Genomic DNA, 57,671 nt, shown 5'->3' with positions numbered 1-57,671 from the left:
GAACTGGTCGGGCTGACGTTGGAGCAGGTCAATCTGCGTCAGGGCGTGCTGCGTGTGTTCGGCAAGGGCAGCAAGGAGCGCCTGGTGCCATTGGGTGAGGAGGCCATTGCCTGGATCGAGCGCTACAGCCGCGAGGCGCGCCCGTTGCTGCTCGCGGGCAAGCCCAGTGACGTGCTGTTTCCCAGCCTGCGTGGTGAACAGATGACCCGGCAGACCTTCTGGCATCGGATCAAGCTCCAGGCCCGTGTAGCGGGGATCGCCAAGGCATTGTCGCCGCATACCCTGCGCCACGCTTTCGCCACGCACCTGCTCAACCATGGCGCCGACTTGCGCGTGGTGCAGATGTTGCTGGGCCATAGCGATCTGTCCACCACGCAGATCTATACCCATATCGCTCGTGCGCGCTTGCAGGAATTGCATGCTCGGCACCATCCCCGGGGGTAGTTGGGAACATCGTCGGCGTTGCCGAATCGAACAGAGCGATCCGTCTGCCCGTTCACACCGCTGGCGCAGCGCCGCGCTGCCGTGTGGCGCTTCTGTGGTAGGCTGTGCCCATTCCGCCGCTTGTCCTTCGACAGGAGTATTCATGTCCCCGATTCGTCTTTCCGTCGCCCTGGCTTTGGCACTGGGTAGCAGTATCAGCCTGGCCGCCGATCCGGATCAGGCCATCCGTCAGAGCCTGAAGTCGCTGGACGCAGAGCTGCCGATCGAGGCCATCGCCGAAAGCCCGATGTCGGGTATCTACCAGGTTCAGCTCAAGGGCGGTCGTCAGCTCTATACCAGTGCCGATGGGCAGTTCCTGATCCAGGGCTATCTGTTCCAGGTCAAGGATGGCAAGGCCGTCAACCTTACCGAAGTCGAGGAAAGCCGCGCGGTTGCCAAGCAGATCGACGCCATCCCGACCAGCGAGATGGTGGTGTTCCCGGCGAAGGATGCGAAGACCCATATCACCGTCTTCACCGATACCGAGTGCGGCTACTGCCAGAAGCTGCACAGCGAGATCCCCGAGCTCAATCGTCTGGGCGTCGAGGTTCGTTATCTGGCGTTCCCGCGTCAGGGCATGAACAGCTCGGCAGCGCGTGAGTTGCAGAGCGTCTGGTGCAGCAAGGATCGCCAGGCGGCCATGAACAAAGCCAAGACCCGTCAGGGTGTACCGGAGGCGACCTGCGACAATCCGGTGGCCAAGCAGTACGAACTGGGGCATCTGATCGGCGTCAACGGTACGCCGTCCGTCATCCTGGCCAACGGCAAGATGATTCCGGGCTACCAGCCGGCGCCGCAGCTTGCCAAGATTGCGCTGGAGTCGAATGACTGAGTTGGATTGACTAACAAACAGCCGCTTCGTAAGGTGCGGCTCTTTATCTGCGGCCGGAGCATGCTCCGGCCGTTTCGTGCAGTGCTGATGGGGAATTGAGTGTGAAGCCGGTCAAAGTGGGCATCTGTGGGTTGGGCACCGTCGGTGGCGGTACTTTGAATGTACTCAAGCGCAATGCCGAGGAGATTACTCGGCGCGCCGGTCGCGGCATCGAGATTGCCCAGATCGCCATTCGTTCGCCCAAGCCGCAGTACGACACCACCGGCATTGCCATGACCAGCGATGTGTTCGAGCTGGTCAACAATCCCGAGATCGACATCGTCATCGAGCTGATCGGCGGCTATACCCTGGCCAAGGAGCTGGTGCTCAAGGCCATCGAGAATGGCAAGCACGTGGTCACCGCCAACAAGGCGCTGATCGCCGTGCACGGTAACGAGATCTTCGCCAAGGCGCGCGAGAAGGGCGTGATCGTCGCGTTCGAAGCCGCTGTGGCCGGTGGCATTCCGGTGATCAAGGCGATTCGCGAGGGTCTTGCGGCCAACCGCATCAACTGGCTAGCCGGCATCATCAACGGCACCGGCAACTTCATCCTCACCGAGATGCGCGAGAAGGGCCGTGCATTCGATGACGTGCTCAAGGAAGCGCAGGCGCTGGGTTATGCCGAGGCCGATCCGACCTTCGACGTCGAAGGCATCGACGCGGCACACAAGCTGACCATCCTGGCGTCCATCGCTTTCGGCATCCCGCTGCAGTTCGACAAGGCCTACACCGAAGGCATCACCAAGCTGACCACGGCTGATGTGAACTACGCCGAAGCGCTGGGCTATCGCATCAAGCACCTGGGTGTGGCTCGTCGCACTGATGCCGGCATCGAGCTGCGCGTGCACCCGACGCTGATCCCTGCCGACCGTCTGATCGCCAACGTCAATGGCGTGATGAATGCGGTAATGGTCAACGGTGATGCGGTTGGCAGCACCCTTTATTACGGTGCCGGCGCCGGCATGGAGCCGACTGCTTCGGCCGTAGTGGCCGACCTGGTGGACGTGGTACGTGCGCTGACCACCGATCCGACCAATCGCGTGCCGCACCTGGCTTTCCAGCCGGACTCGCTGTCCGATCACCCGATCCTGCCCATCGAGCAGAGCGAGAGTGCCTACTACCTGCGTATCCAGGCCAAGGATCACCCGGGCGTGCTGGCTCAGGTGGCGAGCATCCTCTCCGAGCGCGGCATCAACATCGAGTCGATCATGCAGAAGGAAGTCGAGGAGCAGGACGGTCTGGTGCCGATGATCCTCGTGACCCATCGCGTGGTCGAGGCGCGTATCATCGAGGCCATCGCCGCCATGGAAGCGCTGGATGGTGTGACCTCGCCGGTCATGCGTCTGCGCGTCGAACAGCTCAACTAATCCCGTGTTCATCCGCAGGCGCAGGCCTGCGGGTGCAGTCGAACGAAGGTTTATCCCATGCGCTATATCAGTACCCGCGGCCAGGCGCCGGCCCTGAATTTCGAAGACGTGCTGCTGGCTGGCCTCGCCAGTGATGGCGGCCTCTACGTGCCGGAGAATCTGCCGCGTTTCACCGTCGAGGAAATCGCTTCCTGGGCCGGTCTGCCATATCACGAGCTGGCCTTCCGCGTGATGCGCCCGTTCGTGGCCGGCTCCATTGCTGACGCCGATTTCAAGAAAATCCTCGAAGAAACCTACGGTGTGTTCGAGCACAACGCCGTTGCGCCGCTGCGTCAGTTGAACGGTAACGAGTGGGTGCTGGAGCTGTTCCACGGCCCGACCCTGGCGTTCAAGGACTTTGCCCTGCAACTGCTCGGCCGCCTGCTCGACCACGTACTGGCCAAACGCGGCGAGCGTGTGGTGATCATGGGCGCTACTTCCGGTGACACCGGCTCGGCGGCCATCGAAGGCTGCAAGGCCTGCGACAACGTCGACATCTTCATCATGCACCCGCACAACCGTGTGTCCGAGGTGCAGCGCCGGCAGATGACCACCATCCTCGGTGAGAACATCCACAACATCGCCATCGAAGGCAACTTCGATGACTGCCAGGAGATGGTCAAGGCCAGCTTCGCCGACCAGGGCTTCCTCAAGGGCACCCGCCTGGTGGCAGTCAACTCGATCAACTGGGCGCGGATCATGGCCCAGATCGTCTACTACTTCCACGCGGCGCTGCAGCTCGGCGGCCCGGCGCGTTCCATCGCCTTCTCGGTGCCGACCGGCAACTTCGGCGATATCTTCGCCGGCTACCTGGCGCGCAACATGGGCCTGCCGGTCAGCCAACTGATCGTCGCCACCAACCGCAACGACATCCTGCATCGCTTCATGAGCGGCAATCAGTATGTGAAAGAAACCCTGCATCCGACCCTGTCGCCGTCCATGGACATCATGGTTTCGTCCAACTTCGAGCGTCTGCTGTTCGACCTGCACGGGCGTAATGGCGCGGCTATCGCTGGCTTGATGGATACCTTCAAGCAAGGTGGCGGCTTCAGCGTCGAGGAAGATCGCTGGGTCGAGGCGCGCAAGCTGTTCGATTCGCTGGCGGTGAATGACGAGCAGACCTGCGAAACCATCACCGAGGTGTACAAGGAGTGCGGCGAGCTGCTCGATCCGCACACTGCCATCGGCGTGCGCGCCGCGCGTGAGTGCCGTCGCAGCCTGGCCACGCCGATGGTGGTGCTGGGTACCGCGCATCCGGTCAAATTCCCCGAGGCGGTGGAAAAGGCCGGCATCGACGCCGTTCCGGCGTTGCCGGCGCACCTGACCGATCTGTTCCAGCGCGAGGAGCGCTGCACGGTGTTGGTCAATGACCTGAAAACCGTGCAGCAGTTCGTTGCGGCTCACGGCAATCGCGGCAAACCGCTCTGAGGTTTTCCGCCTCGATCAAACCGGCGCCCTTGTGGCGCCGGTTTTGTTTTGGGGCGGCTCAAAGTGCGAAGATCACTCCAAGAAGCGCCATCAGGATGATCAATGTCAGCCAGATCAGGGCATTGGTTCGGTTGGCGCGAACGATGGCTGCGCCGCGTGGGCGAATGGGTGGGTTTTCATTCAGGTAGTGATCGATGCGCTGCTCGGCCTCTTTCGCGTCGAGTGCGGCAAGTTCGCCTAGCAGCGCGATGGCGCTGCTACGCTGGTCGGCGTGCAGGAGCTGGCGCACCCTGAGTGGAAGTTCGTGCATCGTGCGACCTGCTTGGTGAGGGGGGGCTCATAACTGCGACTCGGTTGGCGCTTTTTCACGTGCGGCGCGGCGATTGCTGAGGTTTAATTCGACACTCCGCGAATGGAAGCGTTGTGGTTGAGTCATGGATGAATCTCTCTCTGTTCTCCTTCCCTTGTCTTTTCGTCGCTGCGGCCATTGATGGTCGCGCGTATCTGCCTGCGCGGCTTTCTGACGAACGGCATCACAGTTATTACATGTGATCACTTGATGGCTTACATGTAAGGGTCTAGGCTGCGACGCATGGACAGCAAATCATCCGCTCATTACCAACGTCTTTATCGTCAACGCCTGCGTGAGCAGGGGTTGGTGAAGAAGGAAGTCTGGATCTTGCCCGAGCATGCGCCGCTTCTGGTCGCGTTCGAGCGAAAACTGCGCCAGCCACAGTCGCTGCTGGCTCCGATGGAGAAGGAGGAGGGTATGAACATGCCTCAGGTTTGGACCGCTCAGGCGCTGCATGAAGCGCTCGCGGCAACGGAACTGTTCCAAAACGGTCAGGCCGGCATCGAGCTGATTCAGGGCGCCGACGCCAGCCTGCACATCACCATGCGCGAATACGGCGATCTGCCACTGTTCGTCGCCGTATTCGGCGAGCAGATCATCGTCGAGGCACTGCTCTGGCCGGCGACGGACGTGAAAGATGCCGCTGCCTTCAACGAAGAAGTGCTGCGCACCCACAAGCTGTTCCCGCTGTCGTCCATCGGCCTGGAGAAGATGATCGACGGGCGCGACTGCTACACCATGTTCGGTGCGCTGAGCTCCTACTCGAGCCTGTCCGACGTGGTGTTCGAGATCGAGCTGCTGGCGGACAACGTGATCAAGGCCACCGAAGCCTACGAAGGCTTCCTCAAGTCTGGCGCCTGAGAGGAGATAGGACGATGAATGTCTGGAGCAAATTGCTGACGGCGCTGCGTGGCGGTGCCAATGAAATGGGTGAGGCGGTGGTCGATAGCCAGGCCCTGCGCATCCTCGACCAGGAAATCCGCGACGCCGACCTCGAGCTGCGCAAGTCCAAGGAAGCGCTGGCCGAGATCATGGCCAAGCACAAGCTGGCCAGCGACAAGGCGACCAAGAGCGCGGCGAGCATCGCCGAGTACGAGCAGTACGCACTGAAAGCGCTGGAGGCGGGCAACGAAACCCTGGCCAAGGAAGTGGCCGAGAAGATCGCCAACCTGGAAATTGAACAGGCCGGCGAACGCGAGCAGGCCGAAGGCTTTGCCGCCAGCGTGGCGCAACTGCGCAAGGCCGTGACCCAGGCCGAGGGCAATATCAAGCGCCTCAAACAGCAGGTGGATACGGTCAAGGCCACCGAGAGCGTGCAGAAGGCGCAGATGGCTGTGGCGCAGCGCTACGGTGGCTCGCAGGCCAAGCTGCAGACGGCGGTCGAGTCGCTCGAGCGCATCAAGCAGAAGCAGGCCGAGCGTGCGGCGAAGATGGAAGCTTCGGCCGAACTGGCCGCTACCAGCGCGCCGGACGATTCGCTGGAAGCCAAGCTGCGTGCGGCCGGCATCAAGGCCGACAACGCCAGTGCCGACAGCGTGCTGGCGCGTCTGAAGGACAAATCCAAGGCTTGATCCTGGTGTGAAAGACACGGGGCCTTCGCGCCCCGTTTCCCTGATTCGGGAAAGGAAAAAATGGAACTCTTCCTGCAGACGTCGCTGTCATTCCCCACCGCTATCTACAGCTTCCTGCTGTGCGTGGCGGTCATCTATTGGCTGGTAGTCGCCGCCGGCCTGCTCGAGGTCGACCTTCTCGACATCGAGGCCGACTCGGTGATGGAAGGCAGCGGCCAGACCGAAGGCCTCGCCGGCCTGCTCTACAAGCTCAAGCTCGACGGCGTGCCAGTCACCCTGGTGCTGACGCTGCTGTTCTTCTTCGCCTGGTTCATCTGCTACTTCATCGAGCTGTGGCTGCTGCGTCATCTGCCGCTGGGCATTCTGCGCTACCCGCTGGGGTTGGTGGTGATCGCTGGCTCCTTCGTGGTCGCTGCGCCGCTGTGCGCGGCCATTTGCCGGCCGCTGCGGCCTCTTTTCCTGAAGGCTGAGGCAACCAGCAGCAAAACTGTGCTGGGGCAGGTGGCGGTGGTGCGCAGTGGCAAGGTTACGGCCAGCCATGGCGAGGCGGTGCTGGAAGATGGCGGCGCCGGATTGATCCTGCGCGTGCGCGCCGACGAGGCACTGGGTTTCAAGCGTGGCGACCGTGTGGTGCTGCTGGAGTACCTGGCGGCCGAACATGCCTATCGCATCATCACCGAAGAAGAGTTCCGTGGCGTCTAGCCGAAAATCCGTAGGTAACAGAGCGCTGGCAGCCTAGGCATTGGCGAACCTGCCTGCACAATTAGCAAAGGAGTGAAGCTGTAATGGAAAACCTCATCCCCTTCATCGTCGGGGCCGGGCTGGTCGTCCTCTTCGTGATCGCCCTGATCGCCCTGTTCAAGGCCTTCTATATCAAGGTTCCGCAGGGCACCGCGCTGATCGTCAACGACATGAGCTCGACGCCCAAGGTGCACTTCACCGGCTCGCTGGTGTACCCGGTGATCCACCTCAAGGAGTTCATGAAGATCTCCCTGATTACCCTGGAAGTCGACCGCCGCGCCAAGGACGGGCTGATCTGCCGTGACAACCTGCGTGCCGACATCACCGTGGCCTTCTACCTGCGTGTCAACGAGACCCAGGAAGACGTGCTTAAGGTGGCCAAGGCCATCGGCGTGGATCGCGCCTCCGACCGCGCAGCGGTCAACGAGCTGTTCAATGCCAAGTTCTCCGAGGCGCTGAAGACCGTCGGCAAGCAGTTCGATTTCGTCCAGCTGTTCGAGAATCGTCAGGACTTCCGTGATCGCATCGTCGAGGTGATCGGCAACGACCTCAACGGTTACGTGCTGGAAGATGTGGCCATCGACTACCTGGAACAGACCTCCAAGGTGTCGCTGGATCCGAGCAATATCCTCGACGCCGAGGGTATCCGCAAGATCACCGAGCTGACCGCTGCACAGAACGTCATCACCAACGAGCTGGAGCGCAACGAAGAGCTGGCGATCAAGAAGAAGAACGTCGAAACCCGCGAGGCCACCCTGGCCCTGGAGCGCCAGCAGGCTGATGCCGAGGCGCGGCAGAAGCGCGAAATCGAAACCATCCAGGCCCGCGAGCAGGCGGAAACCCTCAAGGTGCGCGAGGAAGAGCGCCTGAAGGCCGAGCAGGCGCGCATCCAGACCCAGCAGGAGCTGGACATCCGCGCCGAGAACCATCAGCGCGAAGTGGAAGTGGCCCAGCAGAATCGCCAGCGTGCCGTGGTCATCGAGGTGGAGAAGGTCACCCGCGCCAAGGATCTGGAAGTGGTCGCCCGCGAGCGCGAGGTTGAGCTGCAGCGCATCGAGAAGGAAAAGGCGCTGGAAGAAGAGCGCAAGAACATCGCCGGGGTGATCCGCGAGCGCGTGGCGGTCGAGAAGACCGTGGCCCAGGAAGAAGAGCGCATCAAGGAAGTGCGCGAAGTCTCCGAAGCCGAGCGCCTCAAGCAGGTCGCCGTGCTCAACGCCCAGGCCGAAGCCGAGCAGGAGCTGGTGCGTCAGGTCAAGCAGGCCGAAGCCGACGAGACTCGCTCCAAGCACAAGGCCGTGGAAATCAACAACCTGGCCCAGGCCGAACTGGAAGCCGCAGCCAAGAGCGCCGAGGCCAAGAAGAAACTGGCCGAAGGCATCGAAGCCGAGCGCGCTGCGCCGGGTCTGGCCGACGCCAAGGTGCGTGAAGTTACCGCCGCCGCCAAGGAGAAGGAAGGCCTCGCCGAGGCTCGCGTGCAGGCCGAGCGCCTGATCGCCGATGCCAAGGGCGAGCAGGAAAAAGGCCTGGCCGAAGCCCGTGTGCTGGAAGCCCAGGCGGCTGCCAAAGAGAAAGACGGCCTGGCCGAAGCCAAGGTGCTGGAAGAAAAACTCACTGCCCAGGCGCGCGGCGAAGAGCAACTGGGTCTGGCCAAGGCCAAGGCGACCAAGGAACAGGGTTCCGCCGAAGCCGCGATCCTGCTGGAGCGCCTGAGCGCCGAAGCCGAAGGTCTGGGCAAGAAATTCGGCGCGCTGGATTCGCTCAGCGACGCCGCGCGTGCCCACGAAGAGTTCCGCATGCAGCTGGAGAAGAGCTTCGAGGAGGCCATGGCCGCCATCGACGCCAACAAGGATATCGCCAAGGATCAGGCCGAGGTGCTGGCTGCGGCCATGTCCAAGGCGAAGATCGAGATCGTCGGCGGCGAGGGCGATTTCTTCAACTCCTTCGCCAAGTCGCTGTCGGTAGGCAAGGCCATCGAAGGGGTGGTCGGCAAGAGCCCGGTGGTGCAGGACGTGATCTCCCGCCTGCTGGCTGGCAAGGCCGCGCCTGTCGCACCGGTGGTCGCACCGAACGCCGGCTCCGAGCAGGCCTGAGTGACCGGCCCGTAGGGTGGGCTTCGGCCCACCCAGTGGACAACGCACTTTTTGCCCACCACTGGCGACACGAGCGGTGGACAAAAAGAGCGTTGTCCACCCTGCCGGCCACAGCATGCCGAGCCTTGTGGGAGGGGCTTTAGCCGCGAACCTCCCACGCATTTTCCAGACCCCTTGCCCTGCTGAGCGGGCGAGGGTGCTCGATGCCGAATATCCAGGAAGAACACGATGTCGGACGCACAAACACAGGACGTATTGGACAAGGCCGTCGCCGAAGGCGGCGCCTACGAGGTGCTGCACAAGCGCCTGCAGGAGCAGGGCCAGCGCCTGCGCGCGCTGACCGAAGCGCTCAACGGCCAGCGCCTGGCCGAGTTCGGCAGCAGCGCTATGGAAGCCATCGGCCGGGTGCGCATCCGCACCGAGAACAACTGCATCGCCCGCGATATCGTCCAGGTCGGTGACTGCCTGCTGTTCGGCTACAACGTGTTCCTCGGCCTGAAGAAGGAGACCAGCGTCGCCGACGTGTTCTCCCTCTACCGCCTGGTCGAGGGCGCCGAAGGCTACGACGCCGAGCCGGTGCCCCTGGAGGGGTCATTCCTGGCGCAGGCCAGTTTCGTCGCCGATTTCAACGAGCTGTACACCTACTACAAGAACACCCGCCTGCTGCAACTGGCCATCCGTGACGGCAAGTTGCTGGCGAGCTTCCAGATCGGCGAGCGGGTCAGCGATATCCGCGTGTTCCGCTGGTCGATCTCCGTCGATGGGCGCGAAGTGCGCTATATCGACAACCGTGGCGAGCGCGATATCGCGCTGCCGGCGCCATTCGACTTCGAATGGCAGAAGACGTCCCGCGAGATGGTGGTCATGGGCCGCCATCCGCACCTGAACATCCTCGATACCGTGTTCGTCGAGACCATCGGTGGCGACCTCACCATCAAGGTCGAGAACAACACCCAGGATGGCCTGGGCATCTACCGCGAGCCGGTGGTGGACAAGACCCAGTCGCTCGACGACGCGCAGATCGAATACGCCCGCCTGGGCAGCCTGATCCTGCTGAAGATTCTGCCGTACCGCGAAGAACAGTGGCGTTATCTGGTGTTCAACAGCCTGACCAGCAAGGTCGAGCGCATCGATGCGATCGGCCTGGCCTGCGTGCAGCTACCGGAAGACCACGGCATCATCTTCCCCGGCGGCTACTACCTGCAGAGTGGCGAGTACAAGACCTTCGAACAGCCCATGGGCGGTATGCGCTTCAAGCGCTCGGTACGCTCGCCCAACGGCGAGGACGTGCAGTACATCTTCTACCACCCGGAAGAAGGCCGCTCGGCGCTGTTCACCTACAACATGATCAACCGCCAGTTGCACAACCCGATCTTCGGCCACGGTTACGCGCGCCTGGAAGACGGGCGTATGGTGATCTTCTCCGCCGAGGGCAGCGAGCCGACGCGCATCCATCCGATGCAGATCTGGCAGACGCCGTTCGAGAGCGACGATTACGCCGCCCGCCAGCCGGCGCGCAGCGGCTTCTTCGGGCGTATCGGCAATGCCGAGCTGGTACGCGGCGTGTCCGACCTGCTGGGTCTCAGCCGCGAGATCGACAGCCGCGAAGTGTCGGTGGCGCGCTACACCCAGTTGTGCCAGAACACCCGCCGCCTGTTCGACGTCTACCACTGGCTGGGCGACGCCCAGTGCGCCGAGCTGGCGCCCTTGCTGCGCGAGATCGCTGCCACCGGCGAGCTGGTGCTCGATGAATTCGAGAAGGTTGAGAGCATTCGCCAGCAGTCCGCCCGCGCCATGGCCGAGGCCGAGACGCGGCAGAAGAGCCTGCTCTCCGGCCTGCTGGTGGATAGCTGGGACGAGGTGCAGCACTTCGTCGAAGCACTCAACGCGATCAATGCCCAACGCGGCCAGTTGCTGACCATCCGCGACTACCGCTACATCGACGTGGCGCGCATCGACGCCATGGAAGCCGAATTGCTCGAAGCGCAGGAGCGCGTGGCCACGGCCACGTCCGCCTTCCTCGCCAGCGACGCCGCGCTGCAGCCTTACGTGCAGCGCCTCGGTGAACTGGACGGCCTGGCGCAGAAGGCCGAAAGCGTCACCCAGCTGAACGAGCCGCTGGTCGAGATGCAGGCCATGGCCGGCAACCTCGACATGCTCTCCAGCCTGATGGCCTCGCTGAAGATCGACGACGCCACCCAGCGCACCGCCATCGTCGAGTCGATTTCCGAGGTTTACGCCCACCTCAACCAGGCCAAGGCGCGTGCCGAACAACGGCGCAAGGGCCTGGGCTCGGCTGAGACCGTGGCGCAGTTCGGTGCTCAGTTCAAACTGTTCAGCCAGGGCATCACCAACGCTCTGGCGCTGGCGCAGGATCCGGAGAAGTGCGACGAGCAGTTGTCCCGCCTGCTGGTGCAGCTCGAAGAGCTGGAAAGCCAGTTCGGTGATCACGAGGGGTTCTTGAGCGACATCCTCGGCAAGCGCGAAGAACTGCTGGAGACCTTCGAGTCGCACAAGCAGAGCCTGCTCGACGACCGCCAGCGCCGCGCTCAGGGCGTGCTCGACGCCGCCCGGCGCATCCTCGACAGCCTCGGCCGGCGCACCGCGCGCCTGACCCAGATGGAAGAGCTCAACGCCTTCTTCGCCGCCGACCCGCTGATTCTCAAGCTGCGTGAGATGGCCGAGCGCCTGCGCGAGCTGAAAGACAGCGTCAAGGCCGATGATGTCGAGGCGCGCCTCAAGGCCGCCCGCGACCAGGCGGTGCGCGCCCTGCGTGACAAGAGCGAGCTGTTCGAGGAAGGCGGCAACGTCATCAAGCTCGGCCCGCGCCATCGCTTCAGCGTCAATACCCAGGAACTCGACCTGACCCTGATGCCGCGCGGCGATCAGCTCTACCTGCACCTGACCGGCACCGACTTCCTCGAACCGCTGCGCGACGAGACCCTGGATGGCCTGCGCGACTACTGGCAGGTGTCGCTGGAATCCGAGTCGCCCTCGCTGTACCGCGCCGAATACCTCGCTGGTCTGGTGCTCGATGCCGCCGTGGCGGGCCGTGAAGGCCTGAGCCTGGATCTGCTCAAGACCCACCTGGCGCAGCCGGAAATCCTGACCCGGCTGATCCGTGACTTCGCCGCGCCGCGCTACAAGGATGCCTACGAGAAGGGTATCCACGATCACGACGCCGCGTTGATCCTCACTCAATTGCTGCCGCTGCGCGAAAGCGCCGGGCTGCTGCGTTACGCGCCGGCGGCGCGTGGCTTCGCCGCGCTGTTCTGGAATCGCTGGGGGCAGGACATCGAGGCCGAGCTGTGGCCGCAGCGCGCGCGCAGCAGCCTGCACCTGCGCCAGTTGTTCGGCAGCGAGGACGGCGTGCAGCGCCTGCGCGAAGAGATCGATGCAGCCATGCAGCGCTTCCTGGGCCAACATCCGCTGGCTGTGGACGCCGCACAACGCCAGGCGGCTGCTGCCTATCTGGTGGAGGAGCTGGCGGCCAAGCCGGTCGAGTTCAGCTTCAGCAAGTACGCCCGGCAACTGCTCGACACCCTGCAGCAACGCATGCAGGCCAGCCATGTATGGGACGACTACCGCGCCGCGCTGGACAACCTGCGCGGCCGCCCGGTGCAGCGCTGGTCGCTGGCGCAGACCTGGTTCGACGGCCTGTGCGCGCAGGATGCCGCCATGGCCGAGTTGGCCGACTACGTGCCCGAAGCGATTGCGGTCAGCCTGCTGGATGACGACTTCCCGCGGCGTTTCACCGAGGTCGATCTGCGTTTCAGCGTCAGCGGCCTCCTCGGCGATCATCCGCGACTGCAGCATGGCAGCCTGCTGCTGGCCATCGATGATTACTTCGCCCGCCTGCGGCAGCACCTGGATCACTTCGTGCCGCAGTTGCAGCGCTACCAGGCGCTGCGCCAGGAGGTCATCAACCGCGAGCGCGATGCACTGCGCCTGAGCGAATTCAAGCCAAGGCCGCTGTCGTCGTTCGTGCGCAACAAGCTGATCAACGACGTGTACCTGGGTTTCATCGGCGACAACCTGGCCAAGCAGATGGGCACCGCCGGCGAGAACAAGCGCACCGACCTGATGGGCCTGCTGATGCTGATTTCGCCGCCCGGCTACGGCAAGACCACGCTGATGGAGTACGTCGCGCACCGCCTCGGCCTGATCTTCATGAAGGTCAACGGCCCGGCGCTGGGCCACGAAGTGCGCTCCATCGATCCGGCGCAGGCGCCGGACGCCACCTCACGTCAGGAGCTGGAAAAGCTCAACCTGGCGCTGGAAATGGGCAACAACGTGATGCTCTATGTCGACGACATCCAGCACACCCACCCCGAGTTCCTGCAGAAGTTCATCTCGCTGTGCGACGGCACGCGGCGCATCGAAGGTGTGTGGAAGGGCAAGACCAAGACCTACGACATGCGCGGCAAGAAATTCTGCGTGGTGATGAGCGGCAACCCGTACACCGAGTCCGGCGACGTGTTCAAGATCCCCGACATGCTTGCCAACCGTGCCGACATCTACAACCTGGGCGACACCCTGGGCGGCATGCAGGAAGCTTTCGCGCTGAGCTACATCGAGAACAGCCTGACCTCCAACCCGGTGCTGGCGCCGCTGGCCACCCGCGATATGGCCGACGTCTACCGTTTCGTCGCCAAGGCCGAGGGCAAGCCGTTCTCGGCCAACGAGCTGAGCCACACCTACAGCGCCGCCGAGATCAACGAGATCACCTCGACCCTGCAGCGTCTGATGCAGGTGCGCGATGTGGTTGGCCGGGTCAACCAGCAGTACATCGTCAGCGCCGCGCAGGCCGACAGCTACCGCACCGAGCCGCCGTTCAAGCTGCAGGGCAGCTACCGCAACATGAACAAGATGGCGGAGAAGATCAGCGCGGTGATGAACGATGCCGAGCTGCTTCAACTGATCGCCGACCACTATCAGGGCGAGTCGCAGCTGCTCACCACCGGCGCCGAGGAGAACCTGCTCAAGCTCGCCGAATTGCGCGGCAACATGACGCCCGAGCAGGCCGAGCGCTGGGCGCATATCAAGCGCGACTTCATGCGCAACAAGGCCATGGGCGGCAGCGACAGCGATGTCGGTGGGCGTGTGGTGGCGCAGCTCAATGATCTGGTGGAAAGCGTGCGCGGCCTGGGTGCTGGCGGCAAGCCGGCTAGCGCGGCGCCGAGCATTCCCTGGGAACAGTTGCTGGCCGGGCTGGATAATCTCGGCAAGCTGCGCCCGCAGGTGGAGGTGGTTGCGCCGCCGCAGCCGGGCACGCAAAAATTGCTCGAAAGCCTGGCCGATAGCCTGGAAAACAGCTTCCTGCCGCTGATCAAGGCGATGGACAAGAAGATCGACATCGATTTGCGCACCCACAACCGCATGCTGGAAATCTCCACGCAACTGCGTGACCTCGGCACGTTGCTCGGCCAGGAGCAACGCAGCGATGACGAGGCGCCGTGAGGCGAGGCTGGCTGGTCGAGCTGCGCCCGCTGCTGTTGATCAGCGGCGTGATGCTGCTGATACAACTGGCCAACAGCGCCCTGGGCGGCGCCTTGAACGCCTGGGGCTTGCTGCCTCGGCATATCGAGGCGCTGCCGGGCATTCTCTTCGCGCCCTGGCTGCATGGCAGTTGGGCGCATCTGCTCAGCAACCTCAGCGGCTTGCTGGTGCTCGGCAGCCTGGTGCTGTTGCGTTCGCGGCGTGATTTCTTCTTCGCCAGCGCCTTCATCATCCTCGGCAGCGGGGCGCTGGTCTGGCTGTTCGGTCGTACCGGCCTGCACGTCGGTGCCAGCGGTTGGCTGTTCGGCTTCTGGGGGCTGTTGCTGGCGCGGGCCTGGTTCGAGCGCAGCCTGCTTGACCTGTTACTGGCGGTGCTGGTGTTCTTCCTCTACGGCGGCTGGTTCTTCGGCCTGCTGCCGCGTGCTGGCGTTTCCTTCGAATACCACCTGGCGGGGGCTTTCTGCGGTGTGCTTTACGCCGCCTTGAGCCGCCGCCGTCTCAAACGATAAAAGGGATTTTTCATGGACTTCAACCGCCTCGACCAGCAACTGCGTGACAGCCTGGCCGATCTGCGCCTGAGCAACGAGGAGCGCGACGAGCTGCGCCAACTGGGCAGCGAGCTGAGCAGCGATCAGGTGCGTTTCATGCGTAACCGTGCCTTCGCCCTGGCCCGCGAGCTGATGAAGGAGCCGGAGAACGTCGAGCCGGTGCTGAAATGGCTGGAGCAAGTCATCAAGACCCTCGACAGTGTCGGCAGCGCGCCGCGCGTGGAACATGCCACGGCGCACTTCAGCCCTGGCGAGAGTTGCCGGCGCAAGATTCGCGAGCTGTGCCGCCAGGCGCGCAAGAGCGTGGAGATCTGTGTCTACACCATCTCCGACGATCAGCTCAGTGAGGAGGTGCTGGCCTGCCATGAGCGCGGTCTCGCCGTGCGGGTGATCAGCGACAACGAAAAACAGTTCGACGTCGGCAGCGATATTCAGTGGTTGCGCGACAAGGGGGTGCCGCTGCGCATCGACGCCGGCCCCTTCCACATGCACCACAAATTTGCCCTGTTCGATGGGCGCCTGCTGCTCAACGGCAGCTTCAACTGGACACGCAGCGCCAGCACCAGCAACGAGGAAAACCTGTTGGTGATCGATCACCCGCAACTGGTTGCGGCCTACAGCCGTGAATTCGAGTCGCTGTGGGCGCGTTACGCAGGTAACTGATGAGCCAAATTCACGCCCGCCAACTGCTCGGCTTCTATCGCAGCTGCTACCTGGCCGACAGCCGCGACCTGGATCTGGACAACCTGAGCAAGCTGCCCGCCAATCGCTGGGCCTGGCTCGATGGGCGTGAGGAACTGGCCAGCGGCGGTATGCCGCTGTTGCCGTTGTCTGCCGAGCTGGGCCGTAACCTGGCCGAGGCGCAGGCGCTGTATCAACGCGAGCTGCAACTGGTCTACGGCGTGCTGCCGATCTGTGGCCGGCTGCAGCTGGAAAGCGGGGCCTCGCAGGCGATCTGTGGCCCGTTGTTCTATTACGAGGCCAACCTGCAGGCGACGGCCGACGGGCAGAGCCAGATGCTCGCCATCGACGTGCAGCGTACCCATGGCAATTGGCGCTTGTTGCGCCGTCTGTTCGATGAGAGCGGCAACGATAGTCTCGACGAACTGCCGCTGCCGACATGCCCACTCGATGATGCCTCCCTGGGGCAGTTGCTGGCCTGGGTAGAGCGCAATACGCAGGTGGGCGACGTCAGTGAGGCGGCGGGTTTCCCGCAATTGGCAGATGTCGAGACCTTGGCCAAGGCTCAGCGTCGCCGCAGCCTGTCGCTGCAGGCCGGCGCCTTCGTCGCGCTGGTGCCGCGCGGCAGCGGCAGTCGCGGCATTGCCCATGAGCTACAGCTGCTGCAGGAGGCCGAGCAGCTTTCGCCGGCCTTGTTGCAGTTGCTCGGTGAAGCGCCAGCGGTTCCGCCTACGGGGTCGATCAGTACGCCGCAGCGCCTGCCTGCGCAGCTCAGCGCGGCGCAATGCCGGACGCTGGCCAATGCCGCGCGTTATCCGCTAAGCCAGATTTCCGGCCCGCCCGGCACCGGCAAGAGCTACAGCCTGGCCGCGCTGGCGCTGGATCGCTACCTGCAGGGCGAGACGGTACTGCTGGTCAGCCGCAGTGCCCAGGCGGTGCGCGTGATCGCGCACAAGCTGCGCGAGGATTTCGGCCTGCGTGACGGCGTGCTCGAAGGCGATGGCCAGAGCCTGCGCCAGGCCCTGCGCGAGCGGCTGCAGCGGATGCTGCAGGGCGAGATTGCCGAGGTATCCGAGCCGCTCGAGGCACGTCAACGCAGCGAACTGGAGGTGCTGACGCAGGCCGAAGTGCGCCTGTCGGCTGATTTTCGTCGGCGCTGCGAGCAGGCCGTGCGCTGGAGCCGCCTGCTGCTGCGTGCCGAACGTGGCAGCCTGGCCTTCTGGCAGCGCTGGTTGCAGGTGCCTTGGGTGCGTAAGCGTATTGGTAGCAGTGTGCGCCCCTGGGCATTGCTGGATGAGTTGCGCGATTGCCAGCAGCGCCGTCAGTCGCTCAGCCGTGAGCACCTCAACAGCCATCGCAGCCTGGCGCTCAAGCGCCTGCTAATGACCGACCGTGGCTTGTTCGTGCGCTACAACCAGGCCATTCGCGCGCGCAATTCGCAGCGCCAACTGGCGCTGTTCGAGGATATCGACCCGGCGCGCCTGCTGGCGGCCTTCCCGATCTGGGTGGTGACGCTGGACGAGCTGCATCGGCTGCTGCCGCTGCGCCCGCAGCTGTTCGACGTGATGGTGATGGACGAAGCAACTCAGTGCGATATCGCCTCGGCGCTGCCGGCCTTCCAGCGTTGCAAGCGTGCGGTGGTGACCGGCGATGCGCGTCAGTTGCGGCATATCTCCTTTCTCTCCCGCGTGCGTGAGACGCAGCTGTTGCAACGCGCCGGCCTGCAGGCAGAGGTGCGCGAGGCCTGGAGCTACCGTGACAACAGCGTGCTGGATCTGGTCGGCCTGCAACTGGTCAGCCAGGACGGCGTGGTGTTTCTCGACGAACACTTTCGCAGCCGCCCGGCGCTGATTCGCTTCAGCAACGAGTTGTTCTACGACCAGCGCTTGCGGGTGATGAAGGAGCGTCCGGGTGGTGAGGCCTGCGACAGCCTGCAATTGCTGCGCATCGACGGCCAGCGTGGGCGCAATGGGGTCAACGAAGCAGAGGTGGAGCGCGTGCTGGCGCTTATCACCGCGCACCTGGCCGAGTACCAGGGCAGCCCGCTCAAACCCAGCATCGGTGTGCTGTCACCGTTCCGTGATCAGGTCGAACGCATCCGCACGCGCATCGGCGAAACCCAGCCGCTGGAACAACTGCGCGAGTTCCGCCTGCTGGTGGATACGCCCTACGGCTTCCAGGGTGAGGAGCGCGATCTGATGATCCTCAGCTTCGCCATCGATAGAGAATCGAGCCAGGCTGCGGCCTACCTGAATCGCGCCGACCTGTTCAACGTCGCCATCACCCGCGCCCGCGAGCGCCAGGTGCTGTTGTTCAGCGGTGATGAGCGCCAGCTGCCGGCCACGCACCTGCTACGCCGTTATCTGGAATACCTTGAAAAGCCCGGCGCCGTCTGGCAACCCGGCGCCACCGATACGGCGCGGCAGACCCTGTGCGAAGCGCTACAGGCCGAGGGCGTCAGCGTCTGGAACCACTATCCGCTGGCTGGCCAGGTGCTGGACCTGTTCTGCCGCCGTGGCGACAAATGCCTGGCCATCGACCTGATCGGTTTTCCGGGGGAGGGCGAGGGCTTCCTCGAACTGGAGCGTTATCTGGTACTGACGCGCGCCGGCCTGGAAACCCTGCCGCTGAGTTACGGCCTGTGGCGCGAGGCGCCGCAGCAGGTGTTGGAGGCCGTATTGGCAAGGCTTTGACCGTGTTCCCGGGGCCGCTTTCAGCTATCGTACAGGCCATGTCTGGTAAGTCAGGAAGGCTTACTGAAAAGCTTCGGAAATTCTTCGATGTTGATGTTGCAGTTGCACCTGCCCACCCTGTTAGTCGCCAGCACTGCGGTCATCAGCTTGTGCGGGGTGTTGTTGATCTTCAGCTGGTCGCAGGGGCGTCAGCAGCGGGCCCTGTTATGGACGGGCGCGATGATGCTGTTGGCCGCCCTGGGGCTGGTGCTCAATGCCCTGCGCGGGGGCAGCTTCGATTGGGTGCCCATCGTGCTGGGCAATATCGTGCTGCTGCTGTGCATTGCCATGAACTGGTCGGTGATCCGCGTATTCTGCGGTCGTGCGCCGATCTATACCGGGGTCTGCGCAGGTGCCGCATGTTGGGCGCTGCTGTGTCTGTGGCCGACCTTCTACACCAGTCTGGCGGCGCGGGTCGCCGTGCATACCCTGATCGCCAGCCTGTATCTGCTGGCTGCGTTGGTCGAGCTCTGGCGGGCTCGGCTCACGCTCGAGGTGTCGGTAGTGCCCATGGCAGTGCTCGTCAGTCTGCACCTGATGTTTCTGCTGGCGCGTATGTTCCTTGGCCCCGGCGTGACCGGCTATGGCGATATTCAGTCGAATCCGCTGTTCACCCTCGTGTTGATCGAAAGCATGCTGTACGCCGTCGGCATCGCCTTCATGCTGCTGTCGATGGTCAAGGAGCGTGCTGAAAAGCAATACCGCCGGGCCGCTTATTCCGACGAGTTGACCGGAGTCGGCAATCGGCGGGCCTTCTTCGAAGCGGGCGAGCGCCTGCTCAGCCTGTGTCAGCGTCAGCGCCGCCCCGTGGCGCTGCTGTCCTTCGACCTGGATCATTTCAAGGCGATCAATGATGAGCTGGGCCACCAGGAAGGCGACCGGGTGCTCAAGGCCTTTGCCTCCGGTGTTGCCCAGAGCCTGCGGCGTAGCGACGTGTTCGGGCGTATCGGTGGCGAAGAGTTCGCCTGCCTGATCGACGGCAGTGGCACCGATGCCCTGGCGCTGGCCGAGCGTATCCGTGTCGGCTTCTCTGCGCTGGCGCCCAAGGGGCGCGAACAGAGCGTGAGTATCGGCCTGGTGGCGATGGAGTGGGGCACCTATGACCTGCAGTATCTGCTGAACCTGGCTGACAAGGCGTTGTACCAGGCCAAACGCGACGGGCGTAACCGCGTGGAACTGTACCGAGGGGATGCTGGCGGCTCAGCGGGCGGGGCAGAGGTGCGCTAATCGCGGTAGACTTGCCGCCTTACCGACCCGTCAAGAAGCCCGCCATGGCCCTGCCATCGACCACCTACAAAATCGAACTGAACCTCACCGACATGGATCGCAGCGTCTACGAGAACCTGCGTTTCACCGTCGCTCGTCACCCCTCGGAAACCGAAGAACGCCTGGCCGCAAGGCTGATCGCCTATGCGCTGTTCTACCACGAGCAACTGGCGTTCGGCCGCGGCCTGTCGGATGTCGACGAGCCAGCGTTGTGGGAAAAGAGCCTGGATGATCGTGTGCTGCACTGGATCGAAGTCGGCCAGCCGGACAGCGAGCGCATCACCTGGTGCTCGCGGCGTACCGAGAAGTTCAGCCTGGTGGCCTACGGCAACCTGCGCGTGTGGCAGACCAAGTGCCTCGACCCGGTGCGTAGTCTGAAGAACATCAACGTGGTTGGCCTGGGCCAGGAGGCGCTGGCCGACCTGGCGCTGGACATGCCGCGTTCGCTGTCCTGGAGCGTGATGATCAGCGATGGCGAGCTGTTCGTCACCGACGAGCGTGGTCAGCACGAGATTCCGCTGGAGTGGCTGGCCGGCCAGCGTTGAAGCCGTAGGGCGGGTGCAACCCGCCGGATCACCTGTGGCGGGTTGCACCCGCCCTACACGAAAAGACTCAAGATGCGTATCGAAGCCCGTCCCCTACCTGCACAACTGCCCGATCTGGGAAACCTGCCGCCGCTGCTCACCCGTCTCTACGCCGCCCGTGGCGTGCAGTCCGCCGAGGAGCTGGACAAGGGGCTGGCGCGGCTGATTCCGTACCAGCAGCTCAAGGGCATCGATGCGGCGGTCGAACTGCTGGTCGCGGCGCTCGAGCAGCGTCAGCGCATCCTCATCGTCGGTGACTTCGACGCGGACGGCGCCACGGCCAGTACGGTTGGTGTGCTTGGCCTGCGCCTGCTGGGCGCCGCGCATGTCGATTACCTGGTGCCCAACCGTTTCGAGTATGGCTATGGCCTGACCCCGGAAATCGTCGCCGTCGCTCTCGAACGCCAGCCCGATCTGCTGCTGACCGTGGACAACGGCATCTCCAGCGTCGATGGCGTGGCGGCGGCCAAGGCCGCTGGGCTGACGGTACTGGTCACCGACCATCACCTGCCGGGGCCGGAGCTGCCGGCCGCCGATGCCATCGTCAACCCCAATCAGCCGGGCTGCGAGTTCCCCAGCAAGTCCATGGCCGGCGTTGGGGTGATGTTCTATGTGCTGCTGGCGCTGCGTGCGCGCCTGCGTGAGAGCAACTGGTTCGCCAGCCGTGCGGAGCCGAACCTGGGCGAGTTGCTCGACCTGGTAGCGCTGGGCAGCGTCGCCGACGTGGTGCCGTTGGATGCCAACAACCGCATCCTGGTGCACCAGGGTCTGGCGCGTATCCGTGCTGGCCGGGCGCGGCCTGGGTTGCGGGCGATTCTCGAAGTCGCTGGGCGCGACCATCGGCGTATCACCTCCACCGATCTGGGCTTCATCCTCGGGCCACGCCTTAACGCAGCCGGGCGTCTTGACGACATGAGCTTAGGGATAGAATGCCTGCTCTGCGACGATGAGGCCCTGGCGCGCGACATGGCGGTGCAGCTCGACCAGCTCAACCAGGATCGCAAGGCCATCGAGCAGGGTATGCAACGCGAGGCGCTGGCTCAGCTCAAGGATCTGTCGATCGAGGACATGCCGTTCGGCCTGTGCCTGTTCGAACCGGACTGGCACCAGGGGGTGATCGGCATTCTCGCCTCGCGGCTGAAGGAGCGTTACCACCGCCCGGCCATTGCCTTCGCCGATGCCGGTGAGGGCATGCTCAAGGGCTCGGCGCGTTCGGTGCCGGGGCTGCATATCCGTGATGCGCTGGACGCGGTTGCAGCCAGGCATCCGGGGCTGATCAGCAAGTTCGGCGGGCATGCCATGGCCGCCGGCCTGTCGTTGCCGCAAGCCAACTTCGGCGCCTTCGCCGCGGCTTTCGATGCCGAAGTGCGTCGCCAGCTCAGCGAGGATGACCTGACCGGCCGCCTGCTCTCAGATGGTCAGCTCGATGCCACCGAATTTCACCTGGAACTGGCTCGCGCCCTGCGCAACGCCGGGCCCTGGGGCCAGCATTTCCCCGAGCCGCTGTTCCATGGCGTGTTTCAGGTCATCAACCAGCGCGTGGTCGGTGAGCGCCATCTGAAACTGGTGCTCAAGACCGAATGCGGCAGCGTGCAGCTCGACGGCATCGCCTTCAACATCGACCGCGAGGTTTGGCCGAACCCGACGGTGCGCTGGGCCGAGCTGGCCTACAAACTCGACCTCAACGAGTTCCGTGGCAACGAGACCGTGCAACTGATGGTGGCGCATATCGCTCCGCGCTGACGCAGGGCAGTGCATTAGCTAATCCGCCAATGTGGCCAGCACGTGACGCAGGCGTTCGCGGTTTTCCGGCGAGCAGGGCAGTATCGGCGCGCGTACCTCCTCGTGGGTCAGTTCCAGCAAGGCCAGGGCCGCCTTCACGGCTGCCGGATTGGCTTCGCTGAACGCCGCCTGCATCCAGGGCAGCAACCGGTAGTGCAACTGCCGAGCGCCCTGCAGATCGCCTTGTGCCACACATCGCTGCATCTCCACGTAAAGGTCGGCGCGAATATGCGCCGATGCCGAGATGGCCCCCGCGCCACCCAGACACAGGGTGCTGAAAATCTGCACGTCCTCGCCGGCCAGTACCTGCACCTGGCCATCGGCGATCAACGCCATGGTGGTTTCGACATCGCCGGCGCAGTCCTTGATGGCCTGGATATTGGGATGGCGGACGATGCGGCGCAGCGTTTCGCGCTCGATACGCACGCCGGTACGGTAGGGAATGTCGTAGAGCACCAGCGGCACCTCGGCGGCGTCGGCCAGGGTGGTGAAGAAGTGCTCCAATCCTGCCTGCGACGGGCGGATGTAGTAGGGCGCCGGCACCAGCAGACCGGCCAGCGGGCGGCGCTGGATTTCCCGTTGCAGATCGAGCAGCGCACTCACCTGGTTACCGGCCAGGCCCATGATCACCCGCTCGGCGGGGACGCGCTGGAGCACGGCATCCAGCACCGCCAGTTGCTCGCTATGGCTGAGCGCTGCTGCCTCGCCGGTGGTGCCACAGACCACGAAACCCGCGACACCATCCTCCAGCAGCTTGGCCGTCAGCCGGTCGAGGCTGGCGAAATCGATCTCGCCGTTGTGAAAGGGGGTGACCAGCGCCACCCAGATACCTTGAAAAGCGGACATGCGAAAAACTCCTTGCGACTGACCGTCTGGGTCGCCGTCAGGGAGGGTGCGGGATACGAGCGGAGGGGGAGATGCAACCTGGCGCTTGTCCTGTCAGCCCATCTGACGGGACAGCGCCCCGGTCAAATGAGCGACTGTTTCTTGGATTTCTTGGCAACGACGACGCACGCGCACTGGCAGGCAGTGAAGCCTGGGAGCAGTGATGGGTGGTCGAAGGTGGCGTACATGGGCGGCCCGTTGCCTGAATCGTTCGGCGATGGTGCTCGGCCTGGTGTGAGGCTGTCAAGCACGGGGCGGTTTGCCCCGTGCCGGACAGCGGCTGATCAGTGCTTGAACATCACATGGCGAATGGCGGTGTAGTCCTCCAGGCCGTACATCGACATGTCCTTGCCGTAGCCGGAGCGCTTGACGCCGCCGTGGGGCATTTCGCTGACCAGCATGAAATGCGTGTTGACCCAGGTGCAGCCGTATTGCAGGCGTGCGGCCAGGCGATGGGCGCGGCCCACGTCGCGCGTCCACACCGAGCTGGCCAGGCCGTAGCTGGAGTCGTTGGCCCAGCTCAGCACCTGCGCTTCGTCGTCGAAGGCGGTGATCGAGATCACCGGGCCGAACACTTCGCGCTGGACGATCTCGTCATCCTGGCGGGCACCGGCCAGCACGGTCGGCTCGAAGAAGAAGCCGGGCCGTGCGGCACGCTGGCCGCCGGTGACCACACGGATGTGCGGCAGCGCCTTGGCGCGTTCGACGAAGCCTTCGACGCGCTGCAGGTGCTGTTCGGTGATCAGCGGGCCAAGCTCGACGCCGTCTTCGTCCTGCAGGCCCATCTTCAGCGAACCGACCGCTTCGCCAAGGCGGCGCACCACTTCGTCGTAGACGCCTTGCTGCACGTACAGGCGGCAGGCGGCGGTGCAGTCCTGCCCGGCGTTGTAGAAGCCGAAGCTGCGGATGCCGTCGACCACCGCGTCTATGTCGGCGTCGTCGAACACCAGCACCGGCGCCTTGCCGCCCAGTTCCATGTGCATGCGTTTCACGCTGTCGGCGGTGCCGGCGATGATCCGCGAGCCGGTGGGGATCGAGCCGGTGAGCGAGACCATGCGCACCTTGTCGTGGGTCACCAGGGGCTCGCCGACGCTCGGGCCGCGACCGAAGACGATGTTGACCACGCCAGCGGGGAAGATGCCGGCGAGTATCTCGCCCAGGCGCAGGGCGCTCAGCGGCGTCTGCTCGGAGGGCTTGAGCACCACGGTGTTGCCGGCGGCCAGGGCGGGGGCGAGTTTCCACGCGGCCATCATCAGCGGGTAGTTCCACGGGGCGATGGAGGCGACCACGCCAACCGGATCGCGGCGGATCATCGAGGTGTGGCCGGGCAGGTATTCGCCCGCCGCCGAACCCTGCAGGCAGCGCGCGGCGCCGGCGAAGAAGCGGAACACATCGGCGATGGCCGGCAGCTCGTCGCCACGGGCGGCGGCATAGGGCTTGCCGCAGTTCTGCGATTCCAGCCGGGCCAGTTCGTCGGCGTTGGCATCAATGGCGTCGGCCAGGGCCAGCAGCAGCGCCGAGCGCTGGCCGGGCGTGGTCTGCGACCAGGACTCGAACGCGGCATCGGCAGCACGCACGGCGGCGTCGACCTGCTCGGCGGTGGCTTCGGCGATCTGCACCAGGGGCGTGCCCAGCGACGGATTGAGCACGGCCTGGGGCTCGCCCTGGCCGGCGACCAGTTCACCGTTGATCAGCAGATGGGTTTGCATGAATGGAACCTCGCTAGGGGATGGTCGATGGAGAAAGGCGGGGTCACTTGCCGCTGCCGGCAACGCCCTCGCTGTCCTTGGTCAGGTAGTAGGCGCCGAGGATCGGCAGCATGGTCACCAGCATCACGGCCATGGCCACCACGTTGGTCACCGGCACGTCGCGCGGGCGTGACAACTGGTTGAGCAGCCACAGCGGCAGGGTGCGCTCGTGGCCGGCGGTGAAGGTGGTGACGATGATCTCGTCGAACGACAGGGCGAAGGCCAGCATGCCGCCAGCCAGCAGCGCCGAGGCGAGGTTGGGCAGGACGATGTAGCGGAAGGTCTGCCAGCCGTCTGCACCCAGATCCATGCTGGCCTCGATCAGGCTCTGGCTGGTGCGGCGAAAGCGGGCGATGACGTTGTTGTAGACGATCACCACGCAGAAGGTGGCGTGGCCGATGACGATGGTGAGGATGCCGGGCTCGATGCCGAAGGTCTTGAACGCGGCGAGCAGGGCGATGCCGGTGATGATGCCGGGTAGGGCGATTGGCAGGATCAACATCATCGAGATGCTCTCCTTGCCGAAGAAGTCGCGCCGGTACAGCGCGGCAGCGGCCAGGGTGCCGAGCAGCAGGGCGATGGTGGTGGCGATGGCGGCCACCTGCAGCGACAGCTTGATCGCCTCGAGCACGTCGGCGCGGGCCAAGGCCACGGCGAACCAGTCCAGGGTCAGACCCTTGGGCGGGAAGCTGAAGCCGGCGCTCTCGGTGTTGAAGGCGTAGAGGAAGATGATCAGGATCGGGAAATGCAGGAACAGCAGCCCGCCCCAGGCGGCCAGCTTCAATCCCCAGGATGCGCGCTCAGAGTGCATCGAAGGCCCCCAGACGTTTGACGATGGACAGGTAGACGGCGATCAGCACGATCGGCACCAGGGTGAAGGCGGCTGCCATCGGCATGTTGCCGATCGAGCCCTGCTGCGAATACACCATGTTGCCGATGAAGAAGCCGGGCGGGCCGACCAGTTGCGGGACGATGAAGTCGCCGAGGGTCAGGCTGAAGGTGAAGATCGAGCCGGCGGCGATGCCGGGGATCGACAGCGGCAGGATCACCTGGGCGAAGGTTTGCAGCGGTCGCGCACCCAGGTCGGCCGAGGCCTGCAGCAGCGACGGCGGCAGGCGTTCCAGGGAGGCCTGGATCGGCAGGATCATGAACGGCAGCCAGATGTAGACGAACACCAGAAAGCGCCCGAAATGCGAGGTGGACAGCGTGTTGCCGCCCACACCCGGCGTCGCCAACAGCAGGTTCAGCAGCGGCTCCAGGCCCAGGTGCTGGACGAACCACATGGCCACGCCCCCCTTGGCCAGCAGCAGCGTCCAGGCGTAGGCCTTGACGATGTAGCTGGCCCACATCGGCAGCATCACTGCGATGTAGAAGAACGCCTTGATCCGGCCCGTGGTGTAGCGCGCCATGTAGTAGGCGATGGGGAAGGCCAGCAGGGCGCTGGCCAGGGTGACCGCCACGGCCATGCTCAGGGTGCGCAGGATGATGTCGAAGTTGGCCGGTTGCAACAGCGCGGCGAAGTTGCCCAGCGTCAGATCCGGGGTGACCGTCATGCTGAAGTCGTCGAAGGTGTAGAAACCCTGCCACAGCAGGGTCAGCAACGAACCCAGGTAGACCGCGCCGAACCACAGCAGCGGCGGGATCAGCAGCAGCGACAGGTACAGCGTCGGCTTGCGGTAGAGCAGGTCGGCCAGGCCATGCAGCAGGCCGCCTCCGCTCGGGAGTGTGCTGGTGCTCATCTCAGGCCTCCTCGCGCAGGGCGACCATGGCCCCGCGCGACCAGCGCACCTGCACCGTCTGGCCGACCTGGGGTGAGGTGGCGCTGGCCTGCCACTGGCTGTTGGCCTGGCTGACGGCGAAGTTCTGCCCGTTGTCCAGGCGAATCTCGTAGCGTGTGGCCGCGCCCTGGTACTGGATATCGTGCAGCAGGCCGTTGATCTCCAGCTCGTCGCTGGCCAGAGCCTCGCCAGCGGCCAGGCGCGTGTGCTCGGGGCGGATCGACAGCGGCCGTGCACTGCCGGCCAGGCGCTGCGCCAGCTCGCCACGCAGCACGTTGGAGGTGCCGACGAACTCGGCAACGAAGGCCGTGGCCGGCTGCATGTAGAGGTTGCGCGGCGTGTCCACCTGTTCGATGCGGCCCTTGTTGAACACGGCCACGCGGTCGGACATCGACAGCGCCTCGCCCTGATCATGGGTGACGAAGATGAAGGTGATGCCGAGCTGGCGCTGCAGCTTCTTCAACTCGCTCTGCATCTGCTCGCGCAGCTTCAGATCGAGCGCGCCCAGCGGCTCGTCGAGCAGCAGCACGCGCGGGCGGTTGACCAGGGCGCGGGCCAGGGCCACGCGCTGGCGCTGACCGCCGGACATGGCCGCCGGCTTGCGTCCACCGAAACCGGCCAGGGCGACCATGGCCAGTGCCTCCTCGGCGCGGGCATGACGTTCGGCCCTGGCCACGCCCTTGACCTTGAGGCCGTAGGCGACGTTGTCCAGCACGCTCATGTGCGGGAACAGCGCGTAGTCCTGGAACACGGTGTTGACGTCACGTCGGTAGGGCGCGAGGCCTGCGGCTTCCTCACCGTGAATGCGGATCGAGCCGCTGCTGGGCTGCTCGAAGCCGGCGATCAGGCGCAGGCAGGTGGTCTTGCCCGAACCGGAGGGGCCGAGCATGGAAAAGAATTCGCCGTCCTGGATGTCGATGGACACCCGGTCGACGGCCTTGACCTCGCCGAACACGCGGGAGACATCGGTGAATTGCACTGCAAGGGTCATCTTCAACACTCCAGGAGAAAAACGGCCCACCACCGGCCCGGCCGGTTTGCCGACACGAGACGGGAGGTCGGTGGTGGTGGGACAACGGTGACGCTCTAAACCATCAGGGTTTGAACGTCGTCCTGGCTGCGTCGCGAGCGAGCCTCAGCCGTGTCCGGCCAGCGCACAGAAACCGCAGCGTACTGGCGTACGTGAGGATTCCGAGCACTGCCGGGCGCGGATCAGGCTTGCGCAGCAGCCGCCAGGACGGCGTTCAGCGACCGCCCATGATGGCGATGTAGTCCTGAGTCCAGCGGCTGTAGGGCACGTACTTGCCACCCTCGGCCTGCGGGGTTTTCCAGAAGGCGATCTTGTCGAAGTTGTCGAAGCCGTTGACCTTGCAGCCCTCGGCGCCGAGCAGCTCGTTGCCCTGGCAGGCCGCCGGTACGGCGGGCAGGGAGCCGAACCAGGCGGCCACGTCGCCCTGCACCTTGTTCTCCAGCGACCAGTTCATCCACTTGTAGGCGCATACCGGGTGCTTGGCCTCGGCATGCAGCATGGTGGTGTCGGCCCAGCCGGTGGCGCCCTCGCTGGGCACGGTGGAAGCGATCGGCTGTTTCTCCAGTTGCAGGGCGTTGACCTGGTACGGCCAGGCGCTGGAGGCGACCACGCCTTCGTTCTTGAAGTCGTTCATCTGCACGGTGACATCGTGCCAGTAGCGGTGGATCAGCGGCTGCTGCTGGCGCAGCAGGGCGAGCACGGCGGCGTACTGCTCCTCGGTCAGCAGGTAGGGATCGTCGATGCCCAGCTCGGGCTTGTGCGCCTTGAGGTAGAGCGCAGCGTCGGCGATGTAGATGGGGCCGTCATAGGCCTGCACACGGCCCTTGTTGGGCTTGCCGTCGGCCAGGGTCTGGGCCTCGAACAGCACGTTCCAGCTGGTGGGCGCCTGCTTGAAGACGTTGGTGTTGTACATCAGCACGTTCGGCCCCCACTGGTAGGGCGTGCCGTAGTGCTGCCCGGCGACGGTGTGCCAGGGAGCATTCTTCAGGCGCTCGTCGACCTTGCTCCAGTTGGGGATCAGGTCGGTGTTGATCGGCTGCACGCGCTTGCCGGCGACCAGGCGCAGCGAGGCATCGCCGGAGGCGGTGACCAGGTCGTAGCCGCCCTTGGCCATCAGGCTGACCATTTCGTCGGAGGTGGCGGCGGTCTTGACGTTGACCTGGCAGCCCGACTCCTGCTCGAAGGCGGTCACCCAGTCATAGCCCTTGTCGGTCTCGCCACGCTCGATGTAGCCGGGCCAGGCGATGATGTCGAGCTGACCCTCAGGCTTGCCCAGGGCGGTCAACGGTTCGGCGGCCTGCACGGCACAAACGGTCAGCAGGGCAGTGGTCAGGGCGCTTAGTGCGGCGGTTCTGTGCGCGGACATCGTGTTTCCCTCTTTATTGGACATCGTTGTAGGGGCAGTGAAATGTCGTCGGCGCTGCCGCCGGCGTGATCAGTCTAGTTGTTGTCCGTGGCGCACCATGATGTGGCGCGCCACGCTGTAGTCGTGCAGCGAATCGCTGGACAGATCCTTGCCGTAGCCGGAGCGTTTCAGGCCGCCGTGGGGCATCTCGCTGGTCAGCATGAAATGGGTGTTGATCCAGGTGCAGCCGTACTGCAGGCGCCCGGCAAGCTGGAAGGCCTTGTCCAGGTCGCGTGTCCACACCGAGCTGGCCAGGCCGTATTCGGAGTCGTTGGCCCAGTCCAGCGCTTGGCTCGGTTCGTCGAAGCGGGTGACGGTGACCACGGGGCCGAACACCTCGCGCTGGACGATCTCGTCGCTCTGCCGGCAGCCGGCGAGCAGGGTCGGCTGGTAGTAGAAGCCAGGGCCGGAGTGCACGGCAGCGCCGGTGATGCGTTCGATGTGTGGCTGGCCGAGGGCGCGCTCGACGAAGCTGGCCACGCGGTCGCGCTGGCGGGCGCTGATCAGCGGGCCGATCTCGTTGTCGGCGTCCTTCTTGCGTGCAAAGCGAATGCTGGAGACGGCGTCACCCAAGGCGGCTACCAGGCGATCATGAATACCGGCCTGGGCATAGATGCGGCAGGCGGCGGTGCAGTCCTGCCCGGCGTTGTAATAACCGTGGGCGCGCACGCCCTGCACCACTGCATCGAGGTCGGCGTCGTCGCAGACGATCACCGGCGCCTTGCCGCCCAGTTCCAGGTGGGTGCGTTTGACCGTGCGCGAGGCGGCCTGAAGGATTTTTTGTCCGGTAACGATATCGCCGGTCAGTGACACCAGGCGCACCTTCGGATGGCTGACCAGCGGCGCGCCGACGCTTTCGCCGCCGCCGCAGACGATGTTCAGCACACCGGCCGGCACGATCTGCGCGAGCAGCGGTGCCAGTGCCAGGATCGACAGCGGAGTATGCTCCGACGGCTTGAACACCACGCAGTTGCCGGCGGCCAGGGCTGGAGCGATCTTCCACGCCGCCATCATCAGGGGGTAGTTCCACGGTGCGATGGAGGCGACCACACCGAGGGCGTCACGACGGATCATCGAGGTGTGGCCCGGCAGGTATTCACCGGCCAACTGGCCTTGCTGGCAGCGCACCGCGCCGGCGAAGAAGCGAAATACGTCGGCGGTAGCTGGCAGATCGTCCTGGCGCGCCAGGTGCAGTGGCTTGCCGCAGTTCAGGGCTTCCAGGCGGGCGAGCTTTTCGGCGTTGGCATCGATGGCATCGGCGATGGCCAGCAGCACACTGGCGCGGGTTGCCGGCGTGCTGCGCGACCACTGGCCGAAGGCCCGTTGCGCCGCGAGGATGGCGGCCTCTACCTGAGCGCCCGACGCCTCGGCGACTTCGACCAGGCGTTCGCCGCTGGCTGGGTCGAGAATGGCTTCGCGGCCGCCTTCGCCGGCGACCAGTTGGCCGTCGATGAGCAGGGCGCTGTGCAGCTCGGGCTGAGGGTTGGACATCTTCTTGTGGCCGCTCTGGCGGGGTGTCTCGGGCATGGTGCGTCTCCAGGGAAGCCGCACCGTTCACTGGAGACTAGAGTCCGGCACGGGCTTCGACAAATTCTAAATACTGAAAGCTGCGTTCGATTAAATCGAAACCTTGCGTCCCGGCGGTTGCTCGCGGGCCAGGGTCAGGAAGGGATCGACCAGTGCCGGCCGCGCCGTGCCGCGCCGCCAGGCGAGGCCGACATCCAGCGGTTCGCCGAGGTCGGCCAGTGGCCGGGCCTCGATGATGTCGCCTTCCAGCGACCAGGGCCGGTAGGTCATGTCCGGCTGGATCGACAGGCCCAAGCCTGCCGCCACCAGGCTGCGCACGGCTTCCACCGAGGCGGTGCGCAGGCTGACCTGTGGCGTCAACCCGGCACGGCGCCAGATGCGCTCGGTGTGCAGGCCCATCTCGTCGGCGTTGAGCTGGATCAGCGGCTGCCCGGCGACATCGGCCAGGGTGATGCTGTCGCGTTCCAGCAGCGGGTGCTGGGCCGGCAGCCAGAGGCGGTGCGGCGAGTGGGTCAGTACTTCGGTCTGCAGGGCGTGGCGATCCTCCAGGTTGGAGAGGATCAGCACGCCGACATCGATTTCACCAGCCACCAGCAGATGCTCGATATAGGGGCGTTCGTCCTCCACCACGCGGGTGGAAACGTTGGGGTAGGCGCGCTGGAAGCGGGTGATCAGTTCGGCCAGGTAATAGCCGGCCACCAGACTGGTGACGCCGATGGTGAGCTGGCCTTCGACCTGATCCGTGCTCTGCTGCAGGCTGCGCTTGGCGTTTTCCACCGTGGCCAGGATCAGGTGCGCCTGGCGCAGAAACTGGTGGCCCTGGTGCGTCAGGCTCATGCCCTTGGCATGCCGGTTGAACAGGCTGACGCCGATTTCTTCCTCCAGTTGCTGGATGGCCAGGGTCAGGGTCGACTGGGAAATGAACACGGCCTGGGCGGCGGCGGAGATCGAGCCGGTCTCGGCAACGGCGATGAAGTGGCGAATCTGGCGCAGGGTCATCATGCGGGTGGTCTCACCGATAAGGTGTGAGTCGAATGCTGATAAGAGCTTTCTTTTTTATCGAATGAAAGCCTTTCTTCGTCAGGCCGCAATATTCGGAAGCACAGTCGCTCGCAGGGGCATGCCCGTGCCCGCCTAGAATCGAGGCATTTCCCGAGGAGGACGATGACGATGAACACCCGTGGCTTGCTCGATCAACTGCTCAAATCCGGTCAGGAGATGCTGCAACAGAAAGGTGCTGGTGGTGCCTCTTCCGGGCTGGGTGGCGCGCTGGGCGGCCTGCTCGGCGGTGGCGCAGGCAAGAAGGGCGGTGGCAGCGATCTTGGCGCGATGCTCAAGGGCGCGGGTGGCGGTGCGGCGCTGGCCATGCTGCTGGGCAACAAGCGGGTGCGCAAGGTCGGCGGCAAGGTGGCGGTCTATGGCGGCCTGGCCGCATTGGGCGTGCTGGCCTACAAGGCCTACGGCAACTGGCAGGCGCAGCAGGCCCAGCAAGGCGGGGCACAGCCGGTGGAGCCGCAGACCCTGGATCGTTTGCCGGCCCCGCAGGCCGAGCAGCACAGCCGTGCCATTCTCAAGGCGCTGGTGGCAGCGGCCAAGGCTGACGGCCATGTCGACGAGCGCGAGCGGCAACTGATCGAAGAGGAACTGGGCAAGCTGGCGCAGGACGCTGAATTGCAGGCCTGGCTGCACACCGAACTGAACAAGCCGCTCGATCCCGCCGATGTCGCGCGTGCCGCCAGCACGCCGGAAATGGCCGCCGAGATGTACCTGGCCAGCGTGCTGATGGTGGACGAGGAGCATTTCATGGAGCGGGCTTACCTCGAAGAGCTGGCGCGTCAGCTGCAACTGCCACCTGCACTCAAGGGCGAGCTGGAAGCCCAGGTGCGCGTCGAGCTGCAGCGCGTTTAGACGAAAAGATCATTCATCCTCGCGCTGCGCTTGTTTTAGGCTGTGGCCCAACGACAAGAACGACACGCGAGGATGCCCATGTCGCAAGCGCCCCTGGATGCCTATGACTATCTGATCGTTGGCGCCGGCCCTGCCGGTTGTCTGCTGGCCAATCGGCTGTCTGCCGACCCGGGTGTCAGCGTGCTGTTGATCGAGGCAGGCGGGCGCGACAACTACCCCTGGATTCACATCCCCGTCGGTTACCTCTACTGCATCGGCAACCCGTGTACCGACTGGTGCTTCAGCACCGAGGCCGATCCCGGCCTGCATGGGCGCAGCCTCAAGTACCCACGCGGCCGCGTACTCGGTGGCTGCTCGTCGATCAACGGCATGATCTATATGCGTGGCCAGGCCGCCGACTATGACGCCTGGGCTGCTGCCGGCAATGTCGGTTGGGGTTGGGACGATGTGCTGCCGCTGTTCAAGCGCACCGAGGATCACTTCGCCGGCAACAGTGCGCTGCATGGTGGTGATGGCGAATGGCGGGTCGAGCGCCAGCGTCTGTCCTGGGAGATTCTCGAAGCCTTCCGCGCGGCCGCGGCGCAAAGCGGTATCGCCAGCGTCGAGGACTTCAACGGTGGCGACAACGAAGGCTGCAGCTACTTTCAGGTCAACCAGAAGGGCGGCGTGCGCTGGAACGCGTCGAAAGCCTTCCTGCGCGGCATTCGCCAGCGGCCGAATCTGCATGTGCTGACTGACGCCGAGGCTGAGCGAGTGGAGCTGGACGCGGGCAGGGCGCACGCCTTGTCGCTGCGCTGGCAGGGGCGCCAACTGCGCGTCGCAGCACGCCGTGAAGTGCTGCTGTGCGCCGGTGCCATCGGCTCGCCCGCGCTGCTGCAGCGTTCCGGTATCGGCCCGCGCGGCCTGCTCGAACGCCTGGGTATCGGCGTCAAACACGAACTACCCGGCGTCGGCGAGAACCTGCAGGATCACCTGCAACTGCGCCTGATCTATCGCGTCGAGGGCGTGAAGACGCTCAATCGTATCGCCGCCACGCCCTGGGGCAAGCTGGGCATGGGCCTGGAGTATCTGCTCAAACGCAGCGGTCCGCTGTCGATGGCGCCCAGCCAGCTCGGTGCTTTCGCCACGTCCGACCCCGGCCAGGCGCGCGCCAACCTGCAATATCACGTGCAGCCACTGTCGCTGGAGCGTTTTGGTGAGCCACTGCACGACTTTCCGGCCTTCACTGCCTCGGTGTGCAACCTGCGCCCGCATAGCCGTGGCAGTGTCGCAATCGCCTCGGTCGATGCGGGCGCCGCCCCGTTGATCCGCCCCAATTACCTCAGCGATGAGCGCGATCTGCGTGTGGCGGCCGATGCCATTCGCCTGACCCGGCGTATCGTCGCGGCCCCGGCACTGGCCGGCTACCGGCCGCAGGAATACAAGCCCGGCCCGGACTACCGCAGCGAGGAGGATCTGCAGCGCGCGGCAGGTGAGATCGGCACCACCATTTTCCACCCGACCGGTACCTGCGCCATGGGCCGGGGGCGCGACGCCGTGGTCGACGCGCGCCTGCGTGTGCATGGCATCGCCGGCTTGCGCGTGGTCGATGCTTCGATCATGCCGAACATCGTGTCCGGCAATACTTGCTCGCCGGTGCTGATGATCGCGGAGAAGGCGGCGCAGATGATCGCCAGTGACGCCCGCTAATCAGGAGGTGATCGTGTCGTGCTGGAACTGGGCGTGGTTGCGCCCGTCCTGTTTGGCTCGGTAGAGCGCCTGATCGGCCAGTTCCAGCGCTTCGTCCAGATCGGCGTGATCCAGCGGCCATATGGCGCCGCCAATGCTGCAGCCGATGCTGACTTCACCCTCATCGAGGGCTACCGGCTGACCCAGGCTGGCGATGGCGCGTTCGGCCACCATCCGCGCCTGGGCACGGGCGTCGTGCTCGGGCACCAGCAGGATCATGAGGAACTCGTCGCCACCCAGGCGCGCCACCATGTCGCCGTCGCGCAGGATGCTCCTGAGGCGTTGCGCCAGTTCGTGCAATAGATGGTCGCCGGCGCTGTGGCCGTAGGTGTCGTTGATCGGCTTGAAATCATCCAGGTCGAGATAGAGCAGGGCCAGGCACTGCTGCTGCATCTGGCTACGTTGCTGCGCCTGGGGCAGGTACTTCTCCAGGGCAATGCGGTTCGGCAGGCCGGTCAGCGGGTCGTGGTGGGCTAGGGTTTCCATGGCGCCGAGGGCGCGCTTCTGCAGGGTCAGGCTGTCCACCAGATGGCGGATGGACTGACTCAGTTGGGTGATCTCGCGACTCCCGTGCATCTCCGGAATTTCGTTGATCTCCCCCGCACTGAGGCGGTCGGCGGCGTTGGCGATTTCCTGCAGGGGGCGGGTGAAGTAGCCGCTGGCCAGCCAGCCGACGAAGGCGAAGACCACAGCCAGGCCGCTACCCCAGAGGAGGATGCTCAGCAGCAGGCGGTGAGCCGGGGCATAGGCCTGTTCCACCGACTGCCGTGCCACCACCGTCCAACCCAGGCCCGGGTAATCCTGATAGCCACGACTGCGGGTCAGGCCGGTGAGGTATTCGTTGCCATCTGGCCAGCGTTGAATGGCCCATTGGCTGGCACCCGGCTCGAGGTTTGCCAGCTCGGGCAGTGGCAAGGGCTGACCGATCATCTCGCGCGGGCCGAGCAATATCGTGCCTTCCTGGCCGATGACGAAGAATTCGACGTGCCGTCGCTCCTGCATCGGTTCGAGCAGAGCGCGCCTTACCTCATAGGCCCAGGCCCAGGACAGGTGCGAGGCCAGAACGCCGACCAGTTGGCCGTCAGTGCCACGGATCGGCAGGCTGATGTCGACGAACTTCATCGCCTCGCCGGTGGGGTTGGACAGCAGCTTGGCCAGCAGCACGGCTTCATGCACATCGCCGATGAACAGGCCCTTGAGCGCTTCCCGATAAACCGGTCGCTGGGCGATGCTGGCGCCTTCCAGCAGGCCGTTGCTGGAGGCCAGTACGGTGCCCTGCGGGTCGGTGAAGCCGATCCAGGCGATGCTGGGAATCTCTTTCTGCAGGCTGTCGAGCAGGCGTCGGATCTCGCCGATATTGTCCGGTTGGCGCAGTGCTTCGAGGTTGCTCAATACGCGCAACACGGCGGCACGACCTGCCATGTCGCGGTCGAGTCGGTCGACCATGGCGTAGGACAGCTCGGCCAGGTTGCGGCCGGTGTCCTCACGGAATTGCTGGCTGCTGTATTGGCCGATCAGGGTGCCCAGCATCCAACTGAGCGCTCCGACCAACAGCGCGATGACCAGTGCGAAGCGACTGCGCAGGCTGTACGAGGGTGGCATCTGTGCGTTCCATCAAGAAGTGCTGTGTATAAGTTCTAGCGCAAGTATAAGACGCCGTTAGTCCAGCGCTCTGATATTCCTTGGGCTTGCCGGGCTGCCAGGCATGCTGCGCTCGGGTATACTCCCCGGCTTTTCCGTCCGATTTGCCGCGAGCGCCGACTACCATGGAAATCAATCCGATCCTCAACGCCATCAAGGACCTGTCCGAGCGGACCCAGTCGATTCGGGGGTATCTTTGACTACGATCACAAGCATGATCGCCTGGTCGAAGTAAACCGCGAGCTGGAAGACGCCAGCGTCTGGAACAAGCCCGAATACGCCCAGGCCCTGGGCCGTGAGCGCGCCATGCTGGCGCAGATCGTCGAAACCATCGATGACCTCACCGGCAGCCTGAGCGATTCCCGCGACCTGCTGGAAATGGCCGCCGAAGAAAACGACGAAGGGGCGGTGAGCGACATCGTCGCCGAAGTTGAACGCCTGCGCGAAATCCTCGAGAAGCTGGAATTCCGCCGCATGTTCAGCGGCGAGATGGACGCCAACAACTGCTACCTGGACATCCAGGCCGGCTCTGGCGGCACCGAGGCCCAGGACTGGGCCAACATCCTGCTGCGCATGTACCTGCGCTGGGCTGACAAGCGCGGCTTCAGCGCCGAGATCGTCGAACTGTCCGAAGGTGAAGTCGCCGGCATCAAGGGCGCTACCGTGCACATCAAGGGCGAGTACGCCTTCGGCTGGCTGCGCACCGAGATCGGCGTGCACCGCCTGGTACGCAAGAGCCCGTTCGACTCAGGCGCGCGTCGCCACACCTCGTTCTCGGCGGTGTTCGTCTCCCCCGAGATCGACGACAAGGTGGAGATCGAGATCAACCCAGCCGACCTGCGCATCGACACTTACCGCTCCTCCGGTGCCGGTGGTCAGCACGTCAACACCACCGACTCGGCGGTGCGGATTACCCACGTGCCGACCAACACCGTGGTGGCCTGCCAGAACGAACGTTCCCAGCACGCCAACAAGGACACCGCCATGAAGATGCTGCGGGCCAAGTTGTACGAGCTGGAGATGCAGAAGCGCAACGCCGCCTCGCAGGCGCTGGAAGACAGCAAGTCGGACATCGGCTGGGGCCACCAGATCCGTTCCTACGTGCTCGACGACTCGCGCATCAAGGATCTGCGTACCGGCGTCGAGCGCAGCGACTGCCAGAAGGTGCTCGACGGCGACCTCGACGGTTACCTCGAGGCCAGCCTCAAGCAGGGGCTCTGAGAGCAGCCGCAAGCTTCAAGCGACAAGCCGCAAGTGAAGCGGATCAGCCTCTGAGGAGGCATTCGCTTCAACCTGCAGCGATCTTTCCAGAATGATGATTTGACCGGGACGACCCGCCATGAGCGACCAACAACTCGACCACAACGAACTGCAACAGGAAGAAAACAAGCTGATTGCCCAGCGCAAGGAAAAGCTTGCTGCCGTCCGTGAGCAGGGCATTGCCTTCCCCAACGATTTCCGCCGTGACAGCCTGTGCGCCGACCTGCAGAAACAGTACGAGGGCAAGAGCAAGGAAGAGCTGGAAGCCGCGGCCATTCCGGTGAAGATCGCCGGGCGCATCATGCTCAACCGTGGTGCCTTCATGGTGCTGCAGGACACGTCCGGTCGCCTGCAGGTCTACGTCGACCGCAAGGGCCTGCCGGCCGAGACCCTGGAAGCGATCAAGACCTGGGACCTGGGCGACATCATCGCCGCTGAAGGCACCCTGGCGCGCTCCGGCAAGGGCGACCTGTACGTGCACATGAGCAACGTGCGCCTGCTGACCAAGTCGCTGCGCCCGCTGCCGGACAAGCACCACGGCCTGACCGACACCGAGCAGCGCTACCGTCAGCGCTACGTCGACCTGATCGTCAACGAAGAAGTGCGTGACACCTTCCGCGTGCGTTCGCAGGTGATCGCGCACATCCGTCGCTTCCTCAACGAGCGCGGCTTCCTCGAAGTGGAAACCCCGATGCTGCAGACCATCCCCGGTGGCGCTGCGGCCAAGCCGTTCGAGACGCACCACAATGCGCTGGACATGGCCATGTTCCTGCGGATCGCCCCGGAGCTGTACCTCAAGCGCCTGGTGGTCGGCGGCTTCGAGAAGGTCTTCGAGATCAACCGCAACTTCCGTAACGAAGGCGTTTCGACCCGGCACAACCCCGAGTTCACCATGCTCGAGTTCTACCAAGCCTACGCCGACTACCGCGACAACATGGACCTCACCGAGGAACTGTTCCGCGAGCTGGCCCAGGCCGTGCTGGGCAGCACCGACGTGCCGTACGGCGACAAAGTGTTCCACTTTGGCGAGCCGTTCGTGCGCCTGTCGGTGTACGACTCGATCCTCAAGTACAACCCGGACATCACCGAGGCTGACCTGAACGACGTCGAGAAGGCCCGTGCCATCGCCAAGAAGGCCGGCGCCAAGGTGCTTGGCCACGAAGGCCTGGGCAAGCTGCAGGTGATGATTTTCGAGGAACTGGTGGAGAGCAAGCTGGAACAGCCGCACTTCATCACCGAGTACCCGTTCGAAGTCTCGCCGCTGGCGCGTCGCAACGATCAGAATCCGGCCGTGACCGACCGCTTCGAGCTGTTTATCGGTGGCCGCGAAATCGCCAACGCCTACTCCGAGCTCAACGACGCTGAAGACCAGGCCGAGCGTTTCCTCGCCCAGGTGGCCGAGAAGGACGCCGGTGACGACGAAGCCATGCACTACGACGCTGACTTCGTTCGCGCCCTGGAATACGGCATGCCGCCCACCGCTGGTGAAGGCATCGGCATCGACCGCCTGGTCATGCTGTTGACCAACTCGCCGTCGATTCGTGACGTCATCCTGTTCCCGCATATGCGCCCGCAGGCCTGATGCCTCACAGAAAGCCGCCTTCGGGCGGCTTTTTGCTGCCTGAGCCATGATCGGCGAGGCTCTTTTGATCAGCCCGCCAAGCCAGTAATCTGCTGTTTCCCAATCGAGCAATCCGAGGGTCGACCCATCGTGAGTCGTACGTCATCCCTACCGAGTGCCACCCAGGCGGCTCAGGCCGCTGCCGAAAGCGTGCAATACCAGGGTCGCAAGGCCAGTCGTCAGGGCAGCGAGCAGCGCCGTCAGGCCATTCTCGACGCAGCGCTGCGCATCATCGTGCGTGACGGTGTACGCGCCGTCCGCCATCGTGCGGTTGCCGCCGAAGCTGATGTGCCGCTATCGGCGACCACCTACTACTTCAAGGACATCGACGACCTCATCACCGACACCTTCGCCCTGTTCGTCGAGCGGGGGGCGGTGTCGATGGCCGAGTTCTGGCAGGGTACTCAGGCCTTGCAGCAGGAACTTGTCAGCCGTCTGGACGGCAGCCGCCAGGCCCGCCAGCAGGTGGCCGACGAGATCGCCGGGTTCACCGCAAGCTATATCCAGCAGCAACTGCGCGAGCGGCGTGACCATCTGATTGCCGAGCGTGCCTTCGAGCAGGAGGCGTTGATCAACCCGCGTCTGCACGAGCTGGTGCGGGCACATCGGGAGATTTTGCTGCAGGGTGTCAGCCACTTCTTCGAAATGCTGGGCTCGACCCAGCCCAGGCAGGATGGCGAGCTGTTGACGGCCGTGATCCTGCAGATGGAGTATCGAGGCCTGCTCGAGGGCGTCGAACATCTGGACAGCCAGGGAATGCTGGCCATTCTTAAACGCTATATCGATCTGGTTCTGGGACTGTGATGCAGCCTGGGCTGGTGGTGTGCACAAGGAGAGCGAAATGAAAGCCTGGCGCGTACTGGTCGCCTTGTCCTTCCTGTTACTGAGTGGTTGCCTGGTCACCTTCCGGGAGCCGATTCCGGCCAACGAAGCGGCGCCGATTCCTTTGCTGGGCGAGTGGACACGCGAGGACGAGTGGGGCGATCAGCTGTTCCTGGAAATTACCCGGGCCGGCTCCAACCTCTACGAAGCGCGAATGTACGAGGGCAGCCCGGATAATCTCGCCAGCCTCGAGACCTTCGGTTTCACCGTCGCTCATCATGGCCGCCGTTGGTATGTCTCGGCGGGCTTGCCGAAAAGCCTGGGCGCCAATTTCGCCATCGCCGGTTTCGAGCTGACCAAGGACAACGAGCTGGTGGTGTACAACCTCGATGTCGAACACATCCTGCAGGACATGAACAAGGGCCTGCTGCAGGGCCAGAAGGTGTCCATGCCGGAAGCTGATGGCGCCCTGATCACCAGCCCGCTGGACAAGGTATTCACCTACCTCGACGACCCGGCCAATGCCGACCTGTTCGTCGAAGTAGCGCGTTATCAACGCGCCGCCGAGTAACGATGAGCATGAACAGCCAGCAGAAACTGGACGATTACCAACTTTGTATCCGCGCCCTGAGCGACCGTATCGTTGAGGCACAGACGCCGATTCGTGTACTGGATGCGGTGAAATGGGACGACGGCATCCGCGATGCCTTCCTCAAAGCCAAGGGCAAGGCCCTGCCAACGGTCGATCGCGATTACTACCTGAGCCGCCCGCTGGGCTTCGATGCCGCCGCCAAGCGCCTGGAGTTCCAGAACATCGAGCGCGACATCACTCGCCAACTCGGCCAGTTCAACCCGGTCGGGCAGATCATGCGGCGCATGTGCCGCGAGTACCGCATGGTCATCCGTATGCTCGAAGCGCGTGGCACCGAGGACTTCGGCCTGATCAGCCAGGAACTCTACGGCGCGGCGTCCGATGCCTTCCATGCCGGTGATCCGACCCTCGCCGATCTGGGCCTGATGCTTTCGGACTACCTCAACAACATCGCCGCGCGCGGTGATCTTGAAGACGAGCCCAAGACCCTCGGCGCCGGTGATGCGGTGAATATCCTGCAGCAACGCCTGGCCGAGGTGTTCGGCGACGACACGGTGCGCGTGCTGGAGTCCGACGGCATCCTCGCCGATGCCGCTGCCGGCGCCGACTACATCAAGATTCGCAGTGACGCCCGCTTCAACGAGCGCGACGTCAAGGCGCTGGAAGTGCATGAAGGCCTGGTGCATGTCGGTACCACCCTGAACGGCCTCAATCAGCCGATCTGCACCTTCCTGGCCAAGGGGCCGCCCTCGTCGACCGTGACCCAGGAAGGCTTGGCCATCCTGATGGAAGTGATCGCCTTCGCCTCCTACCCGACGCGCCTGCGCAAGCTGACCAACCGCACTCGCGCCATCCACATGGCGGAGGAGGGCGCGGATTTCCTCGAGGTATTCGAGTTCTTCCGTGAGCAGGGTTACGGCCTGGAAGGCGGCTACAGCAATGCCAGCCGGGTATTTCGTGGCTCGCTGCCCAATGGCCTGCCGTTCACCAAGGATCTGTCGTACCTGAAAGGCTTCATCCTCATCTACAACTACATCCAGTTGGCGGTGCGCAAAGGCAAGCTGGAGCAGATCCCTCTGTTGTTCTGCGGCAAGACCACCCTGGAAGACATGCGTACCCTGCGCAAGCTGGTGGACGAGGGGCTGGTGTTGCCGCCCAAGTACCTGCCACCGCAGTTTCAGGATCTCAATGCGCTGTCGGCATGGATGTGCTTCTCCAATTTCCTGAACCATCTCAGTCTGGATCGCATCGAAGCGGACTACGCCAATATCCTCTGATCGGCGCCGCGCTGGCGCCAGACCACCTCCGTAAAAGGACTTATCTCATGGAACACTCGGTTTTCGAGCGACAAGGACAGCTCACGGATAGGCTGATCAGCCCGGCCGCCTACAACCTGGTCATCGGCCTGGCCCTGCTCTGGGGCTTCATGTGCAACTGGTGGATGGTGGCTAACATCAGCACCGATTGGATACGCAGCCTCAATCCCTGGGTGTTCTATGGCGGCTATTTCGCCTCGTGCATGCTCGGCGTCTATCTGTTCGCGCGTTCCAGCAACCCATTGGTGAGTTTCGTCGGCTACAACCTGGTGGTGGTGCCGTTCGGCTTGGTCGTCAATCTGGTGGTCAACCGCTACGACCCGCAACTGGTGCAGGAGGCGATCCGTATCACCGCGCTGGTGACGGTGGGGATGATGATTCTGGGGACGCTGTTTCCGGCATTCTTCAGGCGCATCGCCTCGGCCTTGACCGTGGCGCTGCTGCTGGTAATCGTCGTGGAACTGGTGGAAATCTTCGTGTTCCACACCCATCACGGCATCCTCGATTGGGTCGTGGTGCTGATCTTCTGCGGCTATATCGGCTACGACTGGGGGCGCGCCAACCAGATTCCGAAGACGCTGGACAATGCGATCGACAGCGCAGCGGCGCTGTACATGGACATCATCAATCTGTTCCTGCGTATCCTGCGCATACTCGGCCGTAAATGATTGGCGGATGCCGTGTCTGTTTGCTAACGCGGGAAACCGCCCAGGCCGTTGAGTCCCGATGAACCCAGGAGCCCCGTCCATGCCCAGCCATCAACTCGATTACGAAATCCTTGGCAGCTCCGCGCAATCAGTGGAGATCATCCTCGACCCCGGCGAGACGGTGATCGCCGAAGCCGGGGCGATGAACTACATGACCGACGGCGTACGTTTCGAGACGCGCATGGGTGACGGCTCGTCCAGCGGCCTGCTAGGCAAGCTGTGGAGTGCCGGCAAGCGCATACTCACCGGTGAGTCGCTGTTCATGACCCACTTCAGCAATGCCGGCAAGGGCCAGGCAAGAGTTGCCTTCGCCGCACCCTATCCGGGTACCGTGGTTCCCATCGATCTGGCGCAGGTTGGTGGCCGACTGATCTGCCAGAAGGATGCCTTTCTTTGCGCCGCCCACGGCACCCGTATCGGGATCAGCTTCGCCAAGCGCATCGGTGCCGGCTTCTTTGGGGGTGAGGGCTTCATCCTGCAGAAGCTCGAAGGCGACGGCCTGGCCTTCGTGCATGCCGGTGGCACGGTGATTCGCAAGGAGCTGAACGGCGAAACCCTGCGCCTCGATACCGGCTGCCTGGTGGCCTTCAGCGATGGCATCGACTACGACATCGCCCTGGCTGGCGGGCTGAAAAGCATGCTGTTTGGCGGCGAGGGTATTCTCCTGACCACCCTCAAGGGCACGGGGACGGTGTGGATCCAGAGCCTGCCGTTCTCGCGCCTGGCCGAGCGGGTCTACGCGGCAACCGTGCAAGCTCGCGAGGAGGTACGTGCGGGTGGCAAGTAGGTTGCGCGCACTGAGCCTGGTGATCGTCAGCCTGTGGTTGGGCGGGTGTAGCGGGCTGCTGTTCTACCCCGAGCCGGGATTGCCCTTCACTCCGGCGCGCGCCGGGCTGGAGTACCGCGATATCGAACTGCGCGCCGCCGATGGCACGCGCCTGCATGCCTGGTGGCTTCCGGCCAAGCCGGGGGTGGCCGTCAAAGGTACCGTGCTGCACCTGCATGGCAATGGCGGCAACCTGGCCTGGCACCTTGGCGGTACCTACTGGTTGCCGGAGCAGGGCTACCAGGTGTTGATGCTCGATTACCGGGGCTATGGCCTGTCCGAGGGCGAGCCTGGCCTGCCAGCGGTGTATCAGGATATCGATGCCGCCTTCGCCTGGCTGGCGCAGGCGCCCGAGGTGCAGGGCAAGCCGCTGACGCTGCTCGGGCAGAGCCTGGGTGGTGCCCTGGCGGTGCATTACCTGGCCGAGCATCCCGAACAGCGCAGCCGACTGCAGGGCCTGGCACTCGATGGCGTGCCGGCCAGTTACCGCGACGTGGCGCGCAGCGTGCTGAACAAATCCTGGCTGACCTGGCCATTGCAGGTGCCCCTGTCCTGGCTGGTGCCGGACGATGACAGCGCCATTCGCTCGATCGATGCACTTGGGCCGTTGCCCTTGCTGATCTTCCACAGCCTTGACGACGACGTGGTGCCGTTTTCCAATGGCGCCCGTCTGAATGCGGCGACGCGTTCGCCACACCGCTTCATCGAAACCCGTGGCGAACACGTCCAGACCTTCACCGAGGATGCCTGGCGCCAAGTACTGCTGGCGTTCCTGCAGGATCCCCGGGTGGTCGTCACGCCATCGTTCCCCACTTCTGATTCCGCCTCCGAGAGCTCGCAATGAAAGAACGTGATCCCATCCCCATGATCCTTACCGGCATCGCCAGTATTGTCGGCACCATCGGCGTGCTCTGGTACTACGGCTATCTGCATTTCGCCAAGCCCGAGGATGCGCTGCTGCTGTCGGACTTCACCATGCTCAAGACCATTCCCGGCGAGGACTACAAGGTCTCGCTGCAACCGGCCGATCAGGTGGCGCAATGCGTTGATGGCGTGCTGGTGCTGTTCGATACCCAGCAAAAGGGCCTGACCGGCGTGCTGGTGGATCGCAAGAAGCAGGCTGTGCGCTGCCTGGGGCAGGAAACGCCAGCGCTGGAGCAGTGAGGCAAAAAAGGTTCTTCGTGGAGACCCGCAGACGTTAGGTTTGAAACCGGACTGGCAAGTTTGTGTGCTGGCTTGTGTTGATGTTCTGGACGCCGCTGCGGTGTTTGCTGGGACTTCTTGTTTCGCCCCCTCGGGTGTAGCGCCGCGCGAAATTTGACCCTACTTTTGCGCGATATCCATATCGCTGGAAAAGTTTCACCTGTGGCAAATGAATTGCCAGATAACTCGGTTCATAGGCCAAGTAGCTGGCGGACTTGGGCACCTTCCTGTTGCAAATAAACCGCGAAGTGCTGCTTGCCAGCATCGCTCCAGGCCATCGCCGCGATGTCCTCGGGGCGCTGGATAGCGTACAGGTTCACCCCGTTTTTAATAGTGGTGCTGCCGCCCTTGGCGGGCTCGGCAAGGCGCGAGGTGCCCAAGCCAGGGCTGGGCATAGCAGGTGCTGGATAACCTGCCAGCCCACCAGTGTTATGCCTGACTCGGGCGCCATCGAGTGCTGCCATGCCGTAGGTATTGAGTGCGTCCAAGTGAGCCAGCGCACCCGGCTGTTGCACGACGGATGCACGTACCACGTACTCATAATCAGATAGCCAAGCAGGGATGCTGTCACTGGTAGCAGTACCTGGACCGCGCACGTGCCCGCCATCAGCAAAGCGGGATGCCATAACAGAAGAAAGGAAGCTGCCACTCCCTGCACCAGCTGCCGCGCCTGCCGGGCCACCGAAGAACATACCACCAAGGCCCATGAGCGTACTCAACCAACTGGTGCCACCACCGGCAGCACCAGCGCCACCTGCACCGCCGAAAAGCCCCATAACGCTACTGGTAAGAGAATTGGCGACTTCCTGAGCAGCCATTTTGGTTAATGCATCAAGCACCGCTTGGCCAAGCGCAGTGACCGCATCACGCAGCGTCATTGTTCCATCAGCCAAACCATTCAACGCCTGAGTAAGGCCATTAGTAAGGCCATCTTCGAGGGTTTGCTTGAGAGTATTGGCGCCTTCTTGGGCACGCAGAATGTAGTCATTGACCTGTGATAGAAGGCCGCTGGCTGCCTCACCAATCTCACCGGGTCTCTGAGCCAGCTCGGTAAGGACTGGCTGCATTTTCTCCAACTGAGCGGCGGTCTGTTGATGAATCTCTAGGATCCGCTCACGCGCCTGCAGCTCGGTGATCAACCCGGCATCCTGCTGTACGTTGACCGACTGTTCCTGACGTTGAGCATCGTTGAGGATTCGCTGCATCTCGCGACTCACCTCATCGACACGCACCTTTGCCTCCGCGACCGGGATCAGCTTGTCGAGCCATGCCAGTCCGGCTTCGTTGCCGACCTTCTCCAGCTCGATGCGCTGCGCGGCGAACTTGGTGCGGATCTCCAACAGCGCCGCGTCGGTTTCGCGACCAGAAGCACGCAGGAACTCGGCTTCTAGTCCCGCGTTGGCGCGAGCATTGGCGTCGGCCTGGCGCTGCGCCTCGTTTGCGTCGATCAACGCCAGCGCAGCTTGTGCGCGATCAAGCATGGCGCTAGTCAGCTCCTTTTCGGCCAGTTCGTATCGGCGCACCTCGGCAGCGTTCAGGCCCAACGTCGCAGCCTGTCGCTCCAGTTGCTCGACGTACTTCTGTGCTTCCTTGGCGCGCTTCGCGTCGGCCTCGGTGTCCGTGCCTGCGCCAAAGGTGACGCCACCGGCCTTGGCTTGCTCGCGCAGCGCGGCGATATCCTTCAGCCGCTGCTGCCGCGACGCCTCACGGGACTTGCGCTCTTCCTCTCGGCGCTCACGATCCGCAGCAGCCGCATCGAGGATCGCGTCACGCTCTTCCAGGATCGTGTTGATCGAGGCATCACGGACGCTGTTGATCTGCTCCAGGCGCGCCTGCAGCTCCTGATCAGCGGCTTTACGGCCAGCATCATCGAAGGCCGAGCGGATCGCTTCGCCCGTGAAGGTGGCGTAGGCCACTGCCCGGTCGAACAGCGCGAGGATCTCGGTCGTAGCGAGCTGGACGGCAGAGCGCAGGTTGACTGGCAATTCCTTGAACGCCCTTGCCAGGAACTGCGCGGTATTCTCACCGCCTTCCGCCAGTGAGTCGAAGTCCAGCTCCAGCGAAGCCACGTCGGCGCTGATCGCATCGAACGTACCACCCCAGATTGCCAGCATGTCCAAGGCGCCATCGGTCAGCGCGCCGCTATCCAGCCAATTGGCCACGTCCAGTAACGCATCACCGAAGGAAGCACTGGCGCCCGTCGCCGTATTCAGTTCGCCGATCACCCGCGTCAGACTGTTGCCCAGCACCGTCATGGCCTGCGCGCCAGTGGTCTGGATTTTCGAGAACTGCTCATCCACCGCGCCGGACTGAGCCAGCAGCGCCTGCACCACGTTCTGCGCCGTCAGCTTGCCTTCCATGCCCAGCGCGCGCAGCTCACCCACCGTCACGCCAAGGCCATCGGATAAGGTGCGAGCAAGGGCCGGCGCCTGCTCCAGCACCGAGTTCAGCTCTTCGCCACGCAACGTGCCCGAGGCGAACGCCTGGCCCAACTGCACCAGGGCGGCGCTCGCGGCCTGCCCTGTGGTGCCGCTGATGGCCAGCGTCTTGTTGATCGTGTCGACCACCGCCTCAACGCCAGCAGCCGACAGGTTCAACTGGTCGGCGTTCGTGGCAATGCGCTGGTACAGCTCGGCGGTTTCGCCAAGCGGCTGCCGGCCCTCCTGGGCAATGCGGAACACCGCATCCTGAGCGTCGGCCAGCTCCTGGGCGCTGCTGGTGACCAGTGCCAGGCGGTTGGCGATAGTGGTATAGGCCTCGGCAGCCTGTGCAATCTCACGGGTGGAAAATGCAATGCCGAGCGCCAAGCCAAGGTCGCGCAGCATGGCAGGCAGAGCGCTGATCTCGCGTCGAATTTTCTCCGCGCCGCTACTCACATCGCCCATGCGCCGCCCGGCCTGGGTGGCAGACTTGCCGGTACCGTCCAGAGCACTGATCAGCCTTCGTAGATCCCGCTGACCTTGCTCCAGATCAGCCTTTAGCCGAAGGGCGAACTCAAGTTCGCGCTTGCCACCACCACCGCCACTAAATGCCATTCAGCAAATCTCCAAACGCATGTCGTAATTTGGCCCAGTCTTCAGCAGTGACGCCTTCCGGTGGCGGCGGTTCGGGCTTTTCAGCATGCTGTGCTGCCAGTGCTTCAGGCGACGCACCAAACACATGCTCGAAAATCTCCCGTTCTCGTGCAGTCATGCCACTACCAGGAACATCATCACCGCTCTGCCGCTGAGCACTGGCCACCGCCACCTGAGACAGGTCAGTCAGGCCCAGCAACGCCGGATCACCCGTCAGCGCGATGCTCTCCAGTGCCAGCACTTCCCCGGTGGCACCATTGAATTGGAACACGGGCGAGATAAAGCGCTTCTTGCCGCTGGCGATCAGGGCTTTCGCTTCATCCGTCCAGCTCGCATCCGCGACATACAGCCCATCATCGCGCCACTCCAGTGCCGTCGCGCGGCCAGCCTCGGGGGCGTCGGCCTTCTTCAAGCTCTCATGCTCGAAGTCGATCAGCAGCCCCTGGCTGTTCTGGTTGGCCAGCGCCGCGATCTGCCGGCCACGCTCCGGCATCAGATACCAATGCCCAGCCTCGCGCCCATCATGTGCATGGAAGCGACCCACCGGGATGATGCGGAAGGCCTTCGGCAGTTGGCTGGAGATACGCAGCACGGCCAGGCTCATCACGCACCACCTGGCAGGTGATACGACTCATGTGCACCCAGTTGACGCAGTGGCGCGTCAATCAGGTAAAGCCCTCCTCGGGGACGCGATCCGAGATCAAAAGGCGAAGAGTTACGCTCAGAGAGAAGTATGAAACCAGTTTGCATACGATGATCCTTTAGGCGATGCCTAGTCGTCAGCTAGAGGCGGCAACAGCAGTTTCCAAGCGATACAGGCGCCCGCTCAGTTGATCGCTCTGGTGCTTCAGCTCTCGCAACTGAACGTCAATCTCCGCTATCAGAGCTCCACGCTGAGCATCGGGAACATCAGAGCCTTTCCCCCAGCCCTGGGCATATTTACTGCGCAGAACATCTACCAAGCGCTGATGGATCACTTCAGGAAAGTAGAAACACATCGCACTCATGCTCGGGGCGATGTTCATGATGTCGACAAGGGTAGTTATGCCCTTCGATTCATACTCGATCCACGTCTTTCGACTATCTGGATGTCGGCCAGTCTCAGCAGTGAGAATATTCTTGCGGGCAAACTGATCGCCCAGGAAATGAATGTACTGCTTCAGGCGCTCGCAGTATTCATCGAAGCTGATGGGACTTTCTGCTAATTCCGAGCGCCGTTTTTGCAATGTGCGCATGGCCTCTTGATACCCGGCAATTTCGGATTGCAAGGCGCTTTTGGCGGCTCCAATAGAGTCCAGCGCGGTTTGTATTAGGCTATCGCTATTACTTTTGGGGGCTGATGGATTCATTTTCACTCCGTCGGTATGGTTCACGGCTATTTGGCCTGAGCGCGTTTCAGAATCTTGTAAACGGCGTTGACCGACAGTCCGTGCTGAGTGGCCAACTCCGAATGGTTGGAACCATCGAACGCATCGACGATGGCCTGACGCCGCTTGGCGTTGCGGTACTTCATATCCTTCGGCACCGTGATGAACTGCCCGCCCCAGTTCTCGGCCAGATCATCGACCACGTTGTCAGCTGCGTCCTGAGCTTGGGAATCGTTGAGGCCGAAGCGCTTCAGAATCTCCATCGTCCGATCAGCAACATCGGCCAGTAGATCGTTGCGCCGTACCTCCATTCGCTGGCTGTAAGCCATTTCGTCACCCACTAATGTATGAACACAGGCCCTATATTTGCCGTGGCAAAACATCGGAGTAATTTGGACGCGGCAAAAAAACGGCAGACGAAAAAAGCCAAACTCCAGAACGCGCCTTACAGCGCGAGCAACGCACGACCGGCATCAGTACTGGGGAATGGACAGAAAACGCCAGGATCGACCTGTTTGGGCGTTTATAAACTCCCCCCAGGGCTTGTGCCGAGAACGCAAGCAGCGCCGCTATCGAGCGGGCACAAAAAAGCGCCCCGCAGGGCGCTTGAGGTGACGCGGTAGGGTCAGTGCTTTGGCGCGGTGACGGCTTGGATCGCGTTGGCGTTGGTTTCGTCCAGGAGCTGCACCAGCACCATCACCTTGCGCTGAGTTTCCTCGATGCCGAGCCGGGCGCTCTCCAACTGCTCAGCAGTCATGCCCAGCGCACCAGCACGGCGAATGAAACAGGCCTTGAGCAACTGCAAGCCGATCAGTTCACCAAGCACCGTCAGTTCGCTGTCGGTGGCCATGTCGATCAGGCTCTCGGTGGCCTTCAGCAGCTCGGCCTTCGTCTTGGCTTTGTCAGGCATGGTGCGTGCCCTCATCACCATCAAGCAGCGCTGGCGTCGCCTCTTTCATCCAGCCGAAGTCAGCATCAGTCGGCAGACCAAACTCATCTCGCACATCCTGCAGGGTGAGCTCCAGGCTGCGTACGATGCCCCCCAAGAAGGCCGCGTGGTCGATTCCTGAGTCGGCGCTATCTTCCTTCAACGTTCGGCAGACCTCGCGCAGCGTTCCCAGCAGAGAGACCTCCAAGCGCAGGCCGTCATCGGCAACCGCTCGCCGCAACTCCTTAGCTCGCTCTGGCGGCGTCTGCTTCTGGCGTCGGCCCTTAAGCTTCGCTAGCTCCAGCTCCAGCTTTGAGTTCTCCGCGCGAACGTCACCACATACCGCCCTTACGGCCTCCACGTCGGCTTTCGCGTCCTCGGTCTGCCTGGCCAGCTCTTCCTTCTCCTTGGCGTGCCGAGCGATCAACTGCTCAGCCAAGTCAAGCAGGGTGTCCTTATCGCCATCGCGAGCCGCCTCCAGGAGCGCCACGTGGGACGCCTCGGGAAGCTTGCGGATTTCCCGCATTTTGCCGGGGCCAAGGCCAACCTGGCGCATGCTGTCGAACAACTCCTCACCGAGCTGGTTGAGGTTCTGTATGTCGAGGTCAACCGCTCGCGCCGTCTTCCCTTCGACCACCTCGCAATAGTCCTCCCAAGTAGAAATCAATTTCTGATTTCCAGCCTCATCAACATGGACAAACCCCTTGTACTGCTTGGATTCCTTGATTTGCTGGAGGTCTAGAACGTCCGAAACCGTTACCAGTTTCGCAATCATCCTTCCTTGATCGCGGCGCCCAATGCGCTTCCCGATCAGGAGAGTGATACGACGCTGTTCATCACTGAATGCCGCCTCCAGTTTCGCCATTGTGTTCCGGTCTTCGTTCAGCTTTTCCACATTGAGCTGCGCATCAGGAACCAGCTCGGTGGGGGTCACTTTCTTGCGTCCCATAGTTCAGTCCTCTGTGTAGCGGTAACGGTAGCGAGAGCCAATCAGATATTTCGGTATTTGTCTTTCAGGGCAGGCAACTATCTGCCTTCACCCTGACCGACTCCCTCGCTGTGCATACCCTTGCGATGCACGAAGGGCAGCACCTTCGCGGATGGCCCAAAATCCACTACCACGAACTCGGCGATAGCCCGACCACCGAGGTGCGCATAGAGCATCGCGGCAGCCGGCGTCCTGGCCAGCCTACAGATACGCATGGAGTCCTCCAGGTCGAACACGCGCACCCGTGTCCGTCCCTCCGGCTCGGCCTGGTGCAGGTCGATCAGGAACGAACTCAGCTCATCACGATGCTTGGCGTACAACTGCTCGATGGCTGCCAGCGGATCGACGTAGCCCAAGGCCCGACCCAACTGGCGATCCGTTACGAACAACTGCTCACCGTAATCGACCACCGTCACATACTCAGGCTCACCGGGTAGCCCGATGCAGTTGACCGCAGGGCGGATGCTGGGGAACTGGATAACATCGCTCATTGCGCCCCCCCTTCGCTGGAAAGCAGCGTCACGGGCGCCATAGCCTCACGGCGTTCGTTTAGCTCACGCAGCAGGCCATGCACCTCCTGGAGCATTCCGCTTGCATCGCTGAGCAGATAGGTCAATCCCTCGGCGATCTGCGTAACATCTGCCATCGTGCCGCGTGGCATATTCGCCAGGGCATCCAGCAGGCTGAGTGCCGAGTCAAGGCGACTGGTGGCCGTCTCAAACAGGTCGGTCGGGTCGATATCGGCGCGGAAGTACAGCACCGGATCACCAGAGGAACCCTGAGAACCATCGGCCATGGCTTGGAAGCGAACAGCGTCGCTCATACCCCACCCCCTTGCATCCAGTACTTGCGATACAGCTCATAGCGGGCGGCGTTCAGGCCGGGGCAATAGCGCGTCTCCAACAGAAGATCGATCTGCCCATCGATCATGCCCGTCAGCTTGTCCACCTCCTCGGACTCGCAGTAGCGCAGGAACGTCTTCACCAGGTCGCGGCAATACGCCTTATCGCGCTCCAGGAGCTGCTGCATCGGGTCTGGGCCACGTGGCACCAGGCGCAAGCTCGGCACATGCCGAAGCGGTGGCAGCAGCTCGACTTCCTCGACGGGTAGCGTCCCTACTTCGGGGACTGGTGGTAGCTTGTCGATCTTCATGCCACCGTCCTCAATCCAGCGCATAAGCTCGACTGCGCCTTCTCGGCCTGCGCGCTGCTGGCAGATAAATATGACCGCCACCTCATCAAAGAGCCGGCAAGGTTTGCCGCTATAGCCACCTAAGACTGCTTCAATAACGTGGCCTTCAAAGGCCTCATGTTTCTGGGCGCTACGATAGAGATATCTCAAAGATGCCTCGGACTTGTAACCGAACGTGAGGAACAGGTCGCGGGTGGTCAGCCAAAGACGGCCATGGGCCTGAATAAGGCGTAGGCAGATACCGACAATGGCCACGGTGCGGATGACGGTGGCAGTCATTGGCCACCTCCTTGCGCTTCCACAGTACGAGCTTTGGCCATTGCCTCGTTGTAGCGGCGCAGACGGACAGAGAGGGAGGAGTCAGCGCGCAGCGCTGCCATAGCGCAGGCGCGATAGTAGGCCGCTTTGGCCCTGGACGGACTGAGGGTAAGGATTCGACGCTTGGTCATGGTGGTATGCCTTTGATAGCGGTCTATTCCCCGCCTCCATGACGCCAATCATGGAGAGCGGAACCGTGCAGGTTGGCGTACCGGCTCAAAGGGACCGGCGAGCCCGAAGGCTCCCCACACGGCCCGCCCATAAAGGCATTACCGTGCTGCGGACACAAAAAAACCGCTTTGAGGGCGGTGTGTCCGCCTTTGAGTTCAGGACGCCAATCCTGGCTGCCGAATTTGCGACAGCGATGTGAAAGTAGCACCGGCCTTCCCAAACTGCAAGGCTGTTGCCACGTGGGAAAAGGTCAAACCGGCAGACGCCTGCCGATATGAGCACTGCCCTCCAGCCGTAGTTACTCTCGCTCTAGGTTGCGAGCATCCGCTGTAACTGCATCCATTACTGCACTCAGCTCACTCGCCAGATCCGGTTCATAGCGCTTGAAGTACGCAGCTATCGCTGCGTTGCGCATAAGCTTGGCGATGTAGCCCTTGGTCACAACCAGTACCAACATCGTCTCACCCAAGGTGTCCTCGACTAGACGGTAGTCGTGGTACAGCTTCTCCATCTCCCGCTCCATTCTGGCGATATCTTCGGCGCTTGCTTCTCCGTTGGTTTTCTTCTTGGCGCTGACCAGGAGTTCGGGCCTGGTTGCAACCAGCACCATCTCGGCATAGCGAGCGGTGAAGCAGTTTGCGGAGATCATCATTTCCGCCGTTTCTATTTGCCGTATTGGTTTCATCTTGCGGAGTGTCTGGAAGACGCCCTGGCTAACCATTCGGTTTTTAAGCATCTCCGTGACTTCTGGGGCAATTCCATCAAGAAGCCGCTCCCTCGCACGAATGCGATCCACATTGACGTTAAGGGTCTGTGCAATTCGTTCCGCTGGCACTCCTTTGCTGATTGTCTCCAGAATCATCTTGTGTTCCTGAATGGGCGTGAGGCGATTGATCTGCCTGTTGTAGGTGAAGCCTTCGTCATCTGTTGCCATCAGACAAAGAGCCTCGGTAGCTCCCAGTTGACGCAAGGCCTCTAGGCGCAGATGGCCGTCCAGCAGGATGTAGCAGGGATTTCCGCCTGCATCAGCAGTCGTTGATGGATGTACAGCCAATGGCTCGATTACACCAAGCTCACGGATCGAGGCCAGAATCGATGTGAATTTTGGAGAATGCAGTTGATCCTTGGTGGCTCGATACGTCGGCAAGATTTGCACCAGTGGAATCGATACGACAACCGGTTCGAACGCGTGCTTTACGGCCGTCATTTTCGACCCTCCCCGTAGATACGATCAGCTAAAACTTGCGGCATATCACCGATATCTTCACTGCGAAGGAGGGTGCAAAAGTAGTCGTCAGCCAGGAGCTTTCGGAAAGCAGAAACCACGAACAGGAGCCGCTGCTCGCTGACGTCGGCTTTCTTGAGCATTAGCTTCTGGCGTCTGACCTCGTTTTGATATGCCTTCAGCAGCTTGTTCGGTGTGGGTTTTTCGTCCGATTTCTGCCAGCGCCCGTAGCCTTTGCCCATAGTTCGGCGCCTATCAATGAGGCGCCGAACACGAATCAACTGATCCCCTTTGAGTAGGCCGCTTTCATAGGCATCCAGCATGGCTTCCTGCGTCTGTGCATCATCGGCGCGGGCCAACTCAGTTGCGACGGTGATCGGTAGCCAGCCTTTTTCTACGGCTGCGATCATGCGTTCTTCACCCTGCCGGAGAAGGGTAAGAATGCCTCTGATGTAGGTGATATCTAGGCAGGTCTTTTGAGCGATCAGCTTTGGTGAGTAGCCACGTTCAGAGAGGATGTTGATGGCGCTCAAGAGATCTTTGTTCGAGTGTTTCCGACGTGCCAGATTTTCTACGAGGCTGATCAGGTAGCGTTCCGCCTGAGTCGCGGATACCACGACACATGGCATTTCTGTTTCACCGAGTATTTTGAATGCCTCGAAACGTCCCTGCCCACACACCAAGTCATAGTTCTCGCCATTCTCAGCGACCGTGATAGGCCGCTTCAGGCCGAGGCTGGCGATATTTTCAACCAGGCGCGCAAAGACCTTTTGGTTTCTGGTTCGAGGATTCAGAACGCGTATACGACTGATCGCAATCATTCTGATAGGAGCTGCATCCGCTACATGTAGCGCCGAGTTGGATACAAGCACTGTGGCCATCACGCTGCTCCTGGTAGTGCCACGCGACGAGTCAACGTGGAGAGGATGTCCAAGGTGTCGAAACGGTATAGCTCCAGCTCACGGGCGTTCGCCTCGGCCAAGCGGATCTTGGGGGCAAACTGATCCATGGCAGGGAAAATGTAGTAATCACGAGCCTCTAACTCGCCGGGCTGCATACGCACGGCAATTGTCAGATCTGGAGATAGGCCAGCATCGAAGCGAATCTTCCAACGCAAGCTGCCGGACGGCAGCTCCTGGCAGCGACAGAGCACAATAGAGGCTCTGACTTCCTGGCTGATCCAGAGAAGCTGAGTGCTTTCTTCAACCTCGACCTGAGCCCCAACCTCTTGGATGCATTGAATGGTGGAAGTCAGTACTTGGGGATATAGCTCGCGTAGGCGCTGATTGGCTTCGATATAGGCGTAGTCGCGAGCTGGGGTGTAGCCGATGAGTGAATAGCTGCGTAGCAGGCTGCCAAATCGAGACCGAAGGGTGCTGCTGGAGGGGCATTCCTCTTCCTCGTCGATCAGAAGCCCTGATAAGTAGCCCTTCCTGGCAAGCAAGCCGCGCAGCGCATCTAGTATCTGGTCGTCGGTTAGATGCCTGGTGCGTGACTGGATGATGAGCTGAGCGGCGTTGAACAGCAGAGGCTCCACAAGGGCCGGAAAGGCATTATCAGCTCTGACCCAGAGCGCCTCAGGATTGCTGACACGCCGTTCATTCAGCTTGCCAGATGTCTTGTTCCAGACGTTGTGCCCTGCATATTTCTCGTTTACCAGGATTTGATGTATTGCTCCTCGCGTCCATCGATGACCTGGGCTTGGCAGTTGCCCGCGCTCGTTGAGTATTTGCGCCACCTCCCTTTCGGCGCGCCCCTCTTCAACGAACATGCGATAGATCTCGCGGACAATTCGTTGCTCAGACTCTGGCCCCGGCACTAATACAACTCGATCCGTTTGAAGGCTCTTTTGTTCGCCGTGCTCAAGCACTGTTTTCAGGTTGCCGTGTTGATCAACCAACTGACGGCGCAGGCCGTAACCTGCTGGCCCGCCCTGGCGAAACCCCAGCCCGATCAGTCTCGACTGGCCTGCGAAAACCTTTACAGAAAGCTCCCGACTGTACTCGGCTGCCATGGAGCGTTTGACCTGCTTCACGATTGCTGAGCTGAGGCTTCCATCGTTTCTGAATTGCTCTGCGCAATATTCAATTGCCACGCCTGCCTGGCGGCAGCGTACTTCGTAGCTGGCACTGACATCAGGATCCTGAAAGCGACCCCAGCGGCTGACGTCGTATACCAGAACGATGCTGAAATCGGCCGATCCGCTTTCGATATCTCCGAGCAGCCGCTGGAGGGCATCTCGGCCGTCTAGACTCAAGCCGCTTTTCCCTGAGTCGGTATAAACGCGGACGATTTCCAGGTCATTGTCACTGGCGTATGCCCGGATGGTGTCTAGCTGATTTTCTGTCGAATACTGCTGATGCTCGGTAGACATCCGCACATAGGCTGCTGCCCGTATTGAGCTGGTTGGCGGGTCGCTGTTTTGTGTGCGATGCAGGCTACTCACGCGAATGCCTCGGAACGCAGTTCTCCCTTATGCCTAGCCAGGCTGTACCAGGCATTCCCCCGCAGGCTTGCGGTAAGCCCATCGGATGAACATTGAATGTAGAAGAGAGGCGCTGGAAAAATGGTCACTAAAACGGGTAATGAATTTCCCGCTCGGACAAGTGCGGAGTATGCGGGCGTTCTCGCCAATGCTTTGAGACTTGAACTTGGGGCGTCCCATCGCGCAGTGAAGACACTGCGGCAATGGACTGATGCGAGTGAACGAACGGCTAAACACTGGCTGGCCGGTACTCATGGGCCCAGCGGGCATCACTTGATCGCACTGGTTAAGCATTCGGATACCGTGTTGCAGGCGGTGCTCAGTTTGTCGGAGCGAAAGAGCTATCAGATTAGTAGCTCACTGCCCTCGATAAGGACGAATCTGCTTCAAGCCGTTGACTTGATCGATGAGTGCCTTGCCTCGGGTGAGAAGGGCTGAGTTACCTGTAAACCGCCAATCGCTAGCGGATCAGTCGCGCTGCAAGCCAGTAAGTACGGGCTTTACTAGCCGAAAAACTGCTAATGCATTAGCAGTTGGAAGCACCTAATCGGTCTAACGCAGTGCATCTTCCAAATTGCTCCGCAACTTGGAGAATCACCAGGTGCGCCTATGGATATCCTGTCCAAGCCTTTCGATTGTTGCCGGAACGAAAAGACAAACAGCCTCAGGTATGCGGTCATGGTCAGCAGCACAGCCAGGAGGATGCAACGTGTCCAAGCCATTCGCCCTTAACCGTCTACCCAGCTCGATCCGCGAAGAGCTGCTCGCCCGCCGCGCCGAAAAGCCCGGCCTGACCATAGACGATCACTTCACCTGGCTGACCAGCCAGGGCCATCAGGTATCCCGCTCGGCGATCTATCGTTTCCTGGCCGCACATGACGCACAGCAGGCCCGCCCTGATGAAATCGAGGAGCCAACCGACGCCCAATCTATCCGTCTCGGCTGCCTGATGGTCGCCGCCAGCTTCTGCGCACCAGGCGACCAAATTGACTTGATTAAAACGGCGGAGGTTCTGCTATCTTGGGTCAGCGAATGAGCTTGTCGCCCCACCTCTCGAAACGCCTTTTCTGGTGTTTCACCCTCGGCAACACCGTTACCAAACTCGTCCCAAAATATTCCGCTTAATCCTGCTATATCCCAGAATTATCGCGCTTTCCCCCTTTGGTTTTTCTCACACCTGCACACTCGGGCGACTCACTTTTCTTTGAAATGCGCAAAGAAAAGTAAGCAAAAGAAAGCGCACCCCGCCATCCGGGTCTCGCTTCGCTCGACTTCCCTCACTCCGGCATCGCTCCGGGGTCGGCGTACATGGGCCATCCCTGGCCCATTACGCCTCTCGTGGCATCCATGCCACTCGCCCCCTGCGCAATACCTACGTTCGGCCTCCTGAAGGGGGCATTTGCGCGCCTGAACGAACCGGCATTCCACAGATTGCTCGGCGTGTTCTAGTAGCGATGAAATCGCGATTGGGTTATCGAGTTAAACCAGTAGTTTCATTCGCCGGGATCGCTTACCGGATTTCAGCCGGCATCCCGGTCAGCCCCGGGGCTGACACATATACAAGCACTCCGCGCTACTTCTGGGTTAACGCATGTTCAGGCGCGTGCAGAGCCCGCCCAGGAGGGCGAACGGAGTCGTCGTGGAAGAGGTCGAGCGACATGGATGTCGCGACGACTGCCGGGATGCAGGAGGTAGAGCGACGCAGGATGCCAAAGCCGAGAGCCGCGATGGGCCAGGGATGGCCCACCGCGGCGGGCCTCTGGAACGGCGACGGAGTGAGCGAACCCCGGCGAAGCCGGGGCCGGATGAACGGGCGTGTACGAGTCACTCACATGGGTTACAAAAAAGTTCAGTCACATGGGTGACACCTGCAGGGTTAGATACCCGTCCCGC

49 protein-coding genes (1 of these 49 running past the window's edge) are annotated in these 57,671 nt (G+C 62.8%); 27 read left to right on the top strand and 22 right to left on the bottom strand.

The window, feature by feature from the left end:
- The 4 genes from xerD to thrC all read left to right on the top strand — a co-directional run.
- Positions 1 to 444 carry the end of a site-specific tyrosine recombinase XerD gene (gene xerD / locus VC352_RS18905; RefSeq protein WP_322981060.1) on the top strand. Its footprint begins 453 nt before the window's first position, so the window shows 444 of its 897 coding nt (coding positions 454–897); the start codon falls outside the window, past its left edge; it ends in the stop codon at positions 442 to 444.
- A 142-nt stretch (positions 445 to 586) separates the two neighbouring features.
- Positions 587 to 1,315 (top strand): bifunctional protein-disulfide isomerase/oxidoreductase DsbC, encoded by a 729-nt coding sequence (dsbC, locus tag VC352_RS18900; protein ID WP_322981059.1) that lies wholly within the window; start codon positions 587 to 589, stop codon positions 1,313 to 1,315.
- 101 nt (positions 1,316 to 1,416) lie between these two features.
- Positions 1,417 to 2,721, top strand: coding sequence for a homoserine dehydrogenase (locus VC352_RS18895; protein ID WP_322981058.1), 1,305 nt, complete (start codon positions 1,417 to 1,419; stop codon positions 2,719 to 2,721).
- Between the two features lie 57 nt (positions 2,722 to 2,778).
- Entirely contained in the window at positions 2,779 to 4,188 is a 1,410-nt protein-coding gene (thrC, locus tag VC352_RS18890; protein WP_322981057.1) for a threonine synthase, read from the top strand.
- A gap of 58 nt (positions 4,189 to 4,246) precedes the next feature.
- Here thrC and VC352_RS18885 read toward each other — a convergent pair whose 3' ends face one another.
- Positions 4,247 to 4,477, bottom strand: a complete 231-nt coding sequence (locus VC352_RS18885) for a hypothetical protein (protein ID WP_322981056.1) — start codon at positions 4,475 to 4,477, stop codon at positions 4,247 to 4,249.
- 303 nt (positions 4,478 to 4,780) lie between these two features.
- On the opposite strand from VC352_RS18885, the gene VC352_RS18880 reads away from it, so the two are divergent.
- The 11 genes from VC352_RS18880 (at position 4,781) to recJ (ending at position 21,995) form a co-directional block, all read left to right on the top strand.
- Positions 4,781 to 5,401 carry a YjfI family protein gene (locus VC352_RS18880; RefSeq protein WP_322981055.1) on the top strand — a complete coding sequence of 207 codons (621 nt, stop codon included), beginning with the start codon at positions 4,781 to 4,783 and terminating at the stop codon, positions 5,399 to 5,401.
- 14 nt (positions 5,402 to 5,415) lie between these two features.
- Entirely contained in the window at positions 5,416 to 6,111 is a 696-nt protein-coding gene (locus VC352_RS18875; protein ID WP_322981054.1) for a PspA/IM30 family protein, read from the top strand.
- Between the two features lie 60 nt (positions 6,112 to 6,171).
- Complete coding sequence (locus VC352_RS18870) at positions 6,172 to 6,813, top strand: hypothetical protein (protein WP_322981053.1); 642 nt, start codon at positions 6,172 to 6,174, stop codon at positions 6,811 to 6,813.
- Positions 6,814 to 6,896: 83 nt separating this feature from the next.
- Positions 6,897 to 8,942, top strand: a complete 2,046-nt coding sequence (locus tag VC352_RS18865; protein ID WP_322981052.1) for a flotillin family protein — start codon at positions 6,897 to 6,899, stop codon at positions 8,940 to 8,942.
- Between the two features lie 228 nt (positions 8,943 to 9,170).
- Complete coding sequence (locus tag VC352_RS18860) at positions 9,171 to 14,402, top strand: DNA repair ATPase (protein ID WP_322981051.1); 5,232 nt, start codon at positions 9,171 to 9,173, stop codon at positions 14,400 to 14,402.
- On the top strand, positions 14,399 to 14,950 hold the full coding sequence (locus VC352_RS18855) for a rhomboid family intramembrane serine protease (protein WP_322981050.1): 552 nt from the start codon (positions 14,399 to 14,401) through the stop codon (positions 14,948 to 14,950). The genes VC352_RS18860 and VC352_RS18855 overlap by 4 nt, the downstream gene beginning before the upstream one ends.
- Positions 14,951 to 14,962: 12 nt before the next feature.
- Entirely contained in the window at positions 14,963 to 15,652 is a 690-nt protein-coding gene (locus VC352_RS18850; protein ID WP_322981049.1) for a phospholipase D-like domain-containing protein, read from the top strand.
- Positions 15,652 to 18,363, top strand: coding sequence for an ATP-binding protein (locus VC352_RS18845; RefSeq protein ID WP_322981048.1), 2,712 nt, complete (start codon positions 15,652 to 15,654; stop codon positions 18,361 to 18,363). The genes VC352_RS18850 and VC352_RS18845 overlap by 1 nt, the downstream gene beginning before the upstream one ends.
- 87 nt (positions 18,364 to 18,450) lie before the next feature.
- Positions 18,451 to 19,629 carry a GGDEF domain-containing protein gene (locus VC352_RS18840; RefSeq protein WP_322981047.1) on the top strand — a complete coding sequence of 393 codons (1,179 nt, stop codon included), beginning with the start codon at positions 18,451 to 18,453 and terminating at the stop codon, positions 19,627 to 19,629.
- Positions 19,630 to 19,673: 44 nt separating this feature from the next.
- The gene (locus tag VC352_RS18835; protein WP_106736834.1) at positions 19,674 to 20,213 is read left to right on the top strand and encodes a YaeQ family protein; all 540 of its coding nucleotides are present in this window, start codon (positions 19,674 to 19,676) and stop codon (positions 20,211 to 20,213) included.
- Positions 20,214 to 20,285: 72 nt separating this feature from the next.
- Complete coding sequence (recJ, locus tag VC352_RS18830) at positions 20,286 to 21,995, top strand: single-stranded-DNA-specific exonuclease RecJ (RefSeq protein WP_322981046.1); 1,710 nt, start codon at positions 20,286 to 20,288, stop codon at positions 21,993 to 21,995.
- 18 nt (positions 21,996 to 22,013) lie between these two features.
- On the opposite strand, the gene dapA is transcribed toward recJ, so the two are convergent.
- From dapA to VC352_RS18790, 8 genes are all read right to left on the bottom strand, one after another.
- Entirely contained in the window at positions 22,014 to 22,880 is an 867-nt protein-coding gene (gene dapA / locus VC352_RS18825; protein ID WP_322981045.1) for a 4-hydroxy-tetrahydrodipicolinate synthase, read from the bottom strand.
- Between the two features lie 323 nt (positions 22,881 to 23,203).
- Complete coding sequence (locus tag VC352_RS18820; RefSeq protein WP_322981044.1) at positions 23,204 to 24,628, bottom strand: gamma-aminobutyraldehyde dehydrogenase; 1,425 nt, start codon at positions 24,626 to 24,628, stop codon at positions 23,204 to 23,206.
- A gap of 43 nt (positions 24,629 to 24,671) precedes the next feature.
- The gene (locus tag VC352_RS18815) at positions 24,672 to 25,478 is read right to left on the bottom strand and encodes an ABC transporter permease (protein ID WP_322981043.1); all 807 of its coding nucleotides are present in this window, start codon (positions 25,476 to 25,478) and stop codon (positions 24,672 to 24,674) included.
- Positions 25,468 to 26,406, bottom strand: a complete 939-nt coding sequence (locus tag VC352_RS18810; RefSeq protein WP_322981042.1) for an ABC transporter permease — start codon at positions 26,404 to 26,406, stop codon at positions 25,468 to 25,470. The genes VC352_RS18815 and VC352_RS18810 overlap by 11 nt, the downstream gene beginning before the upstream one ends.
- 1 nt (position 26,407) lies before the next feature.
- Positions 26,408 to 27,436, bottom strand: coding sequence for an ABC transporter ATP-binding protein (locus VC352_RS18805; protein ID WP_322981041.1), 1,029 nt, complete (start codon positions 27,434 to 27,436; stop codon positions 26,408 to 26,410).
- Positions 27,437 to 27,689: 253 nt separating this feature from the next.
- Entirely contained in the window at positions 27,690 to 28,841 is a 1,152-nt protein-coding gene (gene ydcS / locus VC352_RS18800) for a putative ABC transporter substrate-binding protein YdcS (protein WP_322981040.1), read from the bottom strand.
- Positions 28,842 to 28,910: 69 nt separating this feature from the next.
- On the bottom strand, positions 28,911 to 30,407 hold the full coding sequence (locus VC352_RS18795) for a gamma-aminobutyraldehyde dehydrogenase (RefSeq protein WP_416340207.1): 1,497 nt from the start codon (positions 30,405 to 30,407) through the stop codon (positions 28,911 to 28,913).
- Between the two features lie 90 nt (positions 30,408 to 30,497).
- Positions 30,498 to 31,409: a LysR family transcriptional regulator gene (locus VC352_RS18790; RefSeq protein WP_322981039.1), complete on the bottom strand. Its 912-nt coding sequence runs from the start codon at positions 31,407 to 31,409 to the stop codon at positions 30,498 to 30,500.
- A 168-nt stretch (positions 31,410 to 31,577) separates the two neighbouring features.
- Between VC352_RS18790 and VC352_RS18785 the strand changes: the two genes are divergently transcribed.
- Together VC352_RS18785 and VC352_RS18780 are read left to right on the top strand one after the other, a co-directional pair.
- Positions 31,578 to 32,315 carry a tellurite resistance TerB family protein gene (locus tag VC352_RS18785; RefSeq protein WP_322981158.1) on the top strand — a complete coding sequence of 246 codons (738 nt, stop codon included), beginning with the start codon at positions 31,578 to 31,580 and terminating at the stop codon, positions 32,313 to 32,315.
- Positions 32,316 to 32,393: 78 nt separating this feature from the next.
- On the top strand, positions 32,394 to 34,004 hold the full coding sequence (locus VC352_RS18780) for a GMC family oxidoreductase (RefSeq protein WP_322981038.1): 1,611 nt from the start codon (positions 32,394 to 32,396) through the stop codon (positions 34,002 to 34,004).
- Here the strand turns inward: VC352_RS18780 and VC352_RS18775 are convergent, their stop codons facing one another.
- A complete protein-coding gene (locus tag VC352_RS18775) occupies positions 34,005 to 35,645 on the bottom strand; it encodes a GGDEF domain-containing protein (protein WP_322981037.1) in 1,641 nt (546 codons plus the stop codon).
- 164 nt (positions 35,646 to 35,809) lie between these two features.
- Here VC352_RS18775 and prfB point away from each other — a divergent pair.
- From prfB to VC352_RS18730, 9 genes are all read left to right on the top strand, one after another.
- A protein-coding gene (gene prfB / locus VC352_RS18770; RefSeq protein WP_322981036.1) for a peptide chain release factor 2 occupies positions 35,810 to 36,905 on the top strand; the annotation gives its coding sequence in 2 pieces (ribosomal slippage) (positions 35,810 to 35,881 and positions 35,883 to 36,905; 1,095 coding nt in all).
- Positions 36,906 to 37,023: 118 nt separating this feature from the next.
- Positions 37,024 to 38,526: a lysine--tRNA ligase gene (gene lysS / locus VC352_RS18765; RefSeq protein ID WP_322981035.1), complete on the top strand. Its 1,503-nt coding sequence runs from the start codon at positions 37,024 to 37,026 to the stop codon at positions 38,524 to 38,526.
- A 129-nt stretch (positions 38,527 to 38,655) separates the two neighbouring features.
- Positions 38,656 to 39,369 (top strand): TetR/AcrR family transcriptional regulator, encoded by a 714-nt coding sequence (locus VC352_RS18760; RefSeq protein WP_322981034.1) that lies wholly within the window; start codon positions 38,656 to 38,658, stop codon positions 39,367 to 39,369.
- 37 nt (positions 39,370 to 39,406) lie between these two features.
- Entirely contained in the window at positions 39,407 to 39,958 is a 552-nt protein-coding gene (locus tag VC352_RS18755) for a hypothetical protein (RefSeq protein ID WP_322981033.1), read from the top strand.
- A gap of 8 nt (positions 39,959 to 39,966) precedes the next feature.
- Positions 39,967 to 41,256 carry a flavohemoglobin expression-modulating QEGLA motif protein gene (locus VC352_RS18750; protein ID WP_322981157.1) on the top strand — a complete coding sequence of 430 codons (1,290 nt, stop codon included), beginning with the start codon at positions 39,967 to 39,969 and terminating at the stop codon, positions 41,254 to 41,256.
- A 47-nt stretch (positions 41,257 to 41,303) separates the two neighbouring features.
- Positions 41,304 to 41,963, top strand: a complete 660-nt coding sequence (locus VC352_RS18745) for a Bax inhibitor-1 family protein (protein ID WP_322981032.1) — start codon at positions 41,304 to 41,306, stop codon at positions 41,961 to 41,963.
- 79 nt (positions 41,964 to 42,042) lie between these two features.
- Positions 42,043 to 42,789 (top strand): TIGR00266 family protein, encoded by a 747-nt coding sequence (locus VC352_RS18740; RefSeq protein ID WP_322981031.1) that lies wholly within the window; start codon positions 42,043 to 42,045, stop codon positions 42,787 to 42,789.
- Positions 42,779 to 43,672, top strand: a complete 894-nt coding sequence (locus VC352_RS18735; RefSeq protein WP_322981030.1) for an alpha/beta hydrolase — start codon at positions 42,779 to 42,781, stop codon at positions 43,670 to 43,672. The genes VC352_RS18740 and VC352_RS18735 overlap by 11 nt, the downstream gene beginning before the upstream one ends.
- Entirely contained in the window at positions 43,669 to 43,992 is a 324-nt protein-coding gene (locus VC352_RS18730; RefSeq protein WP_322981029.1) for a hypothetical protein, read from the top strand. The genes VC352_RS18735 and VC352_RS18730 overlap by 4 nt, the downstream gene beginning before the upstream one ends.
- Before the next feature lie 230 nt (positions 43,993 to 44,222).
- On the opposite strand, the gene VC352_RS18725 is transcribed toward VC352_RS18730, so the two are convergent.
- From VC352_RS18725 to VC352_RS18670, 12 genes are all read right to left on the bottom strand, one after another.
- Entirely contained in the window at positions 44,223 to 46,856 is a 2,634-nt protein-coding gene (locus VC352_RS18725; RefSeq protein ID WP_322981156.1) for a tape measure protein, read from the bottom strand.
- 199 nt (positions 46,857 to 47,055) lie between these two features.
- A complete protein-coding gene (locus tag VC352_RS18720) occupies positions 47,056 to 47,709 on the bottom strand; it encodes a phage protease (protein ID WP_322981028.1) in 654 nt (217 codons plus the stop codon).
- Between the two features lie 175 nt (positions 47,710 to 47,884).
- Positions 47,885 to 48,454 carry a hypothetical protein gene (locus VC352_RS18715; protein ID WP_322981027.1) on the bottom strand — a complete coding sequence of 190 codons (570 nt, stop codon included), beginning with the start codon at positions 48,452 to 48,454 and terminating at the stop codon, positions 47,885 to 47,887.
- Positions 48,455 to 48,480: 26 nt separating this feature from the next.
- Positions 48,481 to 48,801, bottom strand: coding sequence for a Mor transcription activator family protein (locus tag VC352_RS18710; protein ID WP_322981026.1), 321 nt, complete (start codon positions 48,799 to 48,801; stop codon positions 48,481 to 48,483).
- Positions 48,802 to 49,097: 296 nt separating this feature from the next.
- Positions 49,098 to 49,382 (bottom strand): hypothetical protein, encoded by a 285-nt coding sequence (locus tag VC352_RS18705; RefSeq protein ID WP_322981025.1) that lies wholly within the window; start codon positions 49,380 to 49,382, stop codon positions 49,098 to 49,100.
- Complete coding sequence (locus tag VC352_RS18700; RefSeq protein ID WP_322981024.1) at positions 49,375 to 50,349, bottom strand: hypothetical protein; 975 nt, start codon at positions 50,347 to 50,349, stop codon at positions 49,375 to 49,377. The genes VC352_RS18705 and VC352_RS18700 overlap by 8 nt, the downstream gene beginning before the upstream one ends.
- 77 nt (positions 50,350 to 50,426) lie before the next feature.
- Positions 50,427 to 50,879, bottom strand: a complete 453-nt coding sequence (locus VC352_RS18695) for a hypothetical protein (protein ID WP_322981023.1) — start codon at positions 50,877 to 50,879, stop codon at positions 50,427 to 50,429.
- Positions 50,876 to 51,211 (bottom strand): hypothetical protein, encoded by a 336-nt coding sequence (locus VC352_RS18690; RefSeq protein ID WP_322981022.1) that lies wholly within the window; start codon positions 51,209 to 51,211, stop codon positions 50,876 to 50,878. The genes VC352_RS18695 and VC352_RS18690 overlap by 4 nt, the downstream gene beginning before the upstream one ends.
- Positions 51,208 to 51,858 (bottom strand): hypothetical protein, encoded by a 651-nt coding sequence (locus VC352_RS18685; RefSeq protein ID WP_322981021.1) that lies wholly within the window; start codon positions 51,856 to 51,858, stop codon positions 51,208 to 51,210. The genes VC352_RS18690 and VC352_RS18685 overlap by 4 nt, the downstream gene beginning before the upstream one ends.
- Positions 51,859 to 52,366: 508 nt before the next feature.
- Positions 52,367 to 53,275, bottom strand: coding sequence for a plasmid partitioning protein RepB C-terminal domain-containing protein (locus VC352_RS18680; protein ID WP_322981020.1), 909 nt, complete (start codon positions 53,273 to 53,275; stop codon positions 52,367 to 52,369).
- A complete protein-coding gene (locus tag VC352_RS18675; protein ID WP_322981019.1) occupies positions 53,272 to 54,174 on the bottom strand; it encodes a plasmid partitioning protein RepB C-terminal domain-containing protein in 903 nt (300 codons plus the stop codon). The genes VC352_RS18680 and VC352_RS18675 overlap by 4 nt, the downstream gene beginning before the upstream one ends.
- Positions 54,174 to 55,739, bottom strand: a complete 1,566-nt coding sequence (locus VC352_RS18670) for a recombinase family protein (protein ID WP_322981018.1) — start codon at positions 55,737 to 55,739, stop codon at positions 54,174 to 54,176. Before VC352_RS18670 ends, VC352_RS18675 begins: the two co-directional genes overlap by 1 nt.
- Before the next feature lie 748 nt (positions 55,740 to 56,487).
- On the opposite strand from VC352_RS18670, the gene VC352_RS18665 reads away from it, so the two are divergent.
- The gene (locus VC352_RS18665; protein ID WP_322981017.1) at positions 56,488 to 56,814 is read left to right on the top strand and encodes a hypothetical protein; all 327 of its coding nucleotides are present in this window, start codon (positions 56,488 to 56,490) and stop codon (positions 56,812 to 56,814) included.
- Positions 56,815 to 57,671 lie beyond the last annotated feature (857 nt).

Source organism: Pseudomonas sp. C11 (assembly GCF_034683865.1).
GTDB lineage: Bacteria > Pseudomonadota > Gammaproteobacteria > Pseudomonadales > Pseudomonadaceae > Aquipseudomonas.
This window is presented reverse-complemented; position numbering and strand designations above follow the sequence as displayed.

Bases quoted from the DNA above. Each gene is read 5' to 3' on its own strand.
- dsbC (WP_322981059.1), top strand. From the start codon at position 587: ATGTCCCCGATTCGTCTTTCCGTCGCCCTGGCTTTGGCACTGGGTAGC.
- thrC (WP_322981057.1), top strand. From the start codon at position 2,779: ATGCGCTATATCAGTACCCGCGGCCAGGCGCCGGCCCTGAATTTCGAA.
- VC352_RS18880 (WP_322981055.1), top strand. From the start codon at position 4,781: ATGGACAGCAAATCATCCGCTCATTACCAACGTCTTTATCGTCAACGC.
- VC352_RS18875 (WP_322981054.1), top strand. From the start codon at position 5,416: ATGAATGTCTGGAGCAAATTGCTGACGGCGCTGCGTGGCGGTGCCAAT.
- VC352_RS18870 (WP_322981053.1), top strand. From the start codon at position 6,172: ATGGAACTCTTCCTGCAGACGTCGCTGTCATTCCCCACCGCTATCTAC.
- VC352_RS18865 (WP_322981052.1), top strand. From the start codon at position 6,897: ATGGAAAACCTCATCCCCTTCATCGTCGGGGCCGGGCTGGTCGTCCTC.
- VC352_RS18860 (WP_322981051.1), top strand. From the start codon at position 9,171: ATGTCGGACGCACAAACACAGGACGTATTGGACAAGGCCGTCGCCGAA.
- VC352_RS18850 (WP_322981049.1), top strand. From the start codon at position 14,963: ATGGACTTCAACCGCCTCGACCAGCAACTGCGTGACAGCCTGGCCGAT.
- VC352_RS18845 (WP_322981048.1), top strand. From the start codon at position 15,652: ATGAGCCAAATTCACGCCCGCCAACTGCTCGGCTTCTATCGCAGCTGC.
- VC352_RS18840 (WP_322981047.1), top strand. From the start codon at position 18,451: ATGTTGATGTTGCAGTTGCACCTGCCCACCCTGTTAGTCGCCAGCACT.
- VC352_RS18835 (WP_106736834.1), top strand. From the start codon at position 19,674: ATGGCCCTGCCATCGACCACCTACAAAATCGAACTGAACCTCACCGAC.
- recJ (WP_322981046.1), top strand. From the start codon at position 20,286: ATGCGTATCGAAGCCCGTCCCCTACCTGCACAACTGCCCGATCTGGGA.
- dapA (WP_322981045.1), bottom strand. From the start codon at position 22,880: ATGTCCGCTTTTCAAGGTATCTGGGTGGCGCTGGTCACCCCCTTTCAC.
- VC352_RS18820 (WP_322981044.1), bottom strand. From the start codon at position 24,628: ATGCAAACCCATCTGCTGATCAACGGTGAACTGGTCGCCGGCCAGGGC.
- VC352_RS18815 (WP_322981043.1), bottom strand. From the start codon at position 25,478: ATGCACTCTGAGCGCGCATCCTGGGGATTGAAGCTGGCCGCCTGGGGC.
- VC352_RS18810 (WP_322981042.1), bottom strand. From the start codon at position 26,406: ATGAGCACCAGCACACTCCCGAGCGGAGGCGGCCTGCTGCATGGCCTG.
- VC352_RS18805 (WP_322981041.1), bottom strand. From the start codon at position 27,436: ATGACCCTTGCAGTGCAATTCACCGATGTCTCCCGCGTGTTCGGCGAG.
- ydcS (WP_322981040.1), bottom strand. From the start codon at position 28,841: ATGTCCGCGCACAGAACCGCCGCACTAAGCGCCCTGACCACTGCCCTG.
- VC352_RS18795 (WP_416340207.1), bottom strand. From the start codon at position 30,407: ATGCCCGAGACACCCCGCCAGAGCGGCCACAAGAAGATGTCCAACCCT.
- VC352_RS18790 (WP_322981039.1), bottom strand. From the start codon at position 31,409: ATGATGACCCTGCGCCAGATTCGCCACTTCATCGCCGTTGCCGAGACC.
- VC352_RS18785 (WP_322981158.1), top strand. From the start codon at position 31,578: ATGAACACCCGTGGCTTGCTCGATCAACTGCTCAAATCCGGTCAGGAG.
- VC352_RS18780 (WP_322981038.1), top strand. From the start codon at position 32,394: ATGTCGCAAGCGCCCCTGGATGCCTATGACTATCTGATCGTTGGCGCC.
- VC352_RS18775 (WP_322981037.1), bottom strand. From the start codon at position 35,645: ATGCCACCCTCGTACAGCCTGCGCAGTCGCTTCGCACTGGTCATCGCG.
- lysS (WP_322981035.1), top strand. From the start codon at position 37,024: ATGAGCGACCAACAACTCGACCACAACGAACTGCAACAGGAAGAAAAC.
- VC352_RS18755 (WP_322981033.1), top strand. From the start codon at position 39,407: ATGAAAGCCTGGCGCGTACTGGTCGCCTTGTCCTTCCTGTTACTGAGT.
- VC352_RS18750 (WP_322981157.1), top strand. From the start codon at position 39,967: ATGAACAGCCAGCAGAAACTGGACGATTACCAACTTTGTATCCGCGCC.
- VC352_RS18745 (WP_322981032.1), top strand. From the start codon at position 41,304: ATGGAACACTCGGTTTTCGAGCGACAAGGACAGCTCACGGATAGGCTG.
- VC352_RS18740 (WP_322981031.1), top strand. From the start codon at position 42,043: ATGCCCAGCCATCAACTCGATTACGAAATCCTTGGCAGCTCCGCGCAA.
- VC352_RS18730 (WP_322981029.1), top strand. From the start codon at position 43,669: ATGAAAGAACGTGATCCCATCCCCATGATCCTTACCGGCATCGCCAGT.
- VC352_RS18725 (WP_322981156.1), bottom strand. From the start codon at position 46,856: ATGCTGCGCGACCTTGGCTTGGCGCTCGGCATTGCATTTTCCACCCGT.
- VC352_RS18720 (WP_322981028.1), bottom strand. From the start codon at position 47,709: ATGAGCCTGGCCGTGCTGCGTATCTCCAGCCAACTGCCGAAGGCCTTC.
- VC352_RS18715 (WP_322981027.1), bottom strand. From the start codon at position 48,454: ATGAATCCATCAGCCCCCAAAAGTAATAGCGATAGCCTAATACAAACC.
- VC352_RS18710 (WP_322981026.1), bottom strand. From the start codon at position 48,801: ATGGCTTACAGCCAGCGAATGGAGGTACGGCGCAACGATCTACTGGCC.
- VC352_RS18705 (WP_322981025.1), bottom strand. From the start codon at position 49,382: ATGCCTGACAAAGCCAAGACGAAGGCCGAGCTGCTGAAGGCCACCGAG.
- VC352_RS18700 (WP_322981024.1), bottom strand. From the start codon at position 50,349: ATGGGACGCAAGAAAGTGACCCCCACCGAGCTGGTTCCTGATGCGCAG.
- VC352_RS18695 (WP_322981023.1), bottom strand. From the start codon at position 50,879: ATGAGCGATGTTATCCAGTTCCCCAGCATCCGCCCTGCGGTCAACTGC.
- VC352_RS18690 (WP_322981022.1), bottom strand. From the start codon at position 51,211: ATGAGCGACGCTGTTCGCTTCCAAGCCATGGCCGATGGTTCTCAGGGT.
- VC352_RS18685 (WP_322981021.1), bottom strand. From the start codon at position 51,858: ATGACTGCCACCGTCATCCGCACCGTGGCCATTGTCGGTATCTGCCTA.
- VC352_RS18680 (WP_322981020.1), bottom strand. From the start codon at position 53,275: ATGACGGCCGTAAAGCACGCGTTCGAACCGGTTGTCGTATCGATTCCA.
- VC352_RS18675 (WP_322981019.1), bottom strand. From the start codon at position 54,174: ATGGCCACAGTGCTTGTATCCAACTCGGCGCTACATGTAGCGGATGCA.